46 protein-coding genes and 1 pseudogene are annotated in these 57,671 nt (G+C 52.2%); 31 read left to right on the plus strand and 16 right to left on the minus strand.

Going from position 1 to position 57,671, the window contains the following annotated elements; all coding sequences use genetic code 11:
- Positions 1–154: 154 nt before the first annotated feature.
- Complete coding sequence (locus tag VB741_RS19200; RefSeq protein ID WP_323366812.1) at positions 155–2,794, plus strand: right-handed parallel beta-helix repeat-containing protein; 2,640 nt, start codon at positions 155–157, stop codon at positions 2,792–2,794.
- 635 nt (positions 2,795–3,429) lie between these two features.
- On the opposite strand, the gene VB741_RS19205 is transcribed toward VB741_RS19200, so the two are convergent.
- Entirely contained in the window at positions 3,430–4,440 is a 1,011-nt protein-coding gene (locus VB741_RS19205; protein ID WP_323366813.1) for a homogentisate phytyltransferase, read from the minus strand.
- A gap of 4 nt (positions 4,441–4,444) precedes the next feature.
- On the minus strand, positions 4,445–5,404 hold the full coding sequence (locus VB741_RS19210; RefSeq protein WP_323366814.1) for a methyltransferase domain-containing protein: 960 nt from the start codon (positions 5,402–5,404) through the stop codon (positions 4,445–4,447).
- 145 nt (positions 5,405–5,549) lie between these two features.
- Here VB741_RS19210 and VB741_RS19215 point away from each other — a divergent pair, with 145 nt between their 5' ends.
- Entirely contained in the window at positions 5,550–6,752 is a 1,203-nt protein-coding gene (locus VB741_RS19215) for a 4-hydroxyphenylpyruvate dioxygenase family protein (protein WP_323366815.1), read from the plus strand.
- Complete coding sequence (locus VB741_RS19220) at positions 6,749–7,885, plus strand: tocopherol cyclase family protein (RefSeq protein ID WP_323366816.1); 1,137 nt, start codon at positions 6,749–6,751, stop codon at positions 7,883–7,885. Before VB741_RS19215 ends, VB741_RS19220 begins: the two co-directional genes overlap by 4 nt.
- A 37-nt stretch (positions 7,886–7,922) precedes the next feature.
- Here VB741_RS19220 and VB741_RS19225 read toward each other — a convergent pair whose 3' ends face one another.
- Positions 7,923–9,440 carry an FAD-dependent oxidoreductase gene (locus VB741_RS19225; protein WP_442786399.1) on the minus strand — a complete coding sequence of 506 codons (1,518 nt, stop codon included), beginning with the start codon at positions 9,438–9,440 and terminating at the stop codon, positions 7,923–7,925.
- A gap of 123 nt (positions 9,441–9,563) precedes the next feature.
- On the opposite strand from VB741_RS19225, the gene VB741_RS19230 reads away from it, so the two are divergent.
- Positions 9,564–11,297, plus strand: a complete 1,734-nt coding sequence (locus VB741_RS19230; RefSeq protein ID WP_323366818.1) for a 4Fe-4S binding protein — start codon at positions 9,564–9,566, stop codon at positions 11,295–11,297.
- A 505-nt stretch (positions 11,298–11,802) separates the two neighbouring features.
- A complete protein-coding gene (locus VB741_RS19235) occupies positions 11,803–13,296 on the plus strand; it encodes an FAD-binding oxidoreductase (protein ID WP_323366819.1) in 1,494 nt (497 codons plus the stop codon).
- A 9-nt stretch (positions 13,297–13,305) separates the two neighbouring features.
- On the opposite strand, the gene VB741_RS19240 is transcribed toward VB741_RS19235, so the two are convergent.
- From VB741_RS19240 to psb34, 3 genes are all read right to left on the minus strand, one after another.
- Entirely contained in the window at positions 13,306–13,857 is a 552-nt protein-coding gene (locus tag VB741_RS19240) for a hypothetical protein (RefSeq protein ID WP_323366820.1), read from the minus strand.
- Between the two features lie 483 nt (positions 13,858–14,340).
- Positions 14,341–16,395 carry a hypothetical protein gene (locus VB741_RS19245; RefSeq protein WP_323366821.1) on the minus strand — a complete coding sequence of 685 codons (2,055 nt, stop codon included), beginning with the start codon at positions 16,393–16,395 and terminating at the stop codon, positions 14,341–14,343.
- Between the two features lie 306 nt (positions 16,396–16,701).
- Positions 16,702–16,872 carry a photosystem II assembly protein Psb34 gene (gene psb34, locus VB741_RS19250; RefSeq protein ID WP_323366822.1) on the minus strand — a complete coding sequence of 57 codons (171 nt, stop codon included), beginning with the start codon at positions 16,870–16,872 and terminating at the stop codon, positions 16,702–16,704.
- Between the two features lie 391 nt (positions 16,873–17,263).
- Between psb34 and VB741_RS19255 the strand changes: the two genes are divergently transcribed.
- The 4 genes from VB741_RS19255 to VB741_RS19270 all read left to right on the plus strand — a co-directional run bounded on the left by VB741_RS19255 (position 17,264) and on the right by VB741_RS19270 (position 21,507).
- Complete coding sequence (locus VB741_RS19255) at positions 17,264–18,721, plus strand: flavin monoamine oxidase family protein (protein WP_323366823.1); 1,458 nt, start codon at positions 17,264–17,266, stop codon at positions 18,719–18,721.
- A 187-nt stretch (positions 18,722–18,908) separates the two neighbouring features.
- Positions 18,909–20,171, plus strand: a complete 1,263-nt coding sequence (locus tag VB741_RS19260) for an FAD-dependent hydroxylase (RefSeq protein ID WP_323366824.1) — start codon at positions 18,909–18,911, stop codon at positions 20,169–20,171.
- Positions 20,172–20,557: 386 nt separating this feature from the next.
- Positions 20,558–20,842, plus strand: coding sequence for a hypothetical protein (locus tag VB741_RS19265; protein WP_323366825.1), 285 nt, complete (start codon positions 20,558–20,560; stop codon positions 20,840–20,842).
- A gap of 386 nt (positions 20,843–21,228) precedes the next feature.
- The gene (locus VB741_RS19270) at positions 21,229–21,507 is read left to right on the plus strand and encodes a hypothetical protein (protein WP_323366826.1); all 279 of its coding nucleotides are present in this window, start codon (positions 21,229–21,231) and stop codon (positions 21,505–21,507) included.
- An 83-nt stretch (positions 21,508–21,590) separates the two neighbouring features.
- Here the strand turns inward: VB741_RS19270 and grxC are convergent, their stop codons facing one another.
- Both grxC and VB741_RS19280 read right to left on the minus strand, forming a co-directional pair.
- Positions 21,591–21,857: a glutaredoxin 3 gene (gene grxC, locus VB741_RS19275; RefSeq protein WP_323366827.1), complete on the minus strand. Its 267-nt coding sequence runs from the start codon at positions 21,855–21,857 to the stop codon at positions 21,591–21,593.
- Between the two features lie 79 nt (positions 21,858–21,936).
- Positions 21,937–23,070, minus strand: coding sequence for a cob(I)yrinic acid a,c-diamide adenosyltransferase (locus VB741_RS19280; protein ID WP_323366828.1), 1,134 nt, complete (start codon positions 23,068–23,070; stop codon positions 21,937–21,939).
- Between the two features lie 225 nt (positions 23,071–23,295).
- Here VB741_RS19280 and fraC point away from each other — a divergent pair, with 225 nt between their 5' ends.
- From fraC to VB741_RS19295, 3 genes are read left to right on the plus strand one after another with little or no spacing between them, the layout of a single operon-like run.
- Positions 23,296–23,865: a filament integrity protein FraC gene (gene fraC / locus VB741_RS19285; protein WP_323366829.1), complete on the plus strand. Its 570-nt coding sequence runs from the start codon at positions 23,296–23,298 to the stop codon at positions 23,863–23,865.
- 42 nt (positions 23,866–23,907) lie between these two features.
- Positions 23,908–24,909, plus strand: coding sequence for a DUF5357 family protein (locus tag VB741_RS19290; RefSeq protein ID WP_323366830.1), 1,002 nt, complete (start codon positions 23,908–23,910; stop codon positions 24,907–24,909).
- A gap of 49 nt (positions 24,910–24,958) precedes the next feature.
- Entirely contained in the window at positions 24,959–25,741 is a 783-nt protein-coding gene (locus tag VB741_RS19295) for an ABC transporter permease (protein WP_323366831.1), read from the plus strand.
- Between the two features lie 175 nt (positions 25,742–25,916).
- On the opposite strand, the gene VB741_RS19300 is transcribed toward VB741_RS19295, so the two are convergent.
- Entirely contained in the window at positions 25,917–26,492 is a 576-nt protein-coding gene (locus VB741_RS19300; protein WP_323366832.1) for a Uma2 family endonuclease, read from the minus strand.
- A gap of 59 nt (positions 26,493–26,551) precedes the next feature.
- Here VB741_RS19300 and dacB point away from each other — a divergent pair, with 59 nt between their 5' ends.
- The 6 genes and pseudogenes from dacB to VB741_RS19330 all read left to right on the plus strand — a co-directional run bounded on the left by dacB (position 26,552) and on the right by VB741_RS19330 (position 34,826).
- On the plus strand, positions 26,552–27,955 hold the full coding sequence (gene dacB, locus VB741_RS19305) for a D-alanyl-D-alanine carboxypeptidase/D-alanyl-D-alanine endopeptidase (protein ID WP_323366833.1): 1,404 nt from the start codon (positions 26,552–26,554) through the stop codon (positions 27,953–27,955).
- A gap of 181 nt (positions 27,956–28,136) precedes the next feature.
- Positions 28,137–31,367 (plus strand): glycoside hydrolase family 15 protein, encoded by a 3,231-nt coding sequence (locus tag VB741_RS19310; protein WP_323366834.1) that lies wholly within the window; start codon positions 28,137–28,139, stop codon positions 31,365–31,367.
- A gap of 212 nt (positions 31,368–31,579) precedes the next feature.
- Positions 31,580–33,070, plus strand: coding sequence for an Asp-tRNA(Asn)/Glu-tRNA(Gln) amidotransferase subunit GatB (gene gatB / locus VB741_RS19315; RefSeq protein WP_323366835.1), 1,491 nt, complete (start codon positions 31,580–31,582; stop codon positions 33,068–33,070).
- Between the two features lie 720 nt (positions 33,071–33,790).
- Complete coding sequence (locus VB741_RS19320; RefSeq protein ID WP_323366836.1) at positions 33,791–34,132, plus strand: hypothetical protein; 342 nt, start codon at positions 33,791–33,793, stop codon at positions 34,130–34,132.
- A gap of 114 nt (positions 34,133–34,246) precedes the next feature.
- A pseudogene (locus tag VB741_RS26480) lies at positions 34,247–34,384 on the plus strand (Uma2 family endonuclease); the annotation flags it as partial.
- 280 nt (positions 34,385–34,664) lie between these two features.
- Positions 34,665–34,826: a hypothetical protein gene (locus tag VB741_RS19330; RefSeq protein ID WP_323366838.1), complete on the plus strand. Its 162-nt coding sequence runs from the start codon at positions 34,665–34,667 to the stop codon at positions 34,824–34,826.
- On the opposite strand, the gene VB741_RS19335 is transcribed toward VB741_RS19330, so the two are convergent.
- From VB741_RS19335 to VB741_RS19345, 3 genes are all read right to left on the minus strand, one after another.
- Positions 34,784–35,269 (minus strand): response regulator, encoded by a 486-nt coding sequence (locus VB741_RS19335; protein ID WP_323366839.1) that lies wholly within the window; start codon positions 35,267–35,269, stop codon positions 34,784–34,786. The two genes, VB741_RS19330 and VB741_RS19335, sit on opposite strands and share 43 nt — an antisense overlap.
- A gap of 350 nt (positions 35,270–35,619) precedes the next feature.
- Complete coding sequence (locus VB741_RS19340; protein WP_323366840.1) at positions 35,620–36,795, minus strand: LL-diaminopimelate aminotransferase; 1,176 nt, start codon at positions 36,793–36,795, stop codon at positions 35,620–35,622.
- Positions 36,796–36,918: 123 nt separating this feature from the next.
- The gene (locus VB741_RS19345) at positions 36,919–37,692 is read right to left on the minus strand and encodes a PspA/IM30 family protein (RefSeq protein WP_323366841.1); all 774 of its coding nucleotides are present in this window, start codon (positions 37,690–37,692) and stop codon (positions 36,919–36,921) included.
- 485 nt (positions 37,693–38,177) lie between these two features.
- On the opposite strand from VB741_RS19345, the gene VB741_RS19350 reads away from it, so the two are divergent.
- Entirely contained in the window at positions 38,178–40,454 is a 2,277-nt protein-coding gene (locus VB741_RS19350; protein WP_323366842.1) for a WD40/YVTN/BNR-like repeat-containing protein, read from the plus strand.
- 32 nt (positions 40,455–40,486) lie between these two features.
- On the opposite strand, the gene VB741_RS19355 is transcribed toward VB741_RS19350, so the two are convergent.
- The gene (locus VB741_RS19355; protein ID WP_323366843.1) at positions 40,487–41,050 is read right to left on the minus strand and encodes a hypothetical protein; all 564 of its coding nucleotides are present in this window, start codon (positions 41,048–41,050) and stop codon (positions 40,487–40,489) included.
- A 439-nt stretch (positions 41,051–41,489) separates the two neighbouring features.
- On the opposite strand from VB741_RS19355, the gene VB741_RS19360 reads away from it, so the two are divergent.
- The 12 genes from VB741_RS19360 to VB741_RS19415 all read left to right on the plus strand — a co-directional run bounded on the left by VB741_RS19360 (position 41,490) and on the right by VB741_RS19415 (position 56,487).
- Complete coding sequence (locus VB741_RS19360) at positions 41,490–42,266, plus strand: HAD family hydrolase (protein WP_323366844.1); 777 nt, start codon at positions 41,490–41,492, stop codon at positions 42,264–42,266.
- Positions 42,267–42,274: 8 nt separating this feature from the next.
- A complete protein-coding gene (locus tag VB741_RS19365; RefSeq protein ID WP_323366845.1) occupies positions 42,275–43,552 on the plus strand; it encodes a DNA double-strand break repair nuclease NurA in 1,278 nt (425 codons plus the stop codon).
- Positions 43,553–43,653: 101 nt separating this feature from the next.
- Complete coding sequence (locus tag VB741_RS19370; protein WP_323366846.1) at positions 43,654–44,604, plus strand: WD40 repeat domain-containing protein; 951 nt, start codon at positions 43,654–43,656, stop codon at positions 44,602–44,604.
- A gap of 103 nt (positions 44,605–44,707) precedes the next feature.
- Entirely contained in the window at positions 44,708–44,947 is a 240-nt protein-coding gene (locus VB741_RS19375; protein WP_323366847.1) for a NifU family protein, read from the plus strand.
- 145 nt (positions 44,948–45,092) lie between these two features.
- Positions 45,093–46,379, plus strand: coding sequence for a serine--tRNA ligase (serS, locus tag VB741_RS19380; RefSeq protein WP_323366848.1), 1,287 nt, complete (start codon positions 45,093–45,095; stop codon positions 46,377–46,379).
- A gap of 95 nt (positions 46,380–46,474) precedes the next feature.
- Positions 46,475–47,569, plus strand: a complete 1,095-nt coding sequence (gene rseP / locus VB741_RS19385; protein ID WP_323366849.1) for an RIP metalloprotease RseP — start codon at positions 46,475–46,477, stop codon at positions 47,567–47,569.
- Between the two features lie 124 nt (positions 47,570–47,693).
- Positions 47,694–48,410 (plus strand): endonuclease III, encoded by a 717-nt coding sequence (gene nth, locus VB741_RS19390; protein ID WP_323366850.1) that lies wholly within the window; start codon positions 47,694–47,696, stop codon positions 48,408–48,410.
- 109 nt (positions 48,411–48,519) lie between these two features.
- On the plus strand, positions 48,520–48,822 hold the full coding sequence (rpsN, locus tag VB741_RS19395; RefSeq protein WP_323366851.1) for a 30S ribosomal protein S14: 303 nt from the start codon (positions 48,520–48,522) through the stop codon (positions 48,820–48,822).
- 332 nt (positions 48,823–49,154) lie between these two features.
- Positions 49,155–50,378: a sensor histidine kinase gene (locus VB741_RS19400; protein WP_323366852.1), complete on the plus strand. Its 1,224-nt coding sequence runs from the start codon at positions 49,155–49,157 to the stop codon at positions 50,376–50,378.
- A 90-nt stretch (positions 50,379–50,468) separates the two neighbouring features.
- The gene (locus VB741_RS19405; protein WP_323366853.1) at positions 50,469–50,894 is read left to right on the plus strand and encodes a response regulator; all 426 of its coding nucleotides are present in this window, start codon (positions 50,469–50,471) and stop codon (positions 50,892–50,894) included.
- A gap of 406 nt (positions 50,895–51,300) precedes the next feature.
- On the plus strand, positions 51,301–53,796 hold the full coding sequence (locus VB741_RS19410; protein WP_323366854.1) for an EAL domain-containing protein: 2,496 nt from the start codon (positions 51,301–51,303) through the stop codon (positions 53,794–53,796).
- Between the two features lie 483 nt (positions 53,797–54,279).
- Entirely contained in the window at positions 54,280–56,487 is a 2,208-nt protein-coding gene (locus tag VB741_RS19415) for a hypothetical protein (protein WP_323366855.1), read from the plus strand.
- Between the two features lie 657 nt (positions 56,488–57,144).
- Here VB741_RS19415 and VB741_RS19420 read toward each other — a convergent pair.
- From VB741_RS19420 to psbF, 3 genes are all read right to left on the minus strand, one after another.
- The gene (locus tag VB741_RS19420) at positions 57,145–57,264 is read right to left on the minus strand and encodes a photosystem II reaction center protein J (RefSeq protein ID WP_006518578.1); all 120 of its coding nucleotides are present in this window, start codon (positions 57,262–57,264) and stop codon (positions 57,145–57,147) included.
- Between the two features lie 76 nt (positions 57,265–57,340).
- Positions 57,341–57,460, minus strand: coding sequence for a photosystem II reaction center protein L (locus VB741_RS19425; protein ID WP_323366856.1), 120 nt, complete (start codon positions 57,458–57,460; stop codon positions 57,341–57,343).
- 9 nt (positions 57,461–57,469) lie between these two features.
- Positions 57,470–57,604 carry a cytochrome b559 subunit beta gene (gene psbF / locus VB741_RS19430; protein ID WP_323366857.1) on the minus strand — a complete coding sequence of 45 codons (135 nt, stop codon included), beginning with the start codon at positions 57,602–57,604 and terminating at the stop codon, positions 57,470–57,472.
- Between the last annotated feature and the right edge of the window lie 67 nt (positions 57,605–57,671).

Consider the following 57,671-nt stretch of genomic DNA (forward strand, 5'->3'; position numbering starts at 1 on the left):
CCTGGCAAGCGTTTACTCATTTTCGCATTCAGCATGAAACTGAACGCCTTTATCCACACCGAAACCTACTCGGTGCAGTCGATTGGCCCCTGTTTGCTTGAGTTAGAGCGCGAGACCGGTTACGCCCTTAGCCTTATTACTTAGCCCCACAGCTGTGAATGCCCAAGCACCTGAGGTTACTGAAACGACTGTAGATAATACAATTCTTCCCCGAGTTGGGGTTGATTTCAATGCCCCGCGCAATGGCGATGATGAACGCAGCTTTGGTCGAGTGACTGGCTTTGTTCCCCTATGGCAAACCCCTGGGCATGGGTTAACGTTTTTAGATACGGCTGTCCGTCTCAATAGCACGGGTGAACTGGGGGGCACAGTCACCGTCGGACAACGTTTTTTGCAGGGTGATGTGGTGCTGGGTGGATATCTTTCCTATGATATTCGTGATACTGGCAATAATACATTTAACCAGCTTGGCTTGGGTGTGGAAGCCTTTGGCGAACTGTGGGACATTCACCTGAACGGCTATTTACCGGTAGGTAATACTCAGGATTCAGTCGGTAGTAGTGGTAGCAGTACGAGCCAGATAACCGATACACAGTTTCAAGGGAATCAACTGGTCTTCATAACAGCAGGTGGTGGTTCAGAGTTTCTGGAGAGCGCTTGGGGCGGTGTTGACTTGGATGCCGGGATGCAGCTGGCCGACTGGGATGACTGGGGGCAACTCTGGGGCTACGGTGGAGTTTACTATCACGGAGATGCCATCGGCGGACGTCTGCGAGTCGATCATCGGGTCCAGGACTGGATGCGTCTGGGTTTAGGCGTGCAAAGTGACGATAACTTTGGCACTCGAGGGTTCTTTTCGATCGGCTTTAACTGGGGCGGAGGAAACCGTGACAGCTCCGATAGTGGGTCACTATGGGCACGGGCATCGGAAAGTGTTACTCGCAACAGTTCCATCGTCGTCAAAGAAAGTGAAGTGGTAACCTCAGTAGACAGTATTGAAGTTGCTATTAACCCAGCGACAGGGCAAGCCTACAATTTTCAACATGTCATTCCTAATGCCACATCTACAGCAGGGAATGGCACTATCGAAAATCCTACAGCGAATGTTAATTTGCTCAACCCCCAAGCGGGTGACATCATTTATGTCAGGCAGGGGGATAGTCGCACCAATCCACTAGCTCCCTTTACCGTGCCAGCAGGTGTAGTGGCGATTTCGGATGCGAACTTAGAAACCATTGCGACTCAGGCCGGGAATGTGACCTTACCCGGATCAGGCACGGGCATTTTACCCCTGGTGGATGCCACGGGTAGTGATGTTGGCATTACTCTCACGGGTGGAAACAATCGTCTCTCTGGGTTTGAGATCGCTGGAGCGACCGATGTCAATATTTTTGTCGATAGTTCTGATAATGCATTAGTAGAAAACAATTTTAGCCGTGACGATCTGGATGATGGGATTGAGATCTTTAATTCCAGCAATGTGACATTGCTCAGTAACATCTTTATTAACAGTGGTGATGATGCCATAGATATCAAAAACTCAGCCAATGCAGTCATTAGTAACAATACGATTAGTGGCAGTAATGACGACGGCATAGATATCATTATGTCAGCCAGTCCAGTTATCAGTGGCAACACCTTTAGTGATATTGGTGACGATGCTATAGATTTTGCAAATTCCGACAATGCATTGATTCAGAACAATACCATCACTAACGCTTTTGACTCAGGTATTGAGCTGGCTAGATCAGCCAATGCAACAATAGAAGGCAATTCCATGGATGGGGGTAACTTTGGCGTATTTGCTGAGGAATCGGACAATACACTGATTCAGAACAATACCATCAGTAATAGTGGTAGCGGTGCTATTTTTGTGCTTGATAGTGAGTCCATCTCGATTCAAAACAACCAGGCAACAAACACGGCGACTGACGTCACTAATAATGGTATTGTCGGGGCTATTTTCCTACGGGAAGTGGTTGGTACAACTGATATCAGCGGCAACACGGTTACGGGTACCACTGGCACCAATGAATTTGATGGTCAGGGGATTGTGATCGGCAACTCCACAGGAGATATTGCTCTAACGATCGAGGACAATGATGTTAATAACAACCAAGGCGACGGCATTGGCATTGCCCTGGTTGATGTATTCACCACTGGCCCTGGGAATGCTACGGCTGACATTACCGTTACCAATAATAGAATTGGCAACAATGGCGTAGCCGCTCCTTTGCGGGGAGATGGCATCAGGATAACGGTAGAAGAAGATAGTGTTGTCAATAGTCTTTTAATTGAAGACAATACACTGACCGGCAACTTGGATGACGGTATTGATATCAGCGCAGGCTTGGCTCAATTATTGACCATCATAGCGCCCGATCCTAATATTTCCAGCAGTAATGCTCAAATCCTAAATGCCGTGATTCGAAATAATGAGGTCACTGACAGTTTAAACGGACAAGGGATACTCTTACGCAGCTTCGGAGATAATAGCAACATCGTGATTTCTGTCGAAAGTAACACCCTGACTAACAATACGTTGGGAGGTCTGCAAGCAACATCGACCGACAGCAATGGTGTCCCTGAAACTACGTTATGTCTGGCTCTCAACAACAATACTAGCGATGGTGATTATACGCTGACTGAAACCGTTTCCATGTTGCCTATAACGGCTAGCAACTTCACTGTGGTCAATCGGGATGGAGTGGCTGGTGCGAATACGGGGACGGTAATATTCAGTCCGGTAATTGGTGGTTTTGGCACTGTTGCTAACATTGCTGCTTGTCCGTAGCTGGCTGGTGCGCTTTTCGGTAGCACTTTTCATGGCATCTGAGATTGGTGAGAGGTTACCAACTCAAAGCGGGACGTTTTCCCAGGGATAGTATTCAGAAGTCAGGAGCCAGGAATCAGGGCCTCGCTGGCTTCTGTCCCCTGATTCCCCACCTAGCCAGGATTCTCCGGCTTAAGTTGATACCCTGGTAGGACTTTCCCAGATTCACCCATAGAATGATCTGCCACTGGAGTAGATCATTCTATGGGCAAGATTATTGGTCTAAACTCCAGATGCCATGACTCTCCCTAACACAGAAAATGCTCTATGGCTGATAACAGCCATAGAGCATTTTTGATATTACATCGTGGCTCGGGCAAAGGTGGCTCAAGCAAATGAAGCTCGGCGTTGAAACTTAGACGGAAACCTTAGATACCCATTCTTGAACGAATGCGATCGCAGTTTCCAACCAGCTGCAACCAATGAAGTTGCAAATTTCAATAGTCGCCAGCAACATAAGGGTATTCATAAATCAGTTCTCCAAAACCATCAGCTACAACTACGCCACAGAACAGGGGCTTACAGATAGAGACTGGTAAAGATCCGATGAAGTTCTGGCAAGGATTCCACCAGAATTTGCGCTGATTTTTCGGAACCTAGGGGCCCACCATACAGGCCAAGGGAAACAGCACATATTCGAGGAAAAATAATCGCCAAATAAATTGATAGAAGTGAGTAATCTGGGATTTTTCCTGCAAATTAACCCGACGGCTCATCCACCCCAGTAGCCCCAGCAGTCCACCATGGGTGACCACCAAAAATACGGGCTGCACCGATGGCAGTAGCCCCAGCAGCGTCAGCCCCAGCATCAAGCCATAGCAGAGGGTGAGCACCCCGAGGGACAGGCGGAATACATACCTGGCCCCCAAGCGCACCGTCAGGGTGCGGACCTGAAACCGGCGGTCCCCTTCTAGGTCGGGGATGTCTTTGAAGATTGCGATCGCAATCGAAAACACCACCACAAACACCGTCAGCGCCCACACCTCGGGGGGAATGGCCTGCCATGGTATAGATTCCGGACTTAACACCTGGCGAAAATGGGTAAAAAAGCCCAAATTCACAATCACCCCCCGCACCCCAAAAATACACAGCGCCGCCCAAAAGGGAAATCGCTTCAGCCGCAGTGGCGGCACAGAATACACCGTACCGATGGCCATGCTCAGGGCCACCGTGAGCCATAAAATGGGCCCCTGTAATGCTGCCAGCACCAAGGCTGCCCCCCCCAGCGCCGCCACAATCCAACGCCCCATAGATACGGAAAACGCACCGGAGGCCAGGGGTAAATGGGGTTTGTTAATCCGGTCAATGGCAATGTCGGTGAGCTGGTTGAGACCCACAATGTACACATTGGCACAGAGGCTAGGTACCAGGGCCGCCACCATGGCTCCGAATAGAGTCAGCGGATTCACTAGAACTCTTGCGGTGTCTGGAGTCAGTACCCAGGCCATGACCCCTAGGGCCCCCAGACTCAGCGTGGTACCCACAATGGTATGGGGTCGGGAAAATGCCCATAGGGAACGCAGCCAGCGACGCCAGGAAAAAGGATTATGGGGTCCATAATGATGGAGCCGCTGAGGTTTTCCGCTTGTTAGTCGATCTCTCGCCATAGCTTTACGGTTGCCCCCCGGCCTCTGGCTCTCCGGCCTCTGGCCCTCTGTCCAGAGGCGCAATCGGTTGATCGCTAATCTGCTTCACCCCCGTCAACAAGCCATAGCGAATCAGCCCTGTCCGATACCCCTCCATCATCAACGGAATTGCCATCGCCCCCTCCACGGTTCGCCAACCCGCCGTCACAATGCCCCAGAGCACCTGGGGGTTGAGGGCCGACTTCACCACATCCTGCCAAAAGGGAGCCACGGCCTCGGACCAGTCCGCTGTTTTCAACTCCCCCAGGGGCAGATCCTGGGCCAGGGCGGCATATTCCGGCAGGGAAATGACATAGGGCAAATGGTAGAGCCGATAGATCTGGGCCAGATGGTCCTGCTCTGGGGCCGTCAGGGGCGGGGTGGGGGGACGGTGGCACCAGGTAGCCACCAGCAGTCGGCCCCCCGGTTTGAGCACCCGACAACATTCCCGCAGAAACTGTCCCTTATCGGCCATGTGCTCACCACTTTCCAAGGACCAGACCAAATCAAAACTGTCGTCGGCAAAGGGCATGGCCAGAGCATCCGCCACCTGAAACTGCACATGGTCCCCCAGGCCAGCCGCATCCGCGCGGGCGGCGGCGCGGGCGGCCTGCACCGGGCTGAGGGTAATGCCCGTCGCTTGGGCTCGATATTTACTGGCCAGGTAGAGGGTACTGCCGCCAATGCCGCAGCCCACATCTAGAATTGTCTCGGGCGAGGACACTGGCTCATGGCCCCAGGCCAAGATTTTCTCAATTAAAAGCCGCTGGGCCTCCTGGGGGCTAGCCGTCCGGCTGTCGGGGCCATAGTAGCCGTGGTGCATATGCTCCCCCCACACCTGCTCCCACAGCTGGGACGATTCGTCATAGAACACCTGGATGCGTTTCGTAAACGAAGCTGGGGTGGTGCCAGCAGATGGGACGTTGTCAGTGGTTAACGGGGGCATGGCAGAAGATGGCAGGAGAGCAAGTGCTGCTGAAAGGGTAAGGCGTTTTGGGGCTTTCCCAAGTGTATTTCTAAATTTATTAAGACCTCCAAGACTGTTATTAAGGAAACGTGCAGTTCTGGAAAATCGCATTTACCCTAGCACCATGGGGAATTGGGTTCCTGAGTCCCCGCAGTGCCGCATCCACCGTCTATGTTCATATATGAAAATTGACCACATTCATTTCTTTGTTGAAGATGCGGCCTCTCAACGGGACTGGTTTGTCCAATCTTTGGGCTGGACATGGCTGAAACAGGCCACCTTGCCCGATCGAAATTTAGAGATTCTGGGCCATCGAGATACCCTATTCCTGCTGTCGTCGCCCCGCCGATCGGATAGTCCTGTCGCTCAGTATCTTCGTCACCATGGTCCGGGGGTGGCGGATGTGGCGGTTGAAGTGAACGATCTGGCCGCCGTATTACGCCGCTTAAAAATGTCTGACCTTCAGAATTCTGTTCAGGACATTTCCAGCCCAGAAGATACCCGTTATCCAGGCCCCCAAACACCCAATTCTGCAGCCCCCCTCTGCCCCATTCTTACTCAACTGATCGATCTACCCCCCCACAGACCACCCTCTGCCTGGGCTAGCATCATCGGCTGGGGCAGCCTCCGCCATACCCTCATTCAGCGCCTCCCGACCCAGGAACAACCAGCCCAAAAGTCTCTCCCCCCAGTCTCCCAAGGAATCGATCACATTGTGCTCAACGTTCCCACGGGGGAGCTGCAGGCGGCGGCTAGCTTTTATCAGCAGCTGTTTGAGCTGCAGAAACAACAACAGTTTAATATCCAAACTGACCAGTCGGGCCTCCGCAGTCAGGTATTGTTTTCCCCCGCCAGTCAGCTCTATTTCAATATCAATGAGCCCACCTCCGTCAAATCGCAAATCCAGGCGTTTTTGGATGCTAATCGAGGAGCGGGGATTCAGCACATTGCCCTCCACAGTCAGCCCCTGGTGCCCACTATTACGACCCTGCGCCAGCGGGGGGTGCCGCTGCTGTCAGTGCCCATAACCTATTATGAACAGCTGCAACGGCGGTTGCGATCGCAGCCAGCCCCCCCCGTGCCTCCCCAAGAATGGCAACAGATTGTGGAGCAACAAATCTTGATCGACTGGCAACCCCAACAACCCCAGTCACTGCTGCTGCAAATCTTTTCCCAGCCCATCTTCCCCGACCACCATTTTTTCTTCGAATTTATTGAACGCCGCCAAGCGGTCCAGGGGTTTGGGGAAGGTAATTTCTTGGCCCTTTACCAAGCCATTGAGGCCATGGAAAAGGGGATGGGAAACGTGGAGGCAAAATTACCATGACCCAGCCTATCCCCAGCCCGACTCCCCGGCCCACACCGCACGGTGGCTATCACTGGAACGGCAGACAACAACCCTTTTTTGAAGGCTGGTACTATCGCCTCACCCTACCCCCGGCCCAGGGCAACCAAACCATTGCCTTTATGTATTCCTTGCAGGATCCCGCCAGCCCGAGTACCGCCAGCGGTGGGGCGGTACAAATTTTAGGACCGGACGAGCAGTATTTTTGTCGCTCCCTACCAGACGTTTCCCAGTTTTGGGCCTGGAAATATAAGCTGGGCCATGGCCATCATCGCCACAGCCCCAGTCATCCAGGCCATAATTCCCATGGTCCCATCACCGCCAGCTACCGCGCCACTGAAGGCTGCCGCCCGACAGAAGGCTACCAAGCCACCGCCACCCACCACAAAGGACAATTCTGGGACCCGTCTACCGATCGGACCGCCCGCTGGCATTACGCCCTAGAGCCGGTCTACAGCTGGGGAGCCCCCAACCAGCCCCAATCCACAGCGGGATGGCTGTCCCAGTTACAGATTTTTGAACCCGGTTGGCAAGTGCTCATGGCCCACGGCTGGGCCACGGGCTGGTTTGAATGGGTGGATGCCGCTGGTGTCAGCATCTATCGGTATGACTTTCAGCGAGTCCCCGCCTATGCCGAGAAAAACTGGGGTGGGGCCTTTCCAGAACGATGGTTTTGGCTACAGTGCAACGCCTTTGACCAAGAACCCGATTTAACCGTCACCTCCGGCGGCGGCATTCGCCAGGTGCTGGGCCACAGAGAATCTGTCGGCATGGTGGGCATTCATTATCGGGGACAGTTCCATGAGTTTGTCCCTTGGACGGGAAAAGTCTCTTGGCGGGTAGCACCCTGGGGGAGTTGGCACGTGTGGGCCGAAGGCCGGACTTATGCGGTGGAGCTAGTGGGCAAAACAGCATTGCCGGGACTACCCATCCGAGTCCCCACGGCAACTGGATTAGAGTTTTTGTGTCGGGACACCACCCAAGGTGAGCTATGGCTCAATCTTTGGCGAAAACAGGGCCATACCCGTCAACGGATTCTCAGGGCCTACAGTCCACAAGCTGGGTTAGAAATCGGGGGGCAGGACTGGAGCCAGGATTGGCAACAGGGCACCTAAAATTGCCCGAGTAAATGGACAGCCGACGGCTGGGATATTAGAGCCACCACTGAGGAACCACTTGATTCACCACCTGGCGGACGGTCTGATTCACCGCTCGGGCTGCTTGCATGTGGGGTTCATCCGGCACAATGGGGGTAATCTCCGCTGGTTTACCCATGCCAAGTAAATCCACCACCCGATTGGCGGCTTCTAACCCGGTTACATAGGCTTTTTCCTGGGACCATGAGCCATGGCGGGTGACAATCCAATCGCCGCTCATAAACACGTTGTCTAGGCTGGTTGTGCCGGGTAGCAGATAGCGATAGCTGCCCGGTGCAAAGTGGGTCACCCCCTGGGAGATTCTGACCACGGCGTGATCGACTACCTTAGCCTGGCCAAAGGCGGGCAGACAACCGGCCAAATCTTTCTGGGTGAGGCCGACTACCTGTGCATCGCTGAGGGACAGAAGTTGATTCGCATGGTAGTAGTCCACCTCGATGACGCTACCGGGTTCGTCCTTGTACTCATCATGGAGGGCATTCAGGTCAAAAAATGTCCAGCCAGTGGTTTGATGGAAGCCAAAGCAGGCATTGGACGGTAGCGGCACTTCCACCTTGCGGTCAAACCACAGACGGGTGGCCAGCACATCCACCCCGCCCAGGTTTTGTAAATCCCTAAATTCGGTGCGATCGCGCAACTGCTCACTCCCTGCCACAATCTTCTTCATACCGGTAATACCCACGGCAAAAATCACCGCATCGGCCTCAAATGTCTGATCATTCCCTAGACCGGAGCACACCACCCCAGTCACCCGGTTATGCTCTACCTGCACATCACTCACCCGCTGATTGGCTAGCACCTGCCCCCCCAGGGCTTCAATTTTCTCCACCCAGGGCCGAAAGATCATCTCCCCCACCGTGCCCCGACACCAGCGCACATCAAAGTCGGGCTGGTGGGCCAAAATAAAGTAGTACAACATGCCGATGGCCGCCGCCGCCGAACATTGCTCCCCCGGCGCAAAGAGTCCCACCAGTAACATCGGCTCAAAGGCATCCCGATACAGCCGTTCCGATACACCATATTGCCTAAACAGCTCCCGCGCACTCATGCCGTCATAGCGCTTCCAGGCCTCGTCAGAATTATCAAAGTCCACCACCGCATAGAGCAACGGCAGCGCCGACAGCCGATCCACCAGGGGCAGCCGCTTAAACTGGGTATAGACAAAGGTGCCCAGGGGACTGGGCAGGTAGGGCATGGCCTGGAACAGGGGCGACTCCACCTCTAAACCTGCCGGGGAATATTGGGAGGACCGGGTGTAGGGGGTGAAGGGTTGCAGGCCCAGCTCATCCACCAGGGAAAAAATATTGTTGTAGGGATACCAAAAGCCGTGGATGCCTGCCTCTACGGAACGTCCGCCGGGGGTTTTCCAACCTGCCACCAGGCCACCGGGCTGGGGTCCGGCCTCCAGCAACGTCACCTCGTAACCCTGTTTGGCTAAATGATAGGCGGCCCCCAGTCCGGCCCAACCAGCGCCGACGACAATGACTTTTTTCTGATTGGCGATGGGGCTCATGGACTGGCTCGATAGATTACATTTATCCGGATATTCTACATAGATTTTAAAGAAATCACCCCCAAAGGTACTGCCAATGAGGAACCGAGCCGCCACATTGTAAACAGAGCGCGTGAGGGTATTATGCTGGCAAAAGTTTCAGAACAACGGATGCATGCTGTTCGATGGGTCTTGATCCTAGCCTGGGGCCTATTAATTCTGTCTCTATTTTATGATCCAATTTCTCCTGGGCTGACGGACCCGAACCATGGCTGGAGTTTCCTGAAAGATCACACCCTGGAGATGGCCCAAGACCCTAGTCGGTGTATTAAGGTGCAGGATGCCTGTGTGCCCCTGGCCTCTTCCTATGCCATTGGGGCGCGGATCTTTTGGGGCATGGTGGTCCCCTGCGGCATCTTTATTGTCTTTGTCTTTGGCCATGAAACCTGGCGGCGGATCTGTCCGTTATATTTCTTTTCCCAAATTCCACGGGCCTTGGGCATTCCCCCTCGGACATCGATTACGTCTTTCCCTTGGTTAGAACGCAATCACCTCTACCTCCAGTTTGGCCTCTTCTTTTTGGGCCTCAATGGCCGCATTCTGTTGGTCAATTCTGTACGGCCCATCCTGGGGTCATTTTTGGTACTCACCCTTCTCAGCTCAGCAGGGGTAGTGTGGCTATTGGGGGGCCGCAGCTGGTGTCACTATGTGTGTCCCTTTGGCATGGTACAAACCGTGTTCACGGGACCCCGTGGACTGTTGGATAGTCAGGCCCATCGGTCAGTACCGAAGAGTTTGACCCAGTCCATGTGTCGCACCGTAGAGAGGACGGTAGAAAAGACCGTAGATGGGGCCGTGGATGGGTTGGGAAAGGTGGCCAGCAAGGAGAAAAGTGCCTGTATCTCCTGCAAAGCTTCCTGCATGGATATTGATAGTGAGAAGGCTTACTGGGACCATCTCCAGAAACCGGGACGGCGCTTGGTGCAGTATGGCTACCTGGGCCTAGTGGTGGGTTACTTTCTTTATTATCGGTTCTATGCCGGTAATTTTGACTATTATTTTTCCGGCGTTTGGAGCCATGAACTAGGGGCGTTGGAAAATCTCTGGAAGCCTGGTCTGTATTGGTTTGGAACAGCTTTGCCGATGCCCAAGGTGGTGGCGGCTCCGTGGGTGTTGGCTGGGTTTGCGATCGCAACCTTCTACGGCGGCACCCAGCTCGAAAAACGCTACCGGGGATATCTCAAGCAAGACTTTCCCCACCTCGGCCCAGAACAAAGCCAGCACCGCCTCTTCTCCATCTGCACCTTTCTCGCCTTCAACATTTTCTTCATCTACGGCGGTCGTCCAGAAATCAACCGCTGGCCCCTAGCCTGCCAATTCGCCTTCCAGACCGTGGTCGCCTGCGTCAGCGCCATCTGGCTCTATAGAACCTGGCAACGCAGCCCTGAACAATACCTACGGGAAAGCCTAGCCGACAAACTAAAACGGCAACTGGCTAAACTCCCAGCAGAGTTGTTAACCCCCTTAATCAGTTGTTCCATCGATCAACTCAGTGCTGATGAAATCTATGTCCTCGCTAAAACATTGCCCCATACGGCCCAGTATAATCGCCAAAAACTCTACCAAGGTGTACTCCAAGAAACCCTAGCCGCCGAACAGGTCAACTCAGCCAATAGTTTGATGCGGTTACACTATCTACAACAACAGTTAGAAATTACACCTCAGCAGCATTATGACCTGTTGGCCGAATTGAATAGTCAGGCTACTGGTGTACCACAGTCAATCCACCCGATCTCGCCACCGTTACCTCGCACAGCGCTGAGGCAAGGCTCGCCCCAGCAACGAACCCTAATGCGAGGAGAAAAAGATTCTCCCTAGCAAGCTCCAACAGCTCTCTTTTTCTGGGCTTCTATGTGAAAGGTAATGAACCAAAAGGTGGTGCCGGCCTTGGAGTAGCCCTCATCCTAAATCCTTCTCCCTGGGGGAGAAGGACTTTGAGGCAAGACTCCCCTTCTCCCTGGGGAGAAGGACTTTGAGGCAAGACTCCCCTTCTCCCTGGGGAGAAGGGGTTGGGGGATGTAGAGCTTGCTCTTCTCGCAGAGTGGGCTCGAAACCTAGAACCACTTTCCAACTCATGTATACCCGCTAGTCCCCCCTGAAAGTGGTTCCGGCCTTGGAGTAGCCCTCATCCTAAATCCTTCTCCCTGGGGGAGAAGGACTTTGAGGCAAGACCCCCCTTCTCCCCAGGGAGAAGGGGTTGGGGGATGAGGGCCCGAAACCTAGAACCACTTTCCAACCCATATATCCCCGCTAGTCCCCCTAAAAAAACTTACCAACACCCCTAACACTCCCCCCGTTCCTGCAGATCTACCCATCTATCGTCATGCTAAAACTCAAAGTCATCAACCAAGCCACCAACGAATTCTACGAAAGCCACCTCCAACCCAAACAAACCAATACTCTAGAATGCCTCATCGGCCGTCACCCCAGCTGCGATCTCGTCCTAGATGGCCCCACCGTCAGCCGTATCCATGGCCGTATCCTATTCCAAGGCCACCATTGTTATTTCTCCGACCTCGGTAGCACCGACGGCTCCCGCCTCAACAATGAAACCGTAGCTGTCAGCCAGTCCTATGCCCTAACCACCGATGACGTCATCCGTCTAGGAGAGTTTACCCTACTGGTGGAATCCATTGAGCAGGCCAAGCCCCCCATCCTGACGCCAGCCCCAGACAAAATGACGGTGCAATGTATCCAAATCATCCAGGAGACCAGCGATGTCAAAACATTTCGCTTTCGGGCAGAACCGGCGCAGCTGTTTGACTATAAACCGGGCCAATTTGTTACCCTCAAGCTCAATATTGACGGTCAACCCGTCAACCGCTCCTATTCGATTTCATCCAGCCCGGCTCGGCCCCACATCCTAGAAATTACCGTCAAGCGGGTGCCCGCTGCCGAAGACGGCATTCCCCCTGGTCTCGTCTCCAACTGGTTGCACGATCATCTCACAGTGGGTGATACCGTCGACATGCAAGGTCCATTTGGTCAGTTTAACTGCATCGACCATCCGGCAGACAAGTATTTGCTAGTTTCGGCGGGCAGTGGCATCACCCCCATGATGTCCATGGCCCAGTGGCTATGGGATACGGGGTCCCCAGCCCAGATTGTCTTTATCCACAGTGCCCGCACCCCAGCGGACATTATTTGTCGGCAGCGGCTAGAGTTAATGGCCAGCCAAAATCCCCATATGGAATTGGCTTGGACCCTTACCCAACCAGCGACCGGTGTTCCCTGGAGTGGATATCGGGGTCGTTTGGGAGAGATTTTGCTCCAGGCAATTGTGCCAGATTATAAGCAGTTCACCACCTTTGTCTGTGGCCCCCAGGGGTTTATGGGCAGTACCAAGGCCCTGTTCAGCAGTCTAGGCTTTCCGATGGAGAATTACTTTGAAGAAAGTTTTGGCGGCACGAAAGCACGCAAATCAGTTGCGTCCAAGCAAGCTGCGCCCCAGCCAGCTTTCCAGCCAGCTTTCCAGCCAGCTTTAGAGGCCAAGCCTGCTGTGATTACCCAGCTTCAGGCACCGACAGCGGCACCGGCACCGGTTGTATCGGGTGAGCCCATGGTGGTGTTTGCGAAGTCCAACAAGGAGGTCAGCTGCGAGGTAGATGATTGTTTGCTAGATGTAGCGGAACAGGCTGGAATCGATCTGACCAGCGGCTGTCGCATGGGCAGCTGTGGGGTGTGTAAGCACCAACTCCTAGAGGGCGATGTGACCTACGAGGACGAGCCAGGTGGGTTGTCGGATTGCGATCGCAAACAGGGACAAGTATTAGTCTGTGTGGCACGCCCCGTGGGTCGAGTGGTGTTATCAGCCTAGGTAGCGAACCTAGGCCACTTTCAGAGCTTCGCTCAACACCAGCCGAGCCAACGGGGATTTCCCCCCTAAACCACGGTGGACCGCTTCAAATGCCTTCAAAACCGTCGATTTATGCCTAGCATCCTGAATGTTCTCAGCGGCCAGCAGCCCTTCCGTCAATATAATCTGGGCAAATTGCTTATCTTCCAGTTGGCCAGCAGCGTCGGCCACATCGCTCAGGGCCGACGCCTTAGCCCAGTTATCCTGAATCGCTTTGGCAGCGGCCAGGGCATCGTCTAACGCAGTGCAGGACAGAGGCTGATCGCCTATCTTGGCATAGGCCGTAGCAATCTGACTCAACACCGCCGACTTGGCCCCATTGCCCTGAATAGCTTGGGCAATTTCAAACACCTCACCCAACATAGCCTGGGCCGATTGCCGATCGGTCAATTGACTAGCAGCGATGGTAATCTCACCCAACACCGTTGACTGAGTCCAGTCTCCCTGAATCGCTTTGGCAGCCTGGATTGCCTCGCTTAAAACAACCTTAGTCAACCGCTCTTTCTCTGATCCACCAGACATAATAACAACCGCTTGCAACAGAAATAACCGGTATGATGCAACCCCTTTCCCTTGATGCCCAAGATTCAACCTATTAGAAAACCCATTAGATAGAGACCCATCCCGACCCATGGAGATATTATATCAACCCCAAGAACTCAGTATGTTTTGAGCCGCCATTAGGCTGACAGGCTGGGCCAGCCATTATAAATTGGTGAACAACTCCGTACAAGACCGTGGTTTTTTGGTATCGACTTACACCTGAAGAAACCAAAAAACAATCAATTTAAGCTAGCAAGAAGATAGGCCAACCAAGGAAAAATCATATTTCTGGTTTCCACTTTTATCGACCCTTTATAAATCCCCTGCTCATGTACTGACATCCCTACGGATTGACCGCGAATATGCCATCCCCTCAACTCGGTAAAAAAAATTCTATTGGTTGATGCTTTTCAGTACCCGTATTTTGTCCAGCGGACAATGGCGAGCATGTATGTTTGACAGCTATAGCGGTTCCACCCCACTCACTAACCCCAACAAAGGTCCCATCTGCTCCTGGCCATTCAGGGCCAGCTCACTGTGACATAGATAAAGTCTCTCCGTCGTCCGTCCCAATAAGTCTCGCAAAATTCTCTCCAACCGCGCTTCATGCATCGTCTCCGTATCCAGTGCCGTCACTGGCCGCTCCGGCCAATCGCTCAAAAACACCTCCGCCCCAAACAGTTCATCTCGCCCCGTCAGCCAGCGGGGAGACCCGGCATCTAACCAAAACTGCCAACGATGGGTCAGCCGCTGGGCCCGATACTGAAATACCGTGGCCAGGGTCACCCCCTGACGCTCCCCATCCAGAGATCTCGCCGGATAGGGATTGGCCGACACCGTCCCCCGCTGCAGTAACCGAATAAATCGCCCCACAGGACTTAGGGAATTTTCCCCTGGCATCCCCCCATACAAATCCAACCGCTGCTCCACTTCCCAAAAGTACTGGGCCGTTTCCATCAGTTCCCTCAGGGCCGATAGCTGGTCGGTGGGTAAATAGTTGCCGCGCCACAAGAAATGCTGCACCGCCCGATCCAACATAATCACCGGATTGATCGGATAACGCTGCTGTTGTTTCTTTTGTTCGCCGAGCCAGTCCAAAATGCGACGGTAGGCCGCTGTTGCCTGGTGCCCCAGTCGGTCCCAACGGGGAAAGTTCTCCACCGGTAACAATCGGGGGTGCTCCACGTCTGGCACAAAGCAATGGTCAGCGATCAATTCCGAGCGCACCGGGTCAATGTGGGTCAGGTCAAACCAGGGCAGACTGGCTTCGGTATCTGGGGTTTGGCTTAGCACCACCAACATTTCGGCTACGGCATCGCGGCTGACCAGTCGTCCCAACCCCGGATAAATCAGCGATAGCAACGTCAGTAGAGATCTCACAAACGGCGAACTATTTAAAGGTCGCTGATCTTTTAGGGAGGCGACAACAATTCCTTGTTGGCTGAGAATCTCGATCAGGCTGTAGCGGGCAATGGCATCTAAACCAGGGCCAATCACCGCAATGTCTGAGGGAGCAACCAATTCCCGGTGGACGACATCGACAATAAAGTCCGCTGTCTGTCGCAGCATTTTGCCTCGGGTGGTAGCGGTGATTAGCTGCACCTGCTCGGGCAGTTTTGTTACGGCCAAGGGGTCCTGCACCCACCGCACCACATCATCGGCCATGGCATAGCCCAGGCTGTCGACATTAGGATGGCTTAGCGGCAATCGCTCACACCCCTCTGCCAAGACTAGGGTGGCGGTTGGGTCAGCGCCCACGCCAAGGCGCACTTGGCCCCTAGGGTTGTAGGTAAAGACTTGGGGGCGTTGGGCGGTTTTGAAGACTTGGAAAAGGGGGGTTGCGATCGCACTATACTCATCCACATCATCGGCAGCCGTCCCGGCAAACCGGTCCAGCAGCTGGGCCTGATACTGAGCTAAGGGCAACAAATACCGCCAGTACAGCTGCGTCATTAACCCATAGGTGAGAAATCCCCGCTCCAAACACCAGGCTTGCCACTGTAATAGTGCGGCCCCCATGGCTGCCCACGTATCCGTTGGCACCAGGTTCGGCATCATTCCCTGCCGCAGCCGTTGGGTAATCTCTTCGGTGGGAATACCTGCCGATGCCGCCAGCTGTAATAAGTCCAAAGCCCGTCGCACCATCTGGGACTCTGGCCAGCCTTCTACTTTCAGCTCACTGGCTAACCGGGGTTCCCACAGTTGCAGGGCCAGCAGTTGCTCATTCTCCGGCCGCAGCTTGAGGGGAAACTGGGCCTTCAGTGCCAAAGATTCCACCAACAAAGGCCAAAAAAGAATCACTTCGTTCTGGATAAAGCCCGCTGGGGTGGTGGTGGTGTAAGGCACCTGGTCTTGAATCGTGGCCGCTAGCCGTTGGGCCAGCACCAGGCGATTATCGCCATTGGCGGCAAACACCAGCCAGGGGCGTTCCGCCAGGGCCGACTGCTGCGATAGCCAGTCAATTAACCGCTGGGTTTTGCCACTGCGGGTAGGTCCGGTAATCCATATGGACGTCATGGCCACTTCAGACATGTCTGCTTAAAGGCAATGGATGCAACGCCCGATGATAGCTCAGTTTTGATCGCATCCCAAGTATCCGTTGGCACCCAATACAGTATCTGACGACTATTACCTGATGCGGAAAACCCAGAATCCCCTAGCTCATAACATCGCCGAGTTCACAGGCCGACTCAGCACCACCAACATTCAACGCCAACATAGATTAAAACCAACGCAAAAAGAGGCCCGAAAGTTTCGGGCCTCTTTCGAGCAACCAATGATTAAGACACTACTAGAGGTGGCCAAATACTCGGACCTAGTTGACTAAGAAATGACCGTTGTTAACGCCACCAGGCCAACCACCAGAGCCGTACTCACAACACCCAAAATGACGTAGTTACGCTTTTCTTGCGACGTTGGGGGTTCAGCCTCATACATCTTGGGCTCGGAAGCAAAGTTGTTAAGACGTCCACCTTCTTCAGTGGTGTATGGCATAGGTATAAACTCTTATGGCGCGATTAATTTTATCTTAGCAAAGCTTGATAAAGTTTAATAAAATTATTTATCGTATTCAAAATATTCTGCAGTCCTGACCCGCAGCAGCCCAGATTTGACTTGATTTGATGTTTCCGAGGCAGCTGATCCCATATGCCATGTAGTCGATTGAGAAGGTCTGCATAAACAAGCATCCTGGGGCACCCCGGATAAATAGACCGTTAGGGACGTGGTGGCCATTTGCAGGGAGACCCTGCCTCCACCCCCTCGGGAGGCTCCTCGGGAGGCCCCGAGGGGGATCTAGATAGACATTCTAAGGTGGTGATACTAAGCTGCAAATGCTAGATCTGAGATAACGATATCGTTTACGCAAACAACTAGTTATCCCTTTATGCATTTCTCCCGCAGAAGCGTTTTGCGATCGCTCAGCGCCCTGGCCGCCGCGAGCACCCTGCCCCTCAATGCCAAACCCGCCCTGGCCGATAATAATCCCGGTCATGTAATTATTGTTGGCGCCGGTCTAGCCGGTCTAACCGCCGCCTATGAACTGCAAAAAATGGGCTGGAAAGTGACGGTATTAGAGGCGCGCGATCGCATCGGTGGTCGCATCATCACCCTGCGCTCACCCTTTAGCGCCAACCAATACGCCGAGGGCGGTGGCGAATTCATCGACAGCCTCCAAGTCCATCGCCAAATGCATCACTATATCCAGAAATTTGGCCTCAAGCTGGATCGGGTCATTAGCCCCACCCAACAAGGCTCCTATTATCTGGAGGGGCAAAGTCTAGCCTATAGCGATCGTGCGCTAGCCAAAACCTTTGGCTCCAACGTCAGACAGGACGAAAATCGATTTTGGACCGAACTAGCAACCCTGGCCAAAACCATCACCGATCTAGACCATCCAGAACTAGCCGCAAATGCCACTGCCCTGGATAACATCATCTTGTCTCGCTGGATAGACGACCTACACCAGGTGCCCATGGCCCGTACCCTGGTTGCCCAATACCTGCGGGCAGAACACGACGACCCAGAATGGTTATCCCTGTTTTTTTTAGCACAACAAACCGCCCTCTATGACCGCATCCCCGATGAACGGGAAGAAATGTATCGCATCCGTGGCGGCAACTCTCAACTCCCCCAGGCCTTTGCCAAAGCACTACGACAGCCAGTCACCCTAAACGCCCCCGTAACTGAAGTAAAACAAACACCTCTAGGGGTGCAAATCACCCATGCCAATGGTCAGGTTTCCGGCGACTATGCCATCATCGCAACACCGCTACCCCCATTGAGAACGGTACGATTTGAACCAGCCCTAACCACAGAACTGCAACAGGCCATTGCCGAACTCAACTACGGCTCCCATGTGAAAGTTATCAGCCAATTTAGCCATCGTTTCTGGCAACATCAACAGGCCCATCCACCCATCGTTACCGATTTACCCATGGGCTTTGTCAGCGAACCCACGGCCCACCAAACCGGCAAACCCGGCATCTTAACCGCCTATGTATCGGGAAAATATGGACGACAGCTAGGCGCAATGGCAGAACAGCCCCGCATCCAAAACGTCCTCTCCCAACTGTCAGAAATCTATCCCGATAGTTATCCTCACAGTGACACCTCCCCCATCTCAGCCACATCCATCGTCTGGGCACAAGACCCATGGGTCAGGGGATCCTACTCCGCCTATGGCCCCGGTCAACTCACCACCCTATGGCCTGCCCTACGTCGTCCCTACGGCCGTCTACTCTTTGCCGGAGAACATACAGATACGTACATCGGCTACATGGAAGGTGCGGTCCGCAGTGGCCAGAGAGTGGCATCAATCTTACAGAACAAAGCAACTCTTTAGTTTCGCCACGGGAGTGGGGGGATAGTCTGCCGTTACCTACAGACGCAATTCATGGCTCGAAATGGGCTCGAAATGTTTGTAGCGAGACCTGGGTCAATTCCCCACAGGTTATGGCCGGATATCCAAGAGGTTATTGGGTTGAGCCTAGTTGCGACTATAAGGCGAACGCGCAAAGATATATATGGACATGTCACGCTACACCGCCTTGAACGCTTCTACCGCCAGTCACTGCTACGAAAGACCGATTGAGCACCAGCCCGTTGCCCACACCGATGTGGCCATTGTCGGTGCCGGGGTGGTGGGGTTAACCCTGGCCTGCGCCCTGCGCCACAGCGGTCTCTCCGTAGCGATTATTGAAACCCAGAAGCAGGATCAGGTGGGGGACCGGGATCGAGCCTACGCGTTTTCCCCCATGTCAGCCCGGATTTTTCAGCAGATGGGGCTGTGGGAACAGGTAGGCCCCTACATTACCCATTTTCAACGGGTGCGCATGTCGGATGCGGACTACGGTAAAGCGGTTAATTTTTATCCCACCGACAGTCCGGTGGATGCGGTCTACTATGGGGCAGAGCATCGGGTACTGGTCAGGGCACTCCAGGGGTTAGCCAATCATATTCACCGCATCACCACTTACTACGAAACCACCCTGGCAGATATTCAAGCCACCGCCACCACCACCCAACTGACCCTAGAATGCGACGGTCAGAAACAGACGTTGCACACCCAGCTGCTGGTGGGGGCTGACGGTGCCCGGTCTAAAATTCGTGACTATGCGGGCATTCGCACATCGGGCTGGGCCTATTGGCAATCCTGCATTACGACGGTGCTGGCCCCGGCTAAGTCCCACCAAAACACAGCCTACGAAAAGTTTTGGCCCAGCGGCCCGTTTGCCATTTTGCCGATTCCTGGCAATCGTTGCCAAGTGGTGTGGACTGCGCCCCATGAGGAAGCGGCAGCAATGTTGGCCCTGCCGCAGGATGCTTTTATGGCAAAGCTGCGCCATCGCTATGGCGATCACATGGGTGAACTGACGATGATCAAGCCACCGATGATGTTTCCGGTGCGATTGATGCATAGCGAGCGCTACGTACAGCCGGGTATTGCCCTGATTGGTGACTCAGCCCATTGCTGCCACCCGGTGGGGGGCCAGGGATTAAATATGGGTATTCGGGATGCTGCGGCCCTGGCAAGGGTTTTGCATGCTGCCCATGCCTGTCAAGAACCCATTGGTGATCTACGGGTCCTCAAGCGCTATGAGCGGTGGCGTCGCCCTGAGAACTGGCTCATTTTAGCCATGACCGATCTGCTCAATCGGATGTTTTCTAACCAGGTGTGGCCCCTACTGTGGCTACGACGCAGCGGTCTCTGGATAATTGAACATACCTCGCCCTTGAAGCGGATGATTTTACGGGTGATGACTGGGTTCTTTGGCCAGCAGCCGATTGTCTAGGACCCAAAGACGCAAACAATGCTGCCGTATCTTAGAACACCTACTACGCGTTTTCACGCAAATTTTCCATCAGTTAGCTGAGGCCCTTCCCTTGGTAATCTTCTACTCTATATATATCAAGGGTGCTTGAGATCATTACATTAGGTGCATCAGTTCGAGTCCAACAGATAGCTACCAACAACAACATCACTACGAACAAAGTGACTGTTGGCCAATCACTAAGATTTGTAGCTAAATAATTGCTTTTCATCCCTGGTTCCCACCATCATAGGTAATCGCTGAAACCTATAGATAGCAGCAGCCATGGGTAGCGCAATCGGCCGAACTGCCTATATAAATAAATCTCATCTACACATCATCTGCACCGTACTTTCAGGATTTGTGCCATGCCAGCTCTAGCTACCTATACTCATCCTACTTATTCTCAACCCCTATCTAAGAACACCTCTGCCCCCGCAGCGGAAGATCAGAGTATTCAACGCATGGGGACTCGTTGTTGGAGAACCTTAGTGGAGAAAGGTGTGCCTTCTGGGGATGCCAGGGAACTTGCGATCGCAATTGTCAACTTCATCTACGTAGATAACCATCTATCCCACCACCAAAAGTATCTAGTTGGTCGTTACTACAGACATCTCTCGACCCTAGAGTTGTCTTTACTACAGAACTGTTAGACAGAACTGTTAGACAGGGCCGTTAGATCGGACGGTTAGACAGGGTCGTTAGACCCTACAGCCAGTTAGGCTCTCCCGTCAGGAGTCCACCGGGTAGTTGATAGGGTACACAGGGTTCATGTGATCAACGAGGGTAGCAATTGGGGGTTAAATCACACTAGTTATCCCGTAGTTTGAATAAATTTATGAAATAGCCTTTACCTTCTCTGTAGAGGCTTTACAGATAGATCAGGACCATGGCCAAGTCGCCCAATGTATTTACTGACGACATTGTTTAGTAAACTCTTGTTCTTACTTGGAACGTCGCAAGTAAACAACAATACGGTGTTTTATAAGATTTGTTGCTTCCTGAGTCACTTTAACCCACTGATAAGGAGGGGGATATTATGCAAGCATCTGCAGCTGTTTTATCAGAGAGAACACCACCACCCATCCGCAAAATATCTAAGCGTGCCAAGCTGAAGCGCATAGGGGCTAGGCATTGGCAACAGCTGATGAGAGTTGGAGTGCCCCAACAAGAAGCTAAGGAACTGGCCATTGCAGTTGTGCGCTACAGCTATCTTGCAAGCCGTCCTTCCAGCGAAGAAAAACGCCTCATTGGTCGATACTGTCAACACTTGGGCGCAGTCGGTCTATGGCAGTTAGACCTGTTGTTAGGCAGCTAGTCTTTAATAATTATTAACTGTAAGTTTTGAGTTTTGGGTTAACATTTCAGCCCAAAACTCAAAACTAAACACGCAAAACAAACCTAAGCCGATACCGCCAACAGCTCATCCAGTTTTTGGCTGGCATCTAGGGCATGGATCGCATCGCAGCCGCCGATGTGCTCGTCATTAATAAAAATTTGTGGCACGGAACGCTTACCATCAGACCCCCGAGCCACCATCGCATCCCGCGCGTCTTCGTCCCCATCAATCACATATTCAGTGAAGTCCACACCCTTGTTCGTCAAAAGTTGCTTCGCCCGAATGCAGAAGGGACATCTCATCCAAGTGTAAATTTCAACCTTTGCCATCGTCCTTTGACACCTATAGTAAGAAACTGCTGGTGAAATCCTAACGCATCTGTTCGCCACATTTCTGTCCACTAGGCGATTAAAAATCCACCCCGCGCTTGAGTTCCACCCCGCGCTCGGCATAGTGCTTATGGTTAAATACCTCGGAATGGGCGCTGGCCAGTTGAAAGTAAGTGGGCGGGTTTTTGCATCGGCCCGTAATAATCACTTCCGTATCCTTGGGCTTCCGCAACAAGGCCTGCACAATGGGCTCCTCTGGCAGCAGCTCTAGGTCCACCGTGGGGTTGAGCTCGTCGAGAATAATGGTCTTATATAAACCGGAGGCAATGGCGGTACGGGCAATTTCCCAACCGCGCTCGGCTTCCACATAGTCAATGTCTTGCTGCTGTCCCCGCCAAACGATGGCATCACGGCCACAGCGCTGGTGATCCACCAGGTTCGGATAGCTCTGGCGCAGGGCGGCAATGGCTGAATCTTCGGTATACCCCTTGCCACCTTTGAGCCACTGGATAATCATCACCCGGTGGGACTTGTCCTGGCTGATGCCAATGCCGATGGCTTGGAGCGCCTTGCCCAGGGCACTGGTGGACTTGCCTTTGCCATCCCCCGTGTAGATTTCAATGCCCTTTAGCCCCGGAATCTCGGAGGTGGCATAGTACTGGGGCTTCATCTCCGAGTGCAGGTCGGCCACCTCCAGCAGGGCCGGGGGGGCACTCCGCCCCGTGGCAATGATTTCTAAGTAGTTGGGTTTACGGCGCAGGGTGCGCACCACGTCGTCAATGTCTAGAAGCCCCAGGTCTAGCACTGGGTTTAATTCGTCTAGCACCACCACAGAATAGAGGCCAGATGCGATCGCACCCTTCGCCACATCCCATCCTCGCTGGGCTTCCTGGTGATCAAATTTAGTAATATCCTCCGCCCCAAAGTACTCGGCCCGCCCCGTGCGCACCTGATCGATCAGGTGGGGAAATCCGCGCTGTAGGGCTTCAATCGCCGCATCTTCGTCATAGGTGCGCCCCGGCCCCTTCAAAAAGCGCAGCAGCAGCACCCGACTTTCCATAAAGGTTTGAATGCCGAGGCCAATAGACCGCAACACTACCCCCAGGGCCACTTGGGATTTTCCCTTACCTTCGCCATCGTAGACATGGATCTGCCCAACCATCCGCTCTGACGTTTGCTGAGCGGTGCGAATACCGATGCCAGAACGAACCATGGGGAGGAAAAAATATGGAGGACAGTCTTAGATTGTAACGCCAAGAAATGGGACCATTTTGCGTTCTCAAGGTTGAATGTGGAATTGGGAAACGGGCTCCATTCCGGTCCAATTCAAACCCAATTCACAATAAAAAATTCAAAATTCACAACTATTACTACTATTTAGATGTTCTTCTCTCCCAAATAGGGTATACCCTAATGTCTGGGATTCTCGGGCAGGGCGATGGGCGAACTTGAGCCGGTGTTTCCGCTTAAAGCGGTCATGTTTCAAATTTTATTTTTATTGGTGGCCATTGCGTTAGAAGCCATGGTGCTCCGTCAGAAGATGCACCTTGGCTACCGACAAAGCGTGCGGTATGCGGCGGCGGTTAACCTGCTGACGGTGGTAGTGGGTTGGTTTGCCTTCTTGGCCATCGAACCGCTAATTGAGCCTCGGCTCCAGGCCCAGGTCATTAGCTATGTGCTGTTTGATAATTTAATTAACAATACCCTCAAGCCCCAAATGGGGTGGATCATCCTGGTGGCCGGGTTGGGAGCCTTTTTTATCACCCTGATGATCAAGCTCAAGGGCCTGGAACTGCTGATGCGGACCATGGGTAACTGGAAGCTGCCTGAAAAACCCAAGGACCTGAACCGTAAAGAGCGCTACAGTCGCTCCCGCACCGGCACCACCCGTTACCAAGAGGCGGCATCTCAGTTTGCGATCGCAGTGCTCCAAGCCAATGCCCTCAGCTTTAGTGCCATTCTGTTACTTTTGGTGTTGCGGTCTTACATTCTTAGGAACGTCGCATGATTGATATCCTGAAGAGCGCCGTCTTTCCTGGAGGGCTGGTCCATGATTGATATCCTGAAGGACGCTATCGATAAGATCCGCGCCCTGATCACCCCCCCTCGCTATCTATCCTGGCAAACCTGCCTACTGCTAAGCTTGTTTTCTTGGATCATGGCCGCCATTGCAGAAAGTAGCCTAGCGACTCCTTTCACGGTCATGTTGCTCAGCACCTTGAGCTGGATGTTTCTCACCATCGCCATCTGGTGGGCCTTGACCGACAATCCCATAGAAATCGGCGATGTCTCCCTTAGCCCCTGGATTACGGCGGCGGTGATGTGTATCTTTTTGTTTCAGCCCTGGACCCCCGAACGGCTGCAGTTGGCCATGGGATTCTGGCCCGTGGTGGCGACGATCCTGGCGGCCATTCCCAAATTCTTTAATTGGAATCTCAATTGGAAGCCCCCCCTCCCCAATGTGCGTCAGGAATTGATCGTTCTGTTGCTGCTCAATTTGTTGCTCAGCAGCTGGATCATGTTTTACTTTCGCATCCAGCATTGGTTTAACGACTACCCCAGTCTGATGGCGGAAAATTTAGATAACAGCGCCTTTGTCTATCGATTTGGGGAAGACAGTCAAGGCACATCCCAAGCCAATATCCTCCTGACCAGCGCGGCGAACAGTTTGGTCAAACAGCTGAATGATGCCCCCTGGCCCCGCGTGGAGCGGTGGCTGTTAAACCTGGACAATAGTATTAGTTCCTTGGCCAGTGGCGTCATTCTGAATACCCTCAGCGAACAGGTATTTTGGAGTTTAGACGCCCCCCGTCCCGAGTCCGTGGCCAATGGCTATCAGATTAAGCTCCGGGCCAATTGGCTAGGGCCAACGGCCAAGAAAAATGGTTATTACGTGGAAAAGGTGTGCACCATTATGCCCCGCCCCCTCAAACAGCGCACGGGGAATGAACCCCAGGCAGCAGCCTCCTCCACCCCGGTGGCCCAAGTGACTTGTGCCGACGAGACAACCGAGGTAGAACGGACAGTGACCCTGGATGCCCCATCGACTTAAATTCGCTTAGATTCTCTCAAGAAAAATACTAAAAATACTATAGTTGCCGATGTTAAATCTTCCTCGTATTACCGTAGTGGCCCGCAATGTATTTTTAGAGGTGATTCGCGATCGCATCCTCTACCTAGCTGGGTTGTTTGCTGTGGTAATGGTGCTGGCAGCAGTGCTGCTGCCGGAGGTGGCGGCAGGTACCGATAATAAGATCCTGTTAGACCTGGGGTTAGCGGCCATCAACCTATTTACCCTAGTGGTGGTGGTGTTTGTGGGCACCGGTCTAGTGAATAAGGAAATTGAGAAAAAGACGGTGCTGGTGCTAATTGCTAAGCCGGTGAGCCGGTTTGAGATTATTTTGGGAAAACATCTCGGTCTGGCGGCGGTGACCGGCTTGTTGATGCTGGTACAGACGGGGATTTTTATTATTATTTTGACGGTCAGACAGCTAGAGTTTCCGGCGGGTAGCATGCTGGTTGCGATCTTCTTTATGTACCTTGAGATGCTACTGATTATTGCCATCACCATCGTGTTTGGGGTATTCACCAGTTCTTTGTTAGCTACATTGCTGTCCTTTGGCACCTATTTGGTGGGGCATCTCAGCACTGATTTGCTGAAACTGAGTCAGGTATCCAAGTCTGAGGGTTTGCAACGGGTAGTGGAGGCAATGTATTTGGTTTTGCCAGACTTGGAACGATTGAATTTGAAGAATGAGGCAGTTTATGGGGCAGCGGTGTTGCCGGGGGCGGGAACGTTGGCGATGAATGCTCTGTATGGGTTGATTTATACGGCTTTGTTGTTGGTGATTGCAGGCAATGTGTTTACTCGTCGGCAGTTTTAGCAAGGGACAGGTCTCGTGCCTGCTCTGCGACATCTAACGCATCTTGACCAATCTATCGTTGCGATTTCAAATCCCCCAAAATTAGGGGATTGGGAACCATCGAAACCGTAAAACAATGTCCACACCCATCGGCAAAGATGCAGGCTAATTCGTTGAATGGTGGGCCATGCCCACCCTAAAGAATGTTCTCGACATCTAACCCAAAACCAGACAAAACATCGCCGCCATCAATCTGCTGTGGTGCTTGTAATATCTCCACAGCCTGCCCCGGACGATAAATCTCTACCGTTTTATTCTGCGGGTCAATCAACCACCCCAACCGCACACCATTTTCCCGATACTCATCCATTTTTGCCTGCAACGTTGCCAACCGATCCGTCGCAGACCGCAGCTCAATCACAAAATCAGGCGCAATGGGCGGAAACTTTTCCCGGTCTGCAGGACTCAGCGCTTCCCATCGACTGCGCTCAATCCAGGCCGCATCGGGAGACCGCTCCGCACCATTCGGAAACTTAAAGCAAGTGGACGAATCGAACGTATATCCCAGCTGAGTTTGCCGGTTCCATAGATTCAGATCAGTCGTAATATCAGCATTACAACGGCCACTTTCACCACCGGTCGGGGTGATGATCACTAACTCTCCCTGGGCAGACCGTTCAAGTTTCACATCCGGGTTAGCACGACAAAGCTGGTAAAACACCTCGTCTGACAGAATACCCATAGGGTCTAGGGTAATGGTGAAAGCAGTCATAGCTAAAAACGCTAAGATTGGCGGTTACTGATTCAGATTGTAGAAGATCGGTTTATGCCATGAACCACATCAAACCTTGGGCCACCCTGCTCACTGCCCTCGCTGTGCTGTTTCCCTCCACCTCAGCCAGCGCCTACTGCCGCGCCGACCTAACCCGGCAAATCGACACCATCGCAGCGCAACCCGCCCTAAAAAAAGCCCGCCTCGGCATCCTGATCGAAACCCAATCCGGCCAAGTCATCTATAGCCGCGACGCCGACCGCTACTTTGTCCCCGCCTCCAACGTCAAACTTCTGACCACCGCCGCCGCCCTCTCTAGCCTCGGTCCCAACTTCACCATCCGCACCTCCGTCTACGGCGAGCCAACCAACGGGCCGACGGCCCTCCAGGTAGTCGGTCGCGGGGACCCCACCTTTGGCGATGACCAGCTGAACGACCTAGCCAGTCAGCTCAAAGCCCAAAACATCAGCACCGTTAGTAGCCTCCTGGGCAATGACAGCCACTTTGCCGGACCCACCGTTAACCCCAACTGGGAATGGGAAGACATCCAGGCAGGCTACGGAGCGCCGACCAATAGCCTGATTCTCAATGCCAATGAGCTAGGCTTTACCCTCTATCCCCAGTCCGTGGGCCAACCCCTGCGGATTGAATGGGATGACCCCAGCCTCCAGGGGCAATGGCAAATCGAAAACTTTTCCCGTTCCGTCGCAGCCGGTCAGCCCGAATACATTGACATTGGTCGCGATCTCAGTCGCCCTATCCTGCGGGTCTATGGTCAGCTGGTCTCCGGTGCGGCCCCCGATACGTCCTCGGTGGCAGTGTCCAACCCAGCCAATTACTTTCTCGACCGCTTTCGACACACCCTGAGTCGCCAAGGCATTACCGTTACCCAAAGCGGCCTGACCACCGTTGACCCCAGCAGCTCGGAACTGGCGTCGGTAACATCCCCTCCCCTGGCCCAGTGGTTAGTGACCACCAACCGTAATAGCAAGAATATCTACGCTGAAGCCATACTCAAATCCCTGGGGGCGAGCAACACTGACGATGCAACGGCAGCAGGAATTACAGCAGTGGAAACCATCCTGGAACGGCTAGGGGTAAACCCAGAACTCTATGAAATCGTCGATGGCTCCGGTCTCTCCCGCCATAACCTGGCCACACCCGAAGCCTTTGTGGATACCCTCCAGGCCATGGCCCGCTCCCCCCATGCCGCCACCTATCGCAATTCCTTAGCGGAGGCTGGGGTCAGCGGCACCCTGCGCAATCGCCTGGGGGAGCTTCGCTTTGCAGGTAAAACCGGGGCCATCAGTCACAATGCCTCTCTGTCGGGCTACCTAGAGCCCCCTAATCATTCGCCATTAGTCCTGAGTATCATCATCAATCACTTGGATCAGCCAGGAGCTGTCCTCCGGCGCACCATTGACGATGTGGTCAAACTGGCGGCCCAGCTGGATGATTGCTGAACCGCCTTTAAACCACGGAGATATACAGGGGGCGTTAGTCATCTGGGAATACTGCAGGGGTGTGGGTTAATATATACTTCTTCCTTAATGTTTTCTTTAGGTTCCCTATACCTATAGACGTTTCTAGGCCACCCCCTACCGCCGTTGATTGAGGGGGACTCCTGTCATTCTCCGGTACCGCATGGCTCGCTTCGATTCCCGTCAAGACCACCTCAACCATTACTACCAGCAGATTCAAACCGTGATTCTGGCGCGTCAAAACCCGGTGACGGGTCTGCTGCCTGCCAGTACGGCCATTACCACCCATGGTGACTACACCGATGCCTGGGTGAGGGATAACGTGTACAGCATTATGGCGGTGTGGGGATTAGCCCTGGCCTATCGCAAAGTTGATGAAAATCTGGGTCGCACCTATGAACTAGAACAGAGCGTCACTAAACTGATGCGGGGTTTACTGTTTGCCATGATGCAGCAAACAGCCAAGGTGGAACGGTTTAAGCGCACCCAGGACCCGCTGGATGCCCTCCATGCCAAGTACAGTACCCCGACGGGTAGCACCGTGGTGGGGGATGGCGATTGGGGCCACCTGCAGTTGGATGCCACGTCGATTTATTTGTTGATGCTGGCCCAGATGACCAGTTCTGGGTTGCAGATTATCTACACCCGGGACGAAGTGGACTTTATTCAAAACCTGGTCTACTACATCGGGCGAGCCTACCGTACGGCTGACTACGGCATTTGGGAACGGGGTAATAAGCTTAACCATGGTAAGCCAGAACTCAATGGTAGCTCCGTGGGCATGGCCAAAGCAGCACTAGAGGCGATGAACGGTCTCAACCTGTTTGGGGTGAGGGGGGGCCATGGGTCGGTGATCCACGTTTTACCGGATGAGATTGCCCGTACTCGCATTACCCTAGAGTCCCTATTGCCCAGGGAATCGGGATCTAAGGAAATTGATGCCGCCCTCCTGAGTGTGATTGGCTTTCCGGCCTTTGCCGTGGATAACCCGGCTTTACTCCAGGCCACCCACGACGCCATCATTGAAAAATTGCAAGGGCAGTATGGCTGCAAACGATTTCTACGGGACGGCCACCAGGCAGTGGTGGAGGATGCGGAGCGCCTCCATTATGAACCCGGCGAGCTGAAGGATTTTGAACACATTGAGTGTGAATGGCCGCTGTTTTTCTGTTATTTGCTGCTCAACAGTCTGTTTCGCAATGATGGCAATCAGGCGGCCTTTTACCGGGAACGGTTAGAGGCATTGGCAGTGAATCAGGGTGGTTTGGATCTCTTGCCTGAGCTTTACTATGTCCCCTCGTCAATGATTGAGGCCGAGCGGGAAAATCCCCACAGCCAAAGCCGAGAGCCCAATGACAACATTCCCTTGGTGTGGGCCCAGAGTCTCTACTACATGGGACAGATGATTCAGGATGGGCTGATTACCCTAGGGGACATTGACCCCCTAGCCCGTCACCTCAAGGTGGGCCAAAACCGGCAGCCCATTGTGCAGATTTCGTTGCTTTCAGAAGATAGTGAGCTACAACAACAGCTGGCCAACTATGGCATTGAGACCCAGGTTTTAGCCCAAATTGATCCAGTTCAGGTGCGCACATCAACGGACTTAGCTGATCTCTATGCTGTGATTGGTTGCAATAAAAAACTCCAAACCACCGGTCGCCCTGACCGTCGTTTGCGCAGTTTGGCCACATCGCGCATTTTTCGCATTAAACGGGAGACGGTGGTATTTGTGCCAGCGTTTCTAGACCCCAGTCAGTTTTATATCACCCTCGACTATCATTTTTTAGTTTCCCAAATCCGCAGTGAACTGTCCTATATCCATGAGCATTGGAATGAGCCCGGTCGTCCCACAGTAACCCTGCTGCTCACCCATCGCATGTTTGAGCTGGGGCATAAGGCCATTAGTGATTCGCCCCTGTTGCAGCTGATTTTTGAGCTGAAGGATGGTGAATGTAACGGGGTGCCGGTGAAGGTGGGCTCACTGTTTCAGCTGATGTTGACGGCAGCGACGGAGCGCATGGAAGACGGACTACTGCCAGCGGCGAGCGAACCTCTGTCGTCCTACACCATGCCGATTTCGGCCTATTTGCCTCTGTCCGAGAGCAGTACTAAGCCCCTGTCCCAGATCCAAGAACTTGATTTGGAACGGGAAACAGACGGCTGGCGATTGCTGGAGGCGCTTCAGGCCTCTGATAACCTGTACGAACAGATCGAGTTGATTAGTAACCTCTGCCGGTTAGAACACCTGACCTATGACACGGGCTGGGGTAAGTTAACTGGGGAACAGGTGACCTTGGCTAATTTGCTCCATGAGCTTTATATCAAGGCCGGGCGATTAGAGCTGTGGGCCATTGTGCGCCGGGCGGCGGGACTACTCAATAAAATGGCTATTGGTCTGGCGGATGCGGCCACAGAACTGCTGGTGCGCCAAAAGCAAATTGCGGTGGGTAAGGCCTATAGTGAGGCTTCGTTGATTACGGATCCCCTGGCCCCTAACGATTTGTTGGCTAAGATTAATGAATTTTGCGGTGAGGACATTCGCGATCGCACCCTCACCCAAGAAATCCTGATCTATCTCAGCGTCCTGATTAACTCGGAACCCGAGCTGTTTGAAGGCCTCCTCACCCTCCGCGTCAGCTATTTAATTTTGCTGATCAACAGTGAGATCTGTCGCGACCAGTCCTGCACCCAGGACGAAGCCTACGAAGTTCTCATGGCCATGAGTCCCTTTGAAATCAAAATGCGCCTGCGAAAGGTTCTAGCTGGGTACGAAGGCCTGGATAATAATCTGTTCCGTCAAGAATCGATTCAGTCCCGACAGCCCAAAGCCGTTAACTGGGTGGTCCTCCCCCAAGCCGAAGAAACCGAACCCTCCGAGGAAGAATGGCTCCAGCGACGCCAGCGAGAGGGTAGCCTGAACCGGGTGCCCGAAGACTTTTACCCCAGGGTATGGCGACTACTCAAACACTGCAAAGGTATTGTCATCGGTGACAAGCTCGAACGCCGTAACCGCCTGATCAGCGAACTGATCCTGTCGGACACCACCCCCGAAGAAAAAGACTTTGCCCTGCGCATTGAGCATCTGTTTAACAAAATCCAAGCTCCCGAATACCGCCAGGTTAATGTGGAAGCCCTGATGGAACTCTCAGAACTCTTTGACACCAACCCTGAGTGGCAACTAGAGGACTATATCGTGCTGGATGTTCTGGTGGGTCATGCGGTACGTCTGGCCTGGATCGATGGCGGCGACCACCGTGCCCACCGCTATCTGCAAGACAAAGCCAAAGCCTGGCGCTCGTTTTACCAGGACACCCCCCACCGATGTGCTCAGTACATTGCCAAGGCCATGCAGTTTTTAATCGAAATTAACGAAGGGGAAATAGCATCTGCTTAGGGACTGTTCTGATTGAGGTCGCCGTTGTGCTTAAGAATGTCTTTCCCCCAAGAACGCCTTCTCCCGGTTAATGCCATTACCCAACGCTTCATCGTGCCAAGTCCCTTTTCGTGACAAAGACACCCTCCATATCATTAGAGTTATCAAAACCCATACTTGTTCTATTCGCCAGCCGCTACAATAGGACACGTTCATTTCACCCACCGTCCACTATGACCGCTGCGGCACCTGCTAAGACCGAGTACGAAGCCGTCATTGGCTTAGAAATCCATTGCCAGCTCAGCACCAACACCAAAATCTTCACCCCCAGCTCGGCAGAATTTGGGGCCGCCCCCAACACCCACATCGACCCCATCACCGTGGGCATGCCTGGAGTGCTACCGGTACTCAACGAAAAGGTATTGGAATATGCAGTCAAAGCTGGCCTAGCCCTCAACTGCCAGATCGCTCCCTACAGTAAGTTTGACCGCAAACAATACTTCTACCCCGACCTGCCCAAAAACTACCAAATCTCCCAGTTTGACCTCCCCATCGCCGAACATGGCTGGATCAACATCGAACTGGTGGACAAAAAAAGCGGCACCGTAGAACGTAAGAAAATTGGCATTACCCGCCTGCACATGGAAGAAGATGCCGGGAAACTAGTCCATGCCGGTAGTGATAGCCTCGCAGGCTCAACCTATTCGTTGGTGGACTACAACCGCGCCGGGGTGCCCCTGATCGAAATCGTCTCCGAGCCCGATCTGCGCACCGGGAAAGAAGCCGCCGAATATGCTCAGGAAGTGCGCCGCGTCGTCCGTTACCTCGGTGTGGGCGACGGCAACATGCAGGAGGGCTCTCTGCGCTGCGACGTGAATATTTCCATCCGCCCCAAAGGACGAGAAGCCTTTGGCACCAAAGTGGAAATCAAAAACATGAACTCCTTCAGCGCCATTCAAAAAGCCATCGATTACGAAATCGAACGCCAGACCGAAGCGCTGGAAAGCGGCGACGAAGAAATCATCCAGGAGACCCGCCTGTGGGATGAAAGCATCCAGGTCACCAAAAGCATGCGCTCCAAGGAAGGCTCCAGCGACTACCGCTACTTCCCTGAGCCTGACCTGCCCCCCATTGAGGTTTCCAAAAAACAGCTTGAATTCTGGAAGTCGGAGCTACCTGAGCTGCCTGCCGAAAAACGCGATCGCTATGAAAAAGAGCTAGGCCTATCCGCCTACGACACCCGCGTCCTCACCGACGATCGTAGCATTGCCGACTATTTTGAACAGACCATCGCCACCGGAGCTGAGACCAAAACCGTAGCCAACTGGGTGATGGGGGACATCGCAGGCTATCTCAATGCCGAAAAGCTAACCATTGGCGATATAAGCCTCACACCAGAGGGCCTAGGTGAACTAGTGAACCTCATCACCGCCGGTACCATCAGTAACAAAATTGGCAAGGACCTATTGCCCACCTTGCTTAAAGAAGGGGGATCCCCCAAGGCCATAGTCGAGGAAAAAGGACTGGTACAAATTTCCGATCCCGCCGCCATTGCAGCCATCATTGACGATGTCATGGCTGCCAACCCGGACGAGTTGGCCAAGTACCGCGCGGGCAAGAAGACGCTGCAAGGCTTCTTTGTGGGCAAAGTGATGCAGCAGTCCGGTGGACGGGCAGATCCCAAACTGACCAATCAGTTACTCGGGAAAAAGTTAAATGGTTAGACTGAATTTGGCTTTATTCAGCAGCTGTGTTATTTTGCCTACGGTGAACCATATCAGTCTTTATGGGCCAGAACAGTGAGTTAGACTCTCCGGGTTCACCACTCGAAAATCCTTGACTAGATGGACTTTACCTCAACTTTATGAATGTAAACTTCTAGCAAGATTCAAGAAAAATTGAGACAGGGGGTTACACCCCACACCCCATCTATGGCACACTATGTTAAGTAGATGCACCCTGATGGTTGGAGAGCTTGTATGCTCTCCTTTTTTTTGTCCATTTTTGGGTTCGACTCCGCTCCCCCATCAATACAGGCTTTAGCGGATTGAAATGAGCGTATAGCTGGCCTCCCCAAGGAGATGGTCAGCAGCTCATAAAAACACACTCGCTCACAATTTCGCTTCTTATCCCCCAGGAAAGCCTTAGCTATCTGAGGTGCTAGCTAGACTCCGCTCAGCTAGCACCTCAGTTCGCCACACTCCAGCCCCTCAAAAAATCCGTACAAAGGTTAACAAAGAACACTTTTAGAAATGGTCCTCAGTTAAGATTTAACCAATCCTTAAGGTTTTATCCCAGGCAATCATACTTGTGGGGTTTTCACCTGGGATGATTTTCCATAAAAAACCGAGTTTAATATGCTGCTTTTTCTAACCCCATAGATCAGCCTCAGGCACAGGAAAATTCCTGTGCCTTTTTAGTTCTGATATATCTCAACTACAGCCATGAGTTACAACTTTGATATTGTCGGCGTCTCTCCCGTTTGGAACTTTTTTAAATATCAGCAGTATGTGGAGCAGTCACCTAACCGCAGCTGTGCCTACTTAGGCAGCTATGACTGCACCCTGGATGGGTTTATTAAAGCAACGGCACTGATTTATAAAAAGCCAGATTGGGACTGGGATACAGTAGTGAGTGAGATGGTGAACTTTTGGTTGAATGCGGGTGATCGTATGAGCCAGTGGAAGCAGGAACTGGCCCAGGCGGAGGAAACGAGTTTGATCGTTGGAAGGGTGGCAAATTTTCAGCGTTTACGATCAGAATTGGAAGGGCTGATCGCAGATTGACCAACAACCTCGGATTTGGTGTGATGGAAGGCTTGACCATCTTCTGAAATTTAAACAGTAGCGGCTAGCCATAGCCTTTTGCCATGAACGCCTCACCATTACCCTTGACCCCACCTGACAGATGAAGCGTTTTATCAGCTTTGCCGAGCCAATCCTGATGTGAAATTTGAGCGTTCATCCCAGGGAGAGTTGATCATCATGTCACCCACAGGCGGTGAAAGCGGTCGCCGCAATGCCGATATCACCTGGGAGGCGGCGAGAGCCATGGATGGACCGTGCCCACCCTACCGTGGATTTGTCTGTCATCCGTGACAGGTCAGCAATTTACCTCAATGGCCTGGGCCATTGAGCCTATGGACTTTATCAGTATAAAGTTGATATGGCATGTATCAAGCTATACATGAAAATCCTGGGTATTTTGGCGAATTCGCTTCCTAATTGCCATCTGTGTTGAGGAAACTAAGGACATGTCAACAAATACACGAACATGTCCTTAGACGAATTTGAAAAATATTATCGCGAAGCAATGAGCATGGCACTGAACCAGCTACAACGGGTCACCCTACTCTCCGACAACCTACAAGACTCAGTGGAAGAGATTAGTGCCTCGTTGCAACAGCTCAATCGTACAACGGAAGCATTTATTGTCGATCAGCGCCAAAACTCCGATGATGAATCGGATTCAGAGTCTTGAGATGGGCTCTCAGAAGAACCTCTTTCCTCTAAGATCTTGTCTTGGAGGATGGGTTTGGGCGGCACTTTGAGCAATGAGAGAATTTTGGCATTGAGAGTGATAGGCATAATGGGCTTAACCATATAGTCAGTTGCCCCAGCGGCTAAGGCTTTCTGACGATCGGCCTGGAACGCGTAGCTGCTAACCACCAAAATGGGTAATGAGTGAAACTGGGGATTGTGCCGGATTGCCTTAATTAGGGTGAGCCCATCAATGTAAGGCAGCTTAATGTCTAATAAGACCAGATGGGGCATAAACTCCTGCATCATCTCAATGCAGTTGTTACCATCAGCCAAGGGCAACACCCGGTAACCACATTGCTCTAAAAAGTCTGCAAACAATACGCGGTTACCGTAGTCATCTTCTATGAGTAAAATGCGCCGTTGCTCTTGGGGAAAATTCATAGGTAACCGCAGCGCACTGGTGGATTCATTAACATTTACAGGTACGGTAACATGGGCACCGTGGCCTAACTTAGGCAAACCGACCCATCGTATTTAGTTAAGTATCTTTATCTTTAGTGAATGATGGGACGAGTAGGACAAAACTCTGACCCGAGAGAGTAGCCCCTATTATAGGTACAAATACTGGGTCATGGGTTTTCTTTCTATCAAGCGTACATACCCATGGAGCGTCTATTTATACCATGAATGCAGTCTGGAGCATGGGTGGCCATGGGCCAATGCAGATCAGACGACGACAGGAATTAGCCTTACATTCCTTCGCCGGTCGGTAACGTTTCTATACAGTGGTTTCAAGCTGAGCGATTCATGAACTGGACGATCTGTTGAGCAGCTTGTTCTAACACTTCGGGGGGCTGTACCAGGGCAAAGCGGACATATCCTTCGCCAGATTTACCAAACCCTCTGCCCGGTGCCAAGGCCACCCCGGTGGCTTCCACCAAGCGAACGCAAAAGTCGATCGAGTTATGGCTAAATGGTTCGGGCAGTTTGGCCCACAGGTACATGGTGGCGTCAGGCCGGGTGACAGTCCAGCCGTGGTGATGGAGGGCATTGACCATGGCATCCCGGCGGGCTTTGAAGGTGTTGACGGTGGCGCGAACACAGTCCTGAGGTCCTTCTAGGGCTGCGATCGCACCCCGTAAAATCCCCTGATACTGGTTAAAATCCACCGTTGCCTTCACCTGGCGCAGGGCCAAAATCAGCTCTGGGTTGCCGATGGCATAGGCAATGCGAAAGCCACCCATGTTGTAGGCCTTGGAAAAGCTAAAAAACTCAATGGAGCAGGTTTTACCAGGATCGGCCTGGAGCACCGAGGGCGCTGGCTGACCATCAAAGCAATGGTCGGCGTAGGGAAAATCATGGGCCAACACCAGGTCATGGGCCTGGCAAAAGGCTACAGCCCCAGCAAAAAACTCAGCCGTGGCCGTGGCCGTCGTTGGATTATGGGGATAGCTCAGCACCATCAGTCGCGCCTGAGCCAGCACCGCCGCCGGAATGTCCCCCAGCACCGGCAGAAATCCATTGTCCGCCAGTAGCGGCATCGAATAAATCTGGCCGCTGGCCAGGTGAATTCCCCCAGCATGGGAGGGATAACAGGGGTCTGTCAGCAGGGCAAAGTCCCCCGGATTCAACACGACCAGGGGTAAATGGGCCGTGCCTTCCTGGGAACCAATCAGGGGCAGCACCTCCGTTTCTGGATCAATGGCGATGCCAAATTTTTCCGTATACCAACGGGCCGCCGTCTGCCGAAAGGCACGGGTACTTTCAAACAGATTGTAGCCATGGGTGGCCGGGTCTTGGAGGGCGGTTGCGATCGCAGTCAACACATGACCCGGCGTTGGCAAATCCGACGAGCCCAAGGATAAATCCACCACTGACTTACCCGCCGCCCGCGCCCGCCCCTTCGCCCAATCCATATCGGCAAAGACGTTGGTTTGCAGGGGAGCCAGACGATCGGCGAAACGCATAAAAAGTTAAGGGCAAAGAGCGTTGAAGTCCTAAGCCTAAATTTTAAGCCACCATCCAGACCTCAAAACCCAAAACCCAACATTGGGGTTAGCAATTAGATCTAGGGATCAGGTTTTAGAGTCTTAAAGGTTATCCAACTCCAGCTTCAAAGCTTCCAACTCACTGTCCACCACCGCATCCACCGGGGCATCCATGGGCTGAGCATCGGCTGGGGGCAGCGCCTCCTGGGTGACGGAACCACCCGTCAGCTGAGCCTTCATCGCCGCCAGTTCAGATTCCACATCACCGCCTGCCTCTAGGCTGACAAACTGACTTTCCAGATCGGCACCGGCTAACTCAGCAGCAGCTTGGCCCCGAGCTTCCATGTCCAGAATTTTTTCTTCCATGCGCTCAAAGGCACCGACGGAACTGTTGGTGCTGAGGTTGCCCACGGTCTTCTGTAGCTTTTCGTTAGCCTTGGCCGCACTGGCGCGGGCCTTGAGCATGTTTTTCTTCGTCTTATATTCAGAAATTTTGCCCTCTAGGCCAATCAGGCTGCGCTTGAGGGATTCCACCGAAACGGACTGCTGGTCTAGCTGAGCTTTCAGGCTCGCTGCCGTTTCCGCATAGGTTTTCTTGCGTACCAGGGCTTCACGGGCCAGGGTTTCATCCCCCTTTTGCAGGGCTAGCTGAGCTCGCTGGGTCCAAGTGTTGGCCTCGGACCGGGCCTTTTCTTCCTGCTGTTCTACCCGTTTTTTACTTGCGATCGCACCCGCCACGGCCTGACGCATTTGCACCAGATCCTCCTGCATATCCATGATGCTTTGCTCAAGAATCTTCTCAGGATCTTCGGCCTTGCTGACGGCATCGTTAACATTGGCGCGGAGAAGTCGGCTAACGCGATCAAATAACCCCATTGGTCTTCCTTGTCCTTGATGACTTTGTAGTGGATTGGGCGAGAGGGGGTATTCGAACATCCCCCGGCATAGCACCTAACGGTAACCTAGCGCTTTAGTTTTAGCATATGTTGCTCAGCCCTAAAGGGATAGCAAACCGTCTTTAGATATTTTCTAGAATCTTTAAGGAAATCGTATATTCCGTCAGATTCCCCTCAAACATCCAGACTGGCGGGTAGACGTAATTGCGAGGTCTAGGTACATAAAATATTTTTGATGAATGCCTGGGCATATTAAGCCTAGATCTTTAATGGTTACTTACATTGATTCATGTGATTTTCTCCTAAGCTTGGAAAAATATAGGCCTATCTTGCCGAGCATTCTATGCTTTACCCAATTAAATCAACAACTAAATGTATTTCCTTAAATATCACCATAAAACAGGCCCGTCACGGGTAACTACTGCCCTATTAAGTCTAGCTAAACGGCAGCTAGGGTGGGTAGTTTTGAGTCTACTATTGACCGTTGCCTGGTCCTTTGGTGGATTTGTGCAACCCGTCCAAGCCCATCGTCCCCATGACATAGTTACCCAAGTCAAGCTCTCCCCCAACTACAGCCAGGACAAAACCGTCTATTCCCTAGTGCGGGGCAATCTTTTTAAGTCCACGGATGAGGGCAATAATTGGCAACGGATTGTACAAGGGCTCGACACCTTGACCCCATTTTCCACCCTCACCATCGATCAGACCCAGGGGCAGTTGCTGGCGATGGGCACCTATGGTGACGGCATTTTTCGCTCTGAGGACCAAGGAGCATCATGGCAACAGTCCAATGCAGGCCTAGGCACTCTGGACATTGGGGTGGTGTACAGTTTGCCCAGTAATGCCAAGGTGATGCTGGCAGCCGGGACAGAAGGCGGACTGTTCCGAAGCGATGACGGGGGTAAGAACTGGTTTTCCGTAGTCGGTGCCGACCAGCTTTTCTCAGTGATCACAGAGACGGAAGGCACCCTATGGGCAGGGGATGACACCGGTCTGCTGCTGAGTTCCAGCAACGGCGGTGACAGCTGGCAGTCGCGGCTGACCTTAGCAGAGGACCCGATTACAGCCATTACTGGCAATAGCAAAGTACTCTACGTGGGCACCGCCACTAAAGGCGTGTTTCGGGTCAACCCTGACACCCTGGAGGTGGTGGAAATCAATGCGGGATTAAAAGATCTGCGCATCCAGGATGTGAAGATCCTACCCGGTAACACCCGAGGATTGATGATTTCCAGCTGGGATCGGGGAATCTCCATTTCCCTCGATAGCGGTGAAACCTGGAGGGACTACCCCCAAGGTCTGACGAAAGATAAGCAGGCTGATGAATTTAAAACCCATCACTTCTCTGAAATTGCCCTGTCGAATAACTTCCTCGTCGACAAAGTAGCCTTTTTAGGAGGCTTTAACGGTCTTTATCGCTCGATCCAAGGGGGCCAACAGTGGCGGGAGATCGAAACCTTGGCGCGGGGGGTAGTGGTGGCCATAGATGTGTCCCCCAACTACGCTGAAGATGGCACCCTAGCCCTCTCCACCTACGTTGGTAAAGTTATGATGAGCCAGGACCAGGGTAAAACCTGGGAGCTGACCATGAATGGCCTGGAGGTACCCCGGTTAAACGGTAATTTTGAACCGTCCTACCAGGACCCTCGTCGTTTTTTTGACATGGCGTTTTCCCCTGACTATGGCACGGATAAAACCTTGTTTACGTCGGGCCTGTGGACCAAATTTATGCGCTCCACCAATGGAGGCAAGTCCTGGTCAATCCACAGTTTAGATAAGGAGGCGCGAGGTATCACTCTGTTGCTATCCCCCGATTTTGGTACCGATAAGACCTTATTTGTCAACAATCAGGCGGGGCTACTGTATCGTTCCACCAACGGTGGTAAAACCCTCAAGGAAATGACCAAACTGCCCTGGAAACGGGGTAATGACGGTCCATCCATGGCGATTTCCCCCGGCTTTACTCAGGATAAAACCCTGTATACGGTAGCTGAGACGGGGGTTTATCGGTCTACGGACGCGGGTAAAACCTGGCAGTCCACCACGGAAAACACCCCCATTGCAAAGGCTTTGAACCTACAGCTAGAGATTTCTCCCAACTATGTCCAGGACAAAACCCTGTATGTGAGCAGCTATGGTGGGTTGTTTCGGTCGACCGATGCGGGGGACAGCTGGCAGCCGGTGGCGATTGCCGATGTGGCTGCCGATCGCACTTTCTTAGAAGGGGTGGCCCTTTCCCCGGCCTATGACCAGGATGGTACGGTGATGGTGAGTCTGCGGGGCAAGGGGCTGTATAAAAGCGTGAATGGGGGGGAGACCTTTGAACCCATTGGCGATGCTAGTCTGGCCTTTGCTCGCATGTACAACGTGCCCTGTGCCGGTCGCCCCATTGAGTTTTCGCCCAACTACGCTGAGGACAACACGGTTTTTGGCTTTGGTGCGGCCAATACGGACATCTATCGCTCCACTGACGGTGGCGATACCTGGGAGATCTTGAAAACCCCTGCCGTGGAACCCCCTGCAGAGGTGAGTACGATTAAGCAAATTGCGATCGCAGCCGAGCTTTACCAAGGCAGCATACTTAAAGTGTCGTTAGCTTTGGCAATCGGGATTGTGACCTACATCGTCACCGGACTGCTGGGACTGGACAAACTCCTCAAAATCAATCGACGGTTAATCCAGTTTTGTGCCGCCATGGGCAGTTTTTCCCTAGCCCTAGTGGTGTTATTAAAAATCCTATAACCCGGAGAAACCCAATCAGTTCCCCCACAACGTCAGTTCCCATGGTGCCGTAACCAGGCTGACTGTCGCTTAACTTTGCGATAGTCAGCTAGGGTCAGTTGTCGCCAAGAAAACCACAGCCCATAAATCAGCCCTCCCAAAGCAACATTGCTAAACAGAAAAATATAGCCCTTAGGCGAAGCCCCCGTAATTTGTCGCCAAATAAACAGATCGAGACTCACTAGAATCAGCAGTGTGTTCAAACACCAGCCTCGACAAATGCGTAACCGACTGCGACCATACTCCAGCAAACTGGCCAGTCGTTCAGACCGCAAATAGATATATCGTCGATCATCATAGTCATCCCCATCTTGGTCATAAAACTGTTGAGCCAAGGTGGACTTCCAAATTGTATCGAACAGGCCATCCGCCACCCGATCCGTCACAATCCCCAAAATGTAGGTAATGGCCAGAATTGGCAACAATGACGGCAAGGTCAACAGATGCTCAAACGGCACCCAGCCATACCCAAATAGACTCAGCACCAAAAGGACCACCCACATCGTAGCCCCCACACCAATGACAATCAACTCAACAAATAGATCAGTGGTATTCACAGCAAGGTATCCCTAAAATGTAGCGTTGTGAACCATGGGCACAACGTCAGTGAACCCTAACAGCTGCATATAGCTTTGCCCCTGTAGTTCACAACATCGGTGATCGACAAAAGCTACATATAGCAAAACTATGTGCTGTGGCTTTACGCACATAGACATAGCTCACTAAATATAGATCACAACATGGGTGCTCTATAGAACTGTTAAATCCTGCATGATAAGAATCTCCTAGGAGAGAACCCCAAACAAGTTCATCGCGGCATCCTAAAAACGACAAACAACAGCTCATAGATAGAGAGTTTTTTCCTAACCCTCTATCTATGAGCTGTTGAGTAACCACTATCTGATTTTTAATAACCAACTGAATCCCTTTGTTTTAATGGGTTTCTTCCACTTTTGGAGTATCGTTGCAGGGTAGTCGCTGACCAAACACTGAACCATGCAACCGGATGTGCTGGCCTTTGATTTTGATGGGGTGATCTGTGACGGACTGATCGAATATTTTCAGACCGCGTGGCGAGCCTATGGCAAACTTTTCCAGCCCGAAAGCCCTGAACCGCCTGCCGGTTTAGCTGAAAAATTCTATCCCCTGCGTCCCGTCATTGAAACCGGATGGGAAATGCCCATGCTCCTGCGAGCTCTGATTGCGGGCAAAACGGAGGGGGAAATCGTGGCGGGCTGGCCAGAACTAGCGCTACCGTTTCTAGAACAGGCCAAGCTGACCAAAGCTGAGGCGGCCAAAGTATTGGATAGCGAACGGGATGCTTGGATTGCCACCGACTTGGATCACTGGTTGGCCCAGCATCGGTTTTATCCTCATATGTTATCGGTGTTACAAGCGTCCGTGGCAAAACGTCCCACCTATATTGTCAGTACGAAGGAAGGGCGTTTTATTCAACAACTGTTGCAGAAAAGTGGGGTGGCTATGCCCCCGGAAAACATTTTGGGGAAAGAGGTGAAACGCCCCAAATATGAAACCCTTCGTTTACTGACGGCCACACACACCGTTAACCATCAGCCCCCCACCCTCTGGTTTATCGAAGACCGGATTAAGGCCCTCCAGTCGATTAAACAACAACCGGACCTGGGCCATGTGGAACTCTTTCTGGCCGACTGGGGCTACAACTTACCGCCCGAACGCCAGGCAGCCCAGGCAGATGATCGAATTGATCTGCTATCGTTAAACTCGGTAGTACAAAAGTTCGATATGGAATAGGCGCACCCATGCTGGATCTGTCGAAAATTGCCCAGCAGATGCAGGGGATTAGTAATCATCTGGCGAAGGAGGCCGAGGCGGCAAAGGTGAGGATTGCGATCGCAACCCAACTACTCCACCAAGCCCACCAACAGCAGGCCCACTTAACCCAACAGCTCCAGACTAACCAGCTGGGCTTTGCCGCCGCCGAACCCATGGAACCCTTGGACACCCGAGTCGCCATCCCAGCAGCCCCAGAAGCCCATACCGTCATCGCCACCGACGGCTCCCAAATCAACCCCAGCCACCACGAAATCGCCTACTGCTATTTGATCAACATCGGGCGGGTGGTACTGCACTACGGCCAGAGCCGATTTCCATTGCTGGATAGCCAGCCCGAAGTGATCTATCGGCCGGAAGATCTCTACGCGTCACGCCAGTGGGGCATCAGTACGGAGGAGTGGATGGGGCATCGCCGGACAATGGCGGAGGCAATGGTATTGGGGGAGTTAGGGACGGAGGTAAGTGGAGGGGAAAAGGGAAAAGGGAAAAAAGGAAACGGAGGAAAGGAAAAAGGGGAAAAAAGACAGGGAAATCTCAAAGGCCAGAAGGGACAGCTCTCCCTTTTACAGCGGCCCCCCGTGCCCACCTTGGCCATGACCGATGGTTCATTAGTTTATTGGTTTCTGGATCAGCTGCCGGCGGCGGCACGGGACCAGATTTTAGAGCCCATCTTAGCGGCGTGGGATCGTCTCCGCGCCGCCCAGGTGCCCATGGTGGGCTACCTCAGTGCCTCCCGGAGCAGTGAAGCCCTCAATTTCCTACGGCTACAAAGCTGCCCCCATGACCAACCAGACTGTCAGAAACATTGCGCAGGCCAGACCGACGGAGCCCCCTGTCAGGTCTTCTCACCCCTAAGGGACGTCACCCTGTGGGCCACCTTACTTGAGCCTGGGCAGCGGGGACCGTTGTTCAAAAGCTCGGCAGATATTTTGCAGCTCTATGGCGACCATCAGGTCTACTTTTGCCATGTCCATGTGGGAGCTGAAATTGCCCGCGTGGAGTTCCCTGAATGGGTGGTTCAGGACAAAAAGCTGTTTGAAGCAGCCCTGAGTCTGACCCTAACCCAGGTACAAAAAGGATTTGGCTACCCAGTTTCCCTGGCCGAGTCCCACAATCAAGCCGTGGTGCGCGGGGGCGATCGCAGTCGTTTTTTCGCCCTCCTCGAACAGCAAATGCTTCGGGCTGGCCTACAAAATGTAGGCACATCCTATAAAGAAGCCCGAAAACGCGGCAGCATTGCTTGATGGGCAGAGGGCATCGGGAATTCTCTACATGGACCTCGTTGTTAACCGTACGTTCCTACAGATCTTTATCTCCATATCTCGTCCCCATATCTCGTCTGCCGATGTATGTAGTCACCGATCGAGCTACGGCTGTGAATTCCTTCCCCCAACCGCCGAGTCGTCATCTCTGGCACTGTACTCAAACCATCGATGCCCACGATAGCTGGATTCGTTCCCTGGCCATCGATGGCCAAGGGCAATACATCATCAGTGGCAGCGGCGATCGCACCATTAAGCTATGGCACCTGAACAGCGGGCAGCTGCACCAAACCCTACAGGGCCACAATGGCTGGGTGCGGGCCTTAGCCCTTAGCCCCGATGATGCCCTGATGGTCAGCGGCGGTAATGACCATGATGTCTGCCTCTGGCGGCTAGGCCAGGGGAAACCGGTGGCGACCCTCAGCGGCCATACCGATAGCGTCCGGGCCGTTGCCTTTAGTCCCGATGGCCAGTGGATTTATACCGGTAGTCAGGATAAAACAGTGCGGCGGTGGTCCGTGGCCACAGGTCAATTGCACAACATACTACTCACCCATCAGCATTGGATTCGCACCCTGGTGCTCAGCCCCGATGGACGTACCCTGGTGATCGCTACCCAGGATCAGGAAATTAATATTTGCAATGCGGCCACTGGTCAGATTCACCGCCGATTGCAAGAGCATACAGACGACATTGTGTCCCTGGCCATCAGTCCCGATGGCGGATTACTGGTCAGTGGCGGAGCGGATAAAAAAGTAATGTTCTGGCGGCTGCGGGACGGTCGACTCATGGGGGAACTCGATGCCCACGGCGGCGGTGTTAACAGTGTCAGCTTTAGTGCCGATGGCAAACTATTGGCTACGGCTAGTCGCGATCGCACCATTCGCATTTGGAACATGACCACCCGCAAGCTGCTCGACATCCTAACAGGCCACGACAGCGGTGTCTGGTCCGCCGTCTTTGCCCCGGATAACCGCACCCTGATCAGTGGGGACTGGTCTGGGCAAATTCGCTGTTGGCAGTTATCCCTGTAGTACCGTTGCCGTCGATACCACTCATTGAATAACTTAAGGCCAAGCTTTTCAACTCAAAAGCTAGTATTGAGGTAGCTGTTTCAATTTGCTGATAACTGACCCTATGGAAACCCTAGCCCTAACTAACGACAACGTAGAAAAAGTGCTTGATGAACTGCGCCCTTACCTGATGGCCGATGGTGGCAACGTTGAGCTAGTAGAAATTGATGGCCCCGTGGTCAAACTGCGATTACAGGGTGCCTGCGGTTCTTGCCCCAGCTCAGCCATGACCCTGCGCATGGGCATCGAGCGCCGCCTACGAGAATTTATTCCTGAAATCGCTGAAATCGCTCAGGTTGTATAACCCTCATCCCCCACCCCCTTCTCCCTGAGGGAGAAGGGGCGCTAAACTCTAAATCCCTCTCACCAGGGGGAGGGATTTAAGGGGAGGGCGGCATTTAGGATCAGGGATGATATCCTGATCTACTGAGAAAACTCGGTGAACCAACGTGCTTGATCTAAAGCTGATTCGACAAAATCCTGACCATGTGGCAGCGGCCTTAGCCAAGCGCAGCGGCGACTATGCTCCGGCACTCTCTGAGCTGCAAACCCTGGATCATGAGCAAAGGGAATTGGAGGGGGTGCGATCGCAACTCCAAGCCAACAGTAACGAAATTGGCAAAGCCGTCGGCATCCAGATCAAAGGCGGTGCCGATCCCCAGGGCGACGAAGTCAAAGCCCTACGAGACCAGGGTAACCAAATCAAAAAAGAACTCGCCGAACTAGAGCCCAAAGAAAAAGAACTCAAGACCAAAATCCACAACCTCCTACTCACACTACCCAACCTGCCCAACGACAGCACCCCCGCAGGCAAAACTGAAGACGACAATGTGGAAGTCCGGCGCTGGGGCGATGACCTCATTCCCCAAGGCGATGGTTTTCTCCCCCACTACGAACTGGGCGAAAAGCTGGGCATCATGAACTTCGAGCGCTCCGTCAAAATCGCCCAGAGTCGCTTTGTCACCCTGATCGGTGCTGGTGCCGCCCTCGAACGAGCCCTGATCCAGTTCATGCTCGACCGCCACACCCAATCGGGCTACACCGAAATTTTGCCCCCCATCCTGGTCAACTCCGCCTCCCTCACCGGATCAGGCCAGCTGCCCAAGTTTGCCGAAGACAGCTTTAAATGTGCCGACGACGACCTCTGGCTCACCCCCACCGCCGAGGTACCCCTCACCAATATGCACCGCAGCGAAATCCTCACCGAGGATGAGCTACCCATCAACTACTGCGCCTACACCCCCTGTTTCCGTCGGGAAGCAGGCAGCTACGGCCGCGATACCCGTGGCCTGATCCGGCTGCATCAGTTCAACAAGGTAGAAATGTTCAAGTTCGTCCACCCAGACACCTCATTTGACGAACTCGAAGCCCTCACCCAAGACGCCGAAGATATTCTGCAGCAGCTCAAACTGCCCTACCGAGTCATCGCCCTATGCACTGGCGACATGGGCTTTTCCGCCACCAAAACCTACGACCTAGAAGTATGGCTACCATCAGCCAACCGCTACCGTGAAATCTCCAGCTGCTCCAACTGCGTTGATTTCCAAGCCCGCCGAGCCGACATTCGATTCAAAGTACCCGGCCAAAAGGGCACCCAGTTCGTCCACACCCTCAATGGGTCGGGCCTGGCCATTGGCCGCACCATGGCCGCTATTCTCGAAAACTACCAACAATCCAACGGCAGTGTGAAAGTACCCGACGTGCTCCAAACCTACCTAGGACGGGATTTCCTTTAACCGATTCCCCCCCACCTATACAACTAGGACGGTAGAATGGTGCTTAGTGGCGAATTCCATAGCTTTCCACCACTTATTCTTTTTTACTGCCATTTATGTCTGCTCTGGCCCTGATCTCTGTAATTGCACTGCTGATTTTTGTACATGAGTTAGGCCACTTTTTGGCAGCTCGGCTGCAAAGCATCCACGTTAACCGCTTTTCCATTGGCTTTGGTCCCATCCTCTGGAAGTACCAAGGGTCACGCACAGAATATGCCCTGCGGGCATTACCCCTCGGCGGCTTCGTGGGATTTCCCCTCGATGACGACCCCAACAACGGATTTGCCCCTAACGATCCAGACCTGCTGCAAAACCGTCCAGTGATGGACCGCGCCATTGTCATGAGTGCCGGGGTAATTGCCAACCTATTGTTTGCGTACCTCGTTTTTGTCATTCAGTTCGCCAGCGTAGGGATACCCGAAAGCTTTGAAGTTCAGCCTGGGGTGATCATTCCCCAAGTTATGTCCACCACCTCGCCCGCCGCCAAGGCGGGAATTAAAGCTGGGGACATTATTTTTTCCGTTAATGGTCAGCCCCTCGATCAAGGCGACGAAAATGTTCAGACCTTGATTGACGTAATCCAAAAAAGCCCCAATCAACCCGTCGATTTTCTAGTCAAACGGGGCAAAAAGGAGCTGAACTTCACCGTTACTCCAGATATTTCCCCTGAAGGTAAGCCCGTCATTGGGGTGCAGCTATACCCCAATGAAAAGGTCAACTACAAGCGGTCCAACAATCCTATCGAGATCCTCAAGTTGGCGGCCGAAGCCTTCCAAAATGTCTTTGTCCGTACAGCCCAAGGATTTCTCGATCTGGCAACGAACTTTTCAGAAGTGTCAGGCCAGGTATCTAGCCCCGTTGGCATTGTGGACCAAGGCCGGACCATGGTAGACACCGATTTTACTAGCCTGTTTCGCTTCACCGCTTTAATTAGCGTGAACCTGGCCATCATTAACATCCTCCCCCTACCTGCCCTAGACGGTGGCCAATTAGCCTTTTTACTAGTCGAAGCCCTAACCGGCAAGCCCCTACCCCGACGCATTCAAGAAAGTGTCATGCAAACTGGACTGCTGCTGTTCTTAGGGTTAGGTGGCATGCTCATTGCCCGAGATATTTCACGTCTAGAAATTTTCCAGAACGTTTTTCAATAGTTTTCCAGAGGTAGAGCCATGCCCTACCCCCACTGCTCCTTCAAAACAGAGTTGGGGTAGGGATTTAAGGTTTAACACACCAAAATTTGGCCCATTCAGTCTTCAGTCAGCCCCCTAATCCTCTGTGACCACCGCCCAGACCAAACGCCCCCGCCTCACCCAAAAACGCCGGGCCTTACTGATTCTCGAATGCCTCAAGGAACTCTACCCTGAGGCCCCCTGCTCCCTTGACTACGAAAATCCACTGCAGCTGCTGATCGCCACCATGCTGTCAGCCCAATGCACCGACGCTCGGGTCAACCTAGTCACCCCGGCTCTGTTTGAGCGCTTTCCAACGGTGACAGACTATGCCGAAGCTGAGGTGACTGAGATTGAATCCTACGTCAAATCAACCGGCTTCTATCGCAATAAAGCCAAAAATATTCAGGCCGCCTGCGAAAAACTCATCCTCGATTTTGGCGGTGAAGTCCCCCAATCCATGGACGAGTTAACCAGCCTGCCGGGGGTAGCTCGTAAAACCGCTAACGTAGTGCTGGCCCATGCCTTTGGCATCAACGCGGGGGTGACCGTAGACACCCATGTAAAACGCATCACCAACCATCTCGGCCTGACCAAACACGATGCCCCGGTCAAAATTGAGCAAGACCTGATGAAGCTGCTACCCCAACCAGATTGGGAGAACTGGTCTATTCGCCTGGTGTACCATGGCCGTGCTGTATGTGATGCCCGCAATCCTGCTTGTGAACGTTGCCAGCTCTTGGAGTGGTGCCCGTCTGGACCCAGGCTAATCAAAGCCAAAACCTTAGCCAAAACCGCAAAATCCTCTGCCCAAAAGCCCTAGCCCTCACCCAGATCAGCAACGACGTAAAACATTTTTGCCAAAAATGATAATGTCCTCTAATATAAGAGACTGTGATAAATATCGGAACCTATAGGAAACTATCAGCCCCATGGCTAAGAAAGGTATGATTGCGCGCCAGCGTAAGCGCGAAAAGATAGTTGCAAAATATGCAGCTAAGCGTGAGGCCCTGATGAAGGAATTTGATGCCGCTGGCTCCCAAGCACAGAAGCTAGAAATCCATCGTAAAATTCAACAGCTGCCCCGCGATAGCTCACCCATACGTTTACACAATCGCTGTTGGTTGACGGGTCGTCCCCATGGCTACTATCGTGACTTTGGCCTCTGCCGTAATGCCCTCAGGGATATGGCCCACCAGGGTCTATTACCCGGTGTAGTTAAATCAAGCTGGTAGCGATCAACTTCAAAAGTCAACAAACTATGCGTCCTGTTTGTCTAACGTACAAGCAGGGCGCATAGTTTGTTAAACGTAGCTTCAAGATTATAGATTCAAGGTTTGATCGCCCCCAAATCTTGCATCCAATTCCCAAATCTTGCATCCAATTCTAAATGACCTATCTTTAAAGTCCTAGCGCGCTCCCCGTCAGGGCATATTAAAAAAAATAGAAATCGTTAGTAGGGGGCTGAGTAATGACAGAAAGTTCCAGAACAAACATCATTCAAGGCTCCTTACGCAACATCTTGAGTGACCATTCACTTTCACAGTTCCCTATTCTGTCGCCACCCTTGCAAGACAACCCGAAATTTGATCCAACGATCAACATCGCTTTCCAGGCTTTGCTCCAATACCGACAGATTACCTGTCTACTGGTTGATCAAGAGCATCATCTCCTAAAGATCTACGGCGATGCTCTAGGGATACTTAAGGATGAAAAGGACATGCTATCTAAGGATGTGCTTAAGCTACTGCCTGCGCCCCTGCAAATTCCCACAAGCATTGTCCTCAAGCGAGCCCAGGATGATGGTACCGCCAAACTCGCTGGCTGTTCCTGTGCTATGGCGATACCTGATAGCCAGATTGGCAGCCAGATTGGCAGCCAATCTGACACCGTCACCATCGCCGCCAGCAGACATAACATCCACGAGACAACAGAAGTTCTCACCGTTTTAATTGAACGGGATCAACAGGAGTACTGGGAAGGGGCAGAAAATTCCCAAACGACAGAGCTGATGGAAATGAATAGTCGTTTACGCGCCCAAGTATTAGAGCAACAGCAAACAGAACAAGAACTCGCCTATCAGGCCCAAGCGTTAGCCCGCTCCAACGCCGACTTAGAAGAATTTGCCTACGTTGTTTCCCACGATCTGCAAGAACCCCTCAGGGCGATGACGGCCTTTTCCCAGCTATTAGAACAACGCTATGGTCAGCAGCTAGATTCATCGGCCCAACGATACATCACCCACATTGTTGACGGGGGCACCCGCATGAAAGCGATGATTGATGGCATTTTAGAACTCTCCCGCATCAATCACAAACAACCTACCCATGCCCCCACCGACTTAAACCAGGCCCTAGAAATCGCTCTGGAAAATTTAGAACTCATGCGACGGGAAACCCAGGCAACCATTACCCATGGGGATTTGCCCACTCTGTTCATAGATAAAAACCACATCATACAGCTGTTGCAAAATCTGATCGGCAATGGGATAAAATTTCGAGGCCCAGAACCGCCCCATATCCACATCACCGCTGAACCGCAAGCTAACAAGTGGCTTTTTGCTGTCCATGACAATGGCATCGGCATTCCCCACGACCAGCAAAAACGAATTTTCAAGCTTTTTCAACGATTGCACAACCAGCAAGAACAAAAGGGTTACGGCATTGGTCTAGCCATCTGCAAAAGAATTGTTGAACATCATCAAGGCGACATATGGCTGGAATCTTCCCCCGGAGAAGGGGCAATCTTCTATTTCACCCTTACCGTCAATGATTGCCAAAAAGAAGTTTAAGGTTTGCTTCTGCGACAACCTAATTCCCTCTAGGCTCGTTAGGATAATTCACATGGTGCCCAATCAGCATCAATATAGCTGACCAATGAGATGGACGTAACTATTCTTCTAGTAGAAGATTCACCTACCGATGCAGCTATTTTATCTGCGGCCCTGGATGATGTCGGCTGTCAGTGGCCTATCCAAATCGCTCAAACGGGTGACGACGCTTTAGCCCTGCTAGGACAAATTGACTGTAGGTCCCATGTCCATCCCCAGCTAATTTTGCTTGACTTAAATCTGCCGGGCAAAACCGGTCATGAAGTGCTTCGAGAAATCAAACGGAACGAGGTATGGCAGGCTATCCCCACCATCGTGCTATCCAGCTCTGCCACTCCAAATGATATCTATAAAAGCTATCAACTCCACGCGAATGCTTACATCACTAAGCCCACGAATTTTAGTGATTATCAGCTAATGGCTCAAAAAATTTACGACTTTTGGCTCAAAACAGCACAGTTACCAGCCCGTACCTAGGCGAGATAACCGCTGATGATAATCAATCAGTGATCCATAGGCAAACACCCGACACCCATAGCATTAATTCATCTTAAGCTCTGTATAACTAAAATACCATCCAGGTGTTACGCAACTGGCCTAAGAATAGGTATTTTTGCGATATACAATTTATATCGAGTTTTCTTACTATATTTTTAACAACATTCGGACAGTTTTTGATGGCCAACGGTAGAATGCGGGTTTCAGCCCTCTTCCGTAGCAACTCGGTTAACGAGAAATCAAGGGTTTCAGCACTTGTCCAAAAAAGTGTCCGAACTATTGTTTAAACCACTTGAGATAGACCAGCCAGTGTAGGTTAGCTGCATATACTCAACTCTTTTTTACAACCCATTTATCTATCACATATACCTTTACGGAAACCCCTATGACGGCAGGAATCGATGCATTGCTGATTGAAGATAATCTGTCGGATGCGCAACTCTTTCAAGAGCTTTTAACATCATCTGAGCTGATAGAAACAACGTTATATCATGCTGAACGCTTCAATGAAGCCATCCAGGCCTTGGCAGCTAACAACAATAACTTTGATGTGGTGCTATTGGACCTGTGTCTACCGGATGGCCAAGGTGTAGAACTGGTTAAGCAAATCAAAGCGTTAGTGCCCAAGATACCGGTCGTGGTGCTCACTGGCATTCAAGATCAAAATGTTGCCATTGCCGCCCTAAAAGAAGGGGCTCAAGACTATTTAGTCAAGTCAGATACGTTCTCTCCCGAACGGATCAAACGCTTAGGGTACGTAGATGTCGGCAATTTATTGGCTAAGACTATTCAATATGCCATTGAGCGTACGGAACTCACGAAGAAGCTGGAAATTAGTGAAGAACGCTATGCCCTAGCGGTTCAAGGAGCTAATGACGGCATTTGGGACTGGGATCTGAAAGCGGACACCATCTGTTATTCCCGCCGCTGGAAAACAATGTTAGGTCTAGACAACAGTGACATTAGCGATAGCCCAGAGGAGTGGTTATCTCGAATCTATGCTGACGATCGGTCTGACTTTGAGCGCAAGCTGCAGGAACACCTGGATTTTCATTGGGTAAACTTTGCATGTGAGTATCGAATTTTACATAGTGATGGCAGCTATCGCTGGATGTTAACCCGTGGCATGGCGCTGTGGGACGAAACGGGATCTCCGTATCGGATTGCCGGTTCTCAAACGGACATCACTGAGCGTAAGGAGCTAGAGCAATCTTTATATAAGGAAAAAGAACTGGCCCAAATCACCCTTCATTCCATCGGCGATGCCGTTATTACAACGGATGAGTACGGCCATATTAAAGACTTTAATCCGGTGGCGGAGAAGCTAACTGGATGGAAAGCAAAGGAGGCCAGACAGCGTTCGATTTCAGAGGTATGTCATATTGTTGATAGTAATACCGGACAACCACTGCAAAATCCGGCGCTGCAAGCCATAAAAGAGAAAAAAGTCATCAGCTTAAGTAATCACCCTACGTTGATTTCAAAAACAGGCGAAGAGTTTGGCATTGGTGACTCAGCTGCGCCAATTCGCTCCGCCACAGGAGAGGTTTTGGGCACCGTGCTTGTTTTTCATGATGTGACAGAGGAACGGGGCAGGGCAAAACAACTGGCTTGGCAAGCGACCCACGATTCCCTAACGGAGCTACTCAATCGAAAAAAGTTCATTCACTCCCTAGATGAGGCCATTGATCAGCTGATGGAGCAAGAGTCTCAACACATGCTGTGCTACATGGACTTGGACCATTTTAAGGCGGTGAATGATACCTGTGGCCATGCGGCGGGAGACCAGCTGTTGCGTCAGGTGGCAGACCTGTGGCGGGGGCAAATTCGTCAGACAGATATCTTGGCACGACTAGGGGGAGATGAATTTGGCTTGCTGCTGTATAACTGTCAGTTGAGCCGTGCTACCCAAATTGCTGACTCATTTTGCCAAAGTATTCAAAGATATCGCTTTATGTATGATGGCAAGGTGTTTAATATTGGTGTTAGCGTTGGTATTGTTCCCATTAATTCCCACACCACCAGTAGTGAGCAGGTGATGCGACTGGCGGACACGGCCTGCTATGCGGCTAAAAATAAAGGTCGCAATCGGGTGCAGGTCTATCACCCAGACGACGACGGGATTCATCGTCAGACAGAAGATATTCAGTGGTTTTCTCGGGTGACTGAGGCCTTAGATGAGAATCAGTTTCAGCTTTACTACCAGACCATTGAGGCCGCTGTTCCAGGGGCTTCGGATACTCGATTGTGCGAAATTCTACTGCGCTTGCCCCATCCTCAAACGGGAGAGATTTCACCGCCGATGGCATTTTTGCCAACGGCTGAGCGTTATAACCTCATGCCTCGGATTGATCGATGGGTGGTGGAAAGTTTTTTTACCTACTTGGCATCTCATCCACCTATTCCTAAGACTATTTACAGCGTGAACCTATCGGGCTCTAGTATCAATGATGAGAGCTTCATTGACTTCTTGGAGGAGCAGCTAAGAAAGTATCCGGTCAATCCCCAAATACTCTGTTTTGAGATTACGGAAACCCTGGCCATTGCTAACCTGCAAAAAGCGGTTGACCTGATCTTAAAGCTAAAAAAATTGGGCTGTCACTTTGCCCTGGATGATTTTGGTAGCGGCATGTCTTCGTTTAACTATTTAAAGCACCTACCCGTGGACTATCTTAAAATTGATGGCACCTTTGTTAAAGAATCCCCGACGGATGAGGTTCTGTGCGCCATGCTGCAATCGATTAATCACATTGGCCACATTATGGGGTTAAAAACAATTGCTGAATATGTGGAAAACACAGCTGTCCTAGAAAAAGTGCAGACCCTGGGGATAGACTACGCCCAGGGCTATGCCATTAGCCGTCCTCAGCCGCTCCTGTAGGGCTGAATCAGTTTTTTCCTGGGGATTCCGACCAGATTGTGGCAGCGCAAGATTTAGGCGTTGCTGATCCTTGAGATGATTTCATCGGCAAGATACTGGCATAGAGCATGGCTAACAGACCGGTTCGTCCTTTAAATCAGCAACGGCGAAATTCAGGCTCAGTCGGGGTCTTCAGAAAGAGCATTGCGCCATATTTCTTTAATATCGCTATGGGCCCATAGCTCACAACATCGGTAATCGCTGAAAGCCTTAGCTAACAATAGCTATATGGGGTGTAATCGGCTGAATGAATTTAACCAATGGCGATATTGCCATGGCTAAAGCAGGGAAAGACGTTACGCTTACTGAAAAACGTGAGAATCGTAGCTATGTTTGCTAGGATTGCCCCTATGCTCTGACTAATTGTTCCTAGGCTATAAGCTAATTGGCTTGGGGCAAAATGGCGACAGGTGATAGGGGCACGTCTCTGACAGGTGTTTGAGTATGCGTTATTGGGAGTTTTTAATTCAGCAGGAAGGGGATCAAACCTGGCTGCCTTTAGAAACAAGACAGGTGGAAATATTGGAAGGTCGCTATCGCATGGCTGCGTATACCAGCTATGACGACACGCCTGTTGAGGTGCGGGTCAGCCAGCTACTGCTAGAGGAGATGCCCCCTCGACGCCGGGTGCGTAAGCGTAAGTCCATGACCAATGATTCTGGATTGCTGGCTATTTTTCCGTTCATGCAACTGAACCCTGGTCGCTGGGAGATTGATTGTAATAGTCCCGATGTGATTGATGATTTTTTGGGGGAGGCTTGGCATTATTCGGTTCAGCTGCAGGTTACGCCTCGGGATGAGGATGATTGGGAGCCTGACTGGTCAGACGCTGCTACAGAAGAGGATCTGTCCCAGTCCATGGCAGGTACGGCTGAGGCTGCCACTGACGTCTACCTAAGTGGCAGCGGTGGCAGTGGCAGCGGTGTAAGTGGCAGTGCAAATATTGACCCGGCAAACCTTGACCCGGCAGCGGCGGGAGCTGCTCAACTCGCTGATGTGAAATTAGAGCTGAAACAGCAGGCCTATGTCACCCAGCTGGGGCAGTCTCTAACATTAATGGGTCAGCTCTTTACGGCTAACCCTGGGGATAACCTCGCCAGCTGTCAGCTTTGGGTGCAGTTACGGGATCCTCAAACTGCCAACTCGCTCCAGGAAAAGGCTGTTGATCTATCTCCGCAAAAACTACCTGCTCCATTTTCGGTGACGATTACATTGCCAGATGAACTGTCTACCCAGGTGATTTTGGGGGCAATTTCGCTACGGGATCGGGAGGGTAGTGCGGATCGACCAGCATGGGCCTCGGCGTCGTTTACGGTGACAATTGGGTTGGCCCAAATGCTGGATGCGATCGCAAATCAGCCCAACCTAGAATTCGAAGAAGAAATCTCCATTTTTCCAGGCTCCACCGAGTCCTTTGTTCCCCATGCCAAACAGGCAGAAACGCTGCTCACCTACGAAAATCCCATTGTCCCTAGGGAGCTGATCCCCTCTGAAGGCTTAACCCTACCGCCCCAACTCACCCCCCCCAACCCGAATGATGTCGATCGGCCACCAGAGCTACCGACATTTCCCACCAGCAGCAGAACCAGCCAGGAACCGATGGGTTCCCCAACTGCCCCTAAAGCAGTTGAGCATGAGGACGAGACCCTAGACAGTGCTGGGGATATTTCTGGGGATATGGGGGATAACCAACTACCCGATCAGGCAATTAACCAAGCCCCCAGCGACGGGCTTGCCCCTAACCAAGGGGCCGAGGAAATGACCGCATTAGACGAAAATATCCGGCTGGAGACAGCTAGGCCCACGGTAGACGAACCCCTGGCCTTTGCTGAGCCTCGGGTGTTTGATCTGGGCAACTGGATTGAAGAAGACGATTTAGACTTGGAACTGGCCGCCGCCGCCGCCGCAGAGGACCTGCCCCCCAATCCTCCCCTAGGGGAGCGACCCTTCACGACCAGCACGCTAGACGATGCTGACATCTCTGATGACCTGGAACTAGCGGATACAGCCGAAGATACCCAGTGGAATCCGACCGCCATCAACATTGAGCGAGCCTTTCAGAAACTGCAGCTCCGGGAACGATTTTGGCAAAAGCTGAACCTATTAACCCAGGATGGCTATCGTCAGTCCGTAGAGGTCAAACGGGCGTTGCAGCCTTCTGACACCTGGCCAGAGGGCAACCCCCAAAGCAATGAGTTTGTGGTTTACGAGCAGCAGCCCCAGTACTACCCCCCTGAGCCGCCCTCGGGGCAGCCGCCGCGCCGGGATCAGGGAAAAAGCGACGACGCAGCCCCCCTGCAAGTATTACCCCCCATCCTCGATGTGCCCATGCAGGAGTTGGTGGCCGGTGAATGGATTGCCATTAGGGTGCGCATGCCGATGACTGACTACCAGCCCTATGTCAAAGTGTGGATGAATGATTTGCAAACCCGTACCGTGATCGAGGCTCCGCGTTTACTGATGCAGTTCACCCCCAATGACCTGAATGAGCTAGAAACCCTGATGCGGGTGCAGGTGCCCAGCGGCTGTTTAGAACTCCAGATTGCTGCGATCGCAGTGGACATGACCACCCTCCAGGAAAGTCGTAAAGTCGTGCAAAACCGCCGGGTGATGCCGCCAGACGATTCCCTATCCGTATTTGATGAATGGTGACGAATGGCCCCAAGGGCAATAGCAGCGGGAACAGCACTATCAAATTACCCAATGCCGTGCAAACTTTCTAAACAATCTACATATACCGCATCAAATCGCAGTAAATTAAGTTCTAGGTCTTAGGCCCCGTCCAAGTGAGAATATCCAGGTTCCCTCATGGAAAACCTGCATTTCTGGACGTAAAACCGGTTAAATCTTCCGAGCACTCGCTCACCATTGAGAGATAGGAGACTTGATATATGGATACTTCCCTTTTGCCTCAGGTCATGGTGCCCATTGTGGCTATTCATGCATTTGCATTCATGATTGCCATGTTCCTGTATGTAGAGCAGGAAGAAACGTCGGCATAGGCTGGCCACCAGGCTAAAAGAAAGAGACGACAAAAGCCCTTTAATCCGAAAAGCCCTTTAAGCGGAGTCTGCTTAAAGGGCTTTTCGGATTAAAGGGCTTTTCGAATCTATTTGACCTTAACCAACGAGAACCACAGCCTTGTATAGCCGCACTCCGCAGTACTCGTGGACGCTGGAACTCTATTACCAACTGCTACGGGGGAGCACAATCCGCTGCATGTATTCAACAGATTGCCTACAGATTCAAAGTATTGAGACAATCCAACCCACAGCTAGCTCTAAAGTCTGGGGAGAAGGTCAAGGAAGTTTAGACACCTGAGCCTACACCAGCATAGGCACCGTAGAAAAATAGACCAACTACAACCAACACACCCGTGCCGGCCACAGTTGCCACAATCCAAAGGGGAATTCGGCCATCTTTAAACATGCATTTATCTCCTGTTGTCACCTACTCTCATGAAAAAAGTCTAGACGGCCCAAGGGACCCTCCATACCCGTCGAAGTTAGTTAAAGAAGTAGCTAGAAAATAGCAGACCTAAAACAAAAACTAACAGTAAACCCAGGAACAAAGAGGTCCGGTTTAACTCAACGGGCTGCTTATTGGGATTTGGGGTTCTATCCACGGATAACTCCTAGCGTTGAATAAATTGCATTGCGGCAATGGCACCCAAGAAGAAGACCGAGGGAACGCCAAGGGCATGAACGGAGAGCCACCGTACCGTAAAAATCGGATAAACAATGGGCTCGTTGGGGTTATTGCTGGTCATAGGAAAATTCTAATCTCAATTGACAATCAATTATGGGAATTCAACCCAATCAAGCGGCAAACATTGA

Origin of the sequence: Leptothoe sp. PORK10 BA2 (assembly GCF_034932105.1) — a bacterium.
In the GTDB taxonomy this organism is placed as follows: Bacteria; Cyanobacteriota; Cyanobacteriia; order Phormidesmidales; family Phormidesmidaceae; genus Leptothoe.

Bases quoted from the DNA above. Each gene is read 5' to 3' on its own strand.
- VB741_RS19340 (WP_323366840.1), bottom strand. From the start codon at position 36,795: ATGCGTTTCGCCGATCGTCTGGCTCCCCTGCAAACCAACGTCTTTGCC.
- VB741_RS19225 (WP_442786399.1), bottom strand. From the start codon at position 9,440: ATGAGCCCCATCGCCAATCAGAAAAAAGTCATTGTCGTCGGCGCTGGT.
- VB741_RS19290 (WP_323366830.1), top strand. From the start codon at position 23,908: ATGATTGATATCCTGAAGGACGCTATCGATAAGATCCGCGCCCTGATC.
- VB741_RS19260 (WP_323366824.1), top strand. From the start codon at position 18,909: ATGTCACGCTACACCGCCTTGAACGCTTCTACCGCCAGTCACTGCTAC.
- VB741_RS19320 (WP_323366836.1), top strand. From the start codon at position 33,791: ATGAGTTACAACTTTGATATTGTCGGCGTCTCTCCCGTTTGGAACTTT.
- VB741_RS19375 (WP_323366847.1), top strand. From the start codon at position 44,708: ATGGAAACCCTAGCCCTAACTAACGACAACGTAGAAAAAGTGCTTGAT.
- VB741_RS19255 (WP_323366823.1), top strand. From the start codon at position 17,264: ATGCATTTCTCCCGCAGAAGCGTTTTGCGATCGCTCAGCGCCCTGGCC.
- grxC (WP_323366827.1), bottom strand. From the start codon at position 21,857: ATGGCAAAGGTTGAAATTTACACTTGGATGAGATGTCCCTTCTGCATT.
- psb34 (WP_323366822.1), bottom strand. From the start codon at position 16,872: ATGCCATACACCACTGAAGAAGGTGGACGTCTTAACAACTTTGCTTCC.
- VB741_RS19295 (WP_323366831.1), top strand. From the start codon at position 24,959: ATGTTAAATCTTCCTCGTATTACCGTAGTGGCCCGCAATGTATTTTTA.
- VB741_RS19235 (WP_323366819.1), top strand. From the start codon at position 11,803: ATGCTAAAACTCAAAGTCATCAACCAAGCCACCAACGAATTCTACGAA.
- rseP (WP_323366849.1), top strand. From the start codon at position 46,475: ATGTCTGCTCTGGCCCTGATCTCTGTAATTGCACTGCTGATTTTTGTA.
- VB741_RS19240 (WP_323366820.1), bottom strand. From the start codon at position 13,857: ATGTCTGGTGGATCAGAGAAAGAGCGGTTGACTAAGGTTGTTTTAAGC.
- fraC (WP_323366829.1), top strand. From the start codon at position 23,296: ATGGGCGAACTTGAGCCGGTGTTTCCGCTTAAAGCGGTCATGTTTCAA.
- gatB (WP_323366835.1), top strand. From the start codon at position 31,580: ATGACCGCTGCGGCACCTGCTAAGACCGAGTACGAAGCCGTCATTGGC.
- VB741_RS19270 (WP_323366826.1), top strand. From the start codon at position 21,229: ATGCAAGCATCTGCAGCTGTTTTATCAGAGAGAACACCACCACCCATC.
- VB741_RS19210 (WP_323366814.1), bottom strand. From the start codon at position 5,404: ATGCCCCCGTTAACCACTGACAACGTCCCATCTGCTGGCACCACCCCA.
- VB741_RS19420 (WP_006518578.1), bottom strand. From the start codon at position 57,264: ATGTTTAAAGATGGCCGAATTCCCCTTTGGATTGTGGCAACTGTGGCC.
- VB741_RS19220 (WP_323366816.1), top strand. From the start codon at position 6,749: ATGACCCAGCCTATCCCCAGCCCGACTCCCCGGCCCACACCGCACGGT.
- VB741_RS19415 (WP_323366855.1), top strand. From the start codon at position 54,280: ATGCGTTATTGGGAGTTTTTAATTCAGCAGGAAGGGGATCAAACCTGG.
- VB741_RS19335 (WP_323366839.1), bottom strand. From the start codon at position 35,269: ATGAATTTTCCCCAAGAGCAACGGCGCATTTTACTCATAGAAGATGAC.
- psbF (WP_323366857.1), bottom strand. From the start codon at position 57,604: ATGACCAGCAATAACCCCAACGAGCCCATTGTTTATCCGATTTTTACG.
- VB741_RS19330 (WP_323366838.1), top strand. From the start codon at position 34,665: ATGGCACTGAACCAGCTACAACGGGTCACCCTACTCTCCGACAACCTA.
- VB741_RS19365 (WP_323366845.1), top strand. From the start codon at position 42,275: ATGCTGGATCTGTCGAAAATTGCCCAGCAGATGCAGGGGATTAGTAAT.
- VB741_RS19215 (WP_323366815.1), top strand. From the start codon at position 5,550: ATGGGGAATTGGGTTCCTGAGTCCCCGCAGTGCCGCATCCACCGTCTA.
- VB741_RS19280 (WP_323366828.1), bottom strand. From the start codon at position 23,070: ATGGTTCGTTCTGGCATCGGTATTCGCACCGCTCAGCAAACGTCAGAG.
- dacB (WP_323366833.1), top strand. From the start codon at position 26,552: ATGAACCACATCAAACCTTGGGCCACCCTGCTCACTGCCCTCGCTGTG.
- VB741_RS19405 (WP_323366853.1), top strand. From the start codon at position 50,469: ATGGACGTAACTATTCTTCTAGTAGAAGATTCACCTACCGATGCAGCT.
- VB741_RS19245 (WP_323366821.1), bottom strand. From the start codon at position 16,395: ATGACGTCCATATGGATTACCGGACCTACCCGCAGTGGCAAAACCCAG.
- VB741_RS19370 (WP_323366846.1), top strand. From the start codon at position 43,654: ATGTATGTAGTCACCGATCGAGCTACGGCTGTGAATTCCTTCCCCCAA.
- VB741_RS19410 (WP_323366854.1), top strand. From the start codon at position 51,301: ATGACGGCAGGAATCGATGCATTGCTGATTGAAGATAATCTGTCGGAT.
- VB741_RS19205 (WP_323366813.1), bottom strand. From the start codon at position 4,440: ATGGCGAGAGATCGACTAACAAGCGGAAAACCTCAGCGGCTCCATCAT.
- VB741_RS19300 (WP_323366832.1), bottom strand. From the start codon at position 26,492: ATGACTGCTTTCACCATTACCCTAGACCCTATGGGTATTCTGTCAGAC.
- VB741_RS19265 (WP_323366825.1), top strand. From the start codon at position 20,558: ATGCCAGCTCTAGCTACCTATACTCATCCTACTTATTCTCAACCCCTA.
- VB741_RS19230 (WP_323366818.1), top strand. From the start codon at position 9,564: ATGCTGGCAAAAGTTTCAGAACAACGGATGCATGCTGTTCGATGGGTC.
- VB741_RS19310 (WP_323366834.1), top strand. From the start codon at position 28,137: ATGGCTCGCTTCGATTCCCGTCAAGACCACCTCAACCATTACTACCAG.
- VB741_RS19345 (WP_323366841.1), bottom strand. From the start codon at position 37,692: ATGGGGTTATTTGATCGCGTTAGCCGACTTCTCCGCGCCAATGTTAAC.
- VB741_RS19360 (WP_323366844.1), top strand. From the start codon at position 41,490: ATGCAACCGGATGTGCTGGCCTTTGATTTTGATGGGGTGATCTGTGAC.
- rpsN (WP_323366851.1), top strand. From the start codon at position 48,520: ATGGCTAAGAAAGGTATGATTGCGCGCCAGCGTAAGCGCGAAAAGATA.